The sequence below is a fragment of the Pseudomonas sp. ArH3a genome (assembly GCF_022648765.1).
Taxonomy (GTDB): domain Bacteria; phylum Pseudomonadota; class Gammaproteobacteria; order Pseudomonadales; family Pseudomonadaceae; genus Aquipseudomonas.
This window is the reverse complement of the sequence record NZ_CP080330.1, coordinates 6,220,855-6,274,904: the sequence shown is the minus strand read 5'-3', so window position 1 is coordinate 6,274,904 and position 54,050 is coordinate 6,220,855. Positions and strand designations below refer to the sequence as shown.

The 54,050-nt window shown below is 59.9% G+C and carries 59 protein-coding genes and 1 pseudogene (2 of these 60 only partly in view); 38 read left to right on the top strand and 22 right to left on the bottom strand.

Annotation, left to right across the window (positions count from 1 at the left end):
* The 9 genes from secY to bfr form a co-directional block, all read left to right on the top strand.
* A protein-coding gene (gene secY, locus K0P33_RS28920) for a preprotein translocase subunit SecY (RefSeq protein WP_094950471.1) crosses the window boundary here: on the top strand, positions 1-1,256 show its 3' portion. It extends 73 nt beyond the left edge of the window; 1,256 of the gene's 1,329 nt are visible here — the last part of the coding sequence; the start codon falls outside the window, past its left edge; the stop codon is at positions 1,254-1,256.
* Positions 1,257-1,283: 27 nt separating this feature from the next.
* Positions 1,284-1,400: a 50S ribosomal protein L36 gene (rpmJ, locus tag K0P33_RS28915; protein ID WP_002555468.1), complete on the top strand. Its 117-nt coding sequence runs from the start codon at positions 1,284-1,286 to the stop codon at positions 1,398-1,400.
* A gap of 129 nt (positions 1,401-1,529) precedes the next feature.
* Positions 1,530-1,886: a 30S ribosomal protein S13 gene (rpsM, locus tag K0P33_RS28910; protein WP_003210063.1), complete on the top strand. Its 357-nt coding sequence runs from the start codon at positions 1,530-1,532 to the stop codon at positions 1,884-1,886.
* A 30-nt stretch (positions 1,887-1,916) separates the two neighbouring features.
* Complete coding sequence (rpsK, locus tag K0P33_RS28905) at positions 1,917-2,306, top strand: 30S ribosomal protein S11 (RefSeq protein ID WP_002555466.1); 390 nt, start codon at positions 1,917-1,919, stop codon at positions 2,304-2,306.
* An 18-nt stretch (positions 2,307-2,324) separates the two neighbouring features.
* Positions 2,325-2,945 (top strand): 30S ribosomal protein S4, encoded by a 621-nt coding sequence (gene rpsD, locus K0P33_RS28900; RefSeq protein WP_003210056.1) that lies wholly within the window; start codon positions 2,325-2,327, stop codon positions 2,943-2,945.
* A 22-nt stretch (positions 2,946-2,967) separates the two neighbouring features.
* The gene (gene rpoA, locus K0P33_RS28895) at positions 2,968-3,969 is read left to right on the top strand and encodes a DNA-directed RNA polymerase subunit alpha (RefSeq protein WP_003176403.1); all 1,002 of its coding nucleotides are present in this window, start codon (positions 2,968-2,970) and stop codon (positions 3,967-3,969) included.
* Positions 3,970-4,010: 41 nt separating this feature from the next.
* Positions 4,011-4,397, top strand: coding sequence for a 50S ribosomal protein L17 (gene rplQ / locus K0P33_RS28890; protein ID WP_007918448.1), 387 nt, complete (start codon positions 4,011-4,013; stop codon positions 4,395-4,397).
* A 249-nt stretch (positions 4,398-4,646) separates the two neighbouring features.
* Positions 4,647-6,101, top strand: coding sequence for a catalase (locus K0P33_RS28885; RefSeq protein ID WP_242152971.1), 1,455 nt, complete (start codon positions 4,647-4,649; stop codon positions 6,099-6,101).
* A 155-nt stretch (positions 6,102-6,256) separates the two neighbouring features.
* On the top strand, positions 6,257-6,721 hold the full coding sequence (gene bfr / locus K0P33_RS28880; protein ID WP_015886133.1) for a bacterioferritin: 465 nt from the start codon (positions 6,257-6,259) through the stop codon (positions 6,719-6,721).
* 65 nt (positions 6,722-6,786) lie between these two features.
* Here bfr and uvrA read toward each other — a convergent pair whose 3' ends face one another.
* Entirely contained in the window at positions 6,787-9,621 is a 2,835-nt protein-coding gene (gene uvrA / locus K0P33_RS28875) for an excinuclease ABC subunit UvrA (protein ID WP_094950480.1), read from the bottom strand.
* Positions 9,622-9,799: 178 nt separating this feature from the next.
* On the opposite strand from uvrA, the gene K0P33_RS28870 reads away from it, so the two are divergent.
* Both K0P33_RS28870 and K0P33_RS28865 read left to right on the top strand, forming a co-directional pair.
* On the top strand, positions 9,800-11,194 hold the full coding sequence (locus tag K0P33_RS28870; RefSeq protein WP_242152967.1) for an MFS transporter: 1,395 nt from the start codon (positions 9,800-9,802) through the stop codon (positions 11,192-11,194).
* Positions 11,195-11,203: 9 nt separating this feature from the next.
* Positions 11,204-11,731 (top strand): single-stranded DNA-binding protein, encoded by a 528-nt coding sequence (locus tag K0P33_RS28865; RefSeq protein WP_010467282.1) that lies wholly within the window; start codon positions 11,204-11,206, stop codon positions 11,729-11,731.
* Between the two features lie 111 nt (positions 11,732-11,842).
* Here K0P33_RS28865 and K0P33_RS28860 read toward each other — a convergent pair whose 3' ends face one another.
* Positions 11,843-12,946 carry a hypothetical protein gene (locus K0P33_RS28860; RefSeq protein WP_094953398.1) on the bottom strand — a complete coding sequence of 368 codons (1,104 nt, stop codon included), beginning with the start codon at positions 12,944-12,946 and terminating at the stop codon, positions 11,843-11,845.
* A gap of 103 nt (positions 12,947-13,049) precedes the next feature.
* On the opposite strand from K0P33_RS28860, the gene tam reads away from it, so the two are divergent.
* A complete protein-coding gene (gene tam / locus K0P33_RS28855; protein WP_242152964.1) occupies positions 13,050-13,811 on the top strand; it encodes a trans-aconitate 2-methyltransferase in 762 nt (253 codons plus the stop codon).
* 20 nt (positions 13,812-13,831) lie between these two features.
* On the opposite strand, the gene K0P33_RS28850 is transcribed toward tam, so the two are convergent.
* Positions 13,832-14,392 carry a cysteine hydrolase family protein gene (locus tag K0P33_RS28850; RefSeq protein WP_094953400.1) on the bottom strand — a complete coding sequence of 187 codons (561 nt, stop codon included), beginning with the start codon at positions 14,390-14,392 and terminating at the stop codon, positions 13,832-13,834.
* A 239-nt stretch (positions 14,393-14,631) separates the two neighbouring features.
* Here K0P33_RS28850 and K0P33_RS28845 point away from each other — a divergent pair, with 239 nt between their 5' ends.
* Both K0P33_RS28845 and K0P33_RS28840 read left to right on the top strand, forming a co-directional pair.
* Positions 14,632-15,741 (top strand): DUF3182 family protein, encoded by a 1,110-nt coding sequence (locus tag K0P33_RS28845; protein WP_242152960.1) that lies wholly within the window; start codon positions 14,632-14,634, stop codon positions 15,739-15,741.
* Positions 15,731-16,486 carry an alpha/beta fold hydrolase gene (locus K0P33_RS28840; protein ID WP_094953402.1) on the top strand — a complete coding sequence of 252 codons (756 nt, stop codon included), beginning with the start codon at positions 15,731-15,733 and terminating at the stop codon, positions 16,484-16,486. The genes K0P33_RS28845 and K0P33_RS28840 overlap by 11 nt, the downstream gene beginning before the upstream one ends.
* 143 nt (positions 16,487-16,629) lie before the next feature.
* On the opposite strand, the gene K0P33_RS28835 is transcribed toward K0P33_RS28840, so the two are convergent.
* The 4 genes and pseudogenes from K0P33_RS28835 to K0P33_RS28820 form a co-directional block, all read right to left on the bottom strand.
* Positions 16,630-17,586: a lysylphosphatidylglycerol synthase domain-containing protein gene (locus K0P33_RS28835; protein ID WP_242152957.1), complete on the bottom strand. Its 957-nt coding sequence runs from the start codon at positions 17,584-17,586 to the stop codon at positions 16,630-16,632.
* A complete protein-coding gene (gene clsB / locus K0P33_RS28830) occupies positions 17,576-18,838 on the bottom strand; it encodes a cardiolipin synthase ClsB (RefSeq protein ID WP_242152954.1) in 1,263 nt (420 codons plus the stop codon). The genes K0P33_RS28835 and clsB overlap by 11 nt, the downstream gene beginning before the upstream one ends.
* A complete protein-coding gene (locus K0P33_RS28825) occupies positions 18,835-19,611 on the bottom strand; it encodes an endonuclease/exonuclease/phosphatase family protein (protein WP_242152952.1) in 777 nt (258 codons plus the stop codon). Before K0P33_RS28825 ends, clsB begins: the two co-directional genes overlap by 4 nt.
* Before the next feature lie 62 nt (positions 19,612-19,673).
* A pseudogene (locus K0P33_RS28820) lies at positions 19,674-19,769 on the bottom strand (DUF72 domain-containing protein); the annotation flags it as partial.
* A gap of 381 nt (positions 19,770-20,150) precedes the next feature.
* Here K0P33_RS28820 and K0P33_RS28815 point away from each other — a divergent pair.
* Complete coding sequence (locus tag K0P33_RS28815) at positions 20,151-22,256, top strand: mechanosensitive ion channel domain-containing protein (protein ID WP_242152949.1); 2,106 nt, start codon at positions 20,151-20,153, stop codon at positions 22,254-22,256.
* A gap of 1,172 nt (positions 22,257-23,428) precedes the next feature.
* Positions 23,429-24,313, top strand: coding sequence for a sugar nucleotide-binding protein (locus tag K0P33_RS28810; RefSeq protein ID WP_017135982.1), 885 nt, complete (start codon positions 23,429-23,431; stop codon positions 24,311-24,313).
* A gap of 234 nt (positions 24,314-24,547) precedes the next feature.
* On the opposite strand, the gene K0P33_RS28805 is transcribed toward K0P33_RS28810, so the two are convergent.
* The 5 genes from K0P33_RS28805 to K0P33_RS28785 form a co-directional block, all read right to left on the bottom strand.
* On the bottom strand, positions 24,548-25,246 hold the full coding sequence (locus K0P33_RS28805) for an OmpW family outer membrane protein (protein WP_094952301.1): 699 nt from the start codon (positions 25,244-25,246) through the stop codon (positions 24,548-24,550).
* A gap of 95 nt (positions 25,247-25,341) precedes the next feature.
* The gene (locus K0P33_RS28800) at positions 25,342-25,863 is read right to left on the bottom strand and encodes a DUF3299 domain-containing protein (protein ID WP_242152946.1); all 522 of its coding nucleotides are present in this window, start codon (positions 25,861-25,863) and stop codon (positions 25,342-25,344) included.
* 11 nt (positions 25,864-25,874) lie between these two features.
* The gene (locus K0P33_RS28795; RefSeq protein ID WP_094952303.1) at positions 25,875-27,140 is read right to left on the bottom strand and encodes an ABC transporter permease; all 1,266 of its coding nucleotides are present in this window, start codon (positions 27,138-27,140) and stop codon (positions 25,875-25,877) included.
* Between the two features lies 1 nt (position 27,141).
* Positions 27,142-27,852 (bottom strand): ABC transporter ATP-binding protein, encoded by a 711-nt coding sequence (locus K0P33_RS28790; RefSeq protein ID WP_094952304.1) that lies wholly within the window; start codon positions 27,850-27,852, stop codon positions 27,142-27,144.
* 150 nt (positions 27,853-28,002) lie between these two features.
* Positions 28,003-28,614 (bottom strand): DUF2796 domain-containing protein, encoded by a 612-nt coding sequence (locus tag K0P33_RS28785; protein WP_242152944.1) that lies wholly within the window; start codon positions 28,612-28,614, stop codon positions 28,003-28,005.
* Between the two features lie 129 nt (positions 28,615-28,743).
* Here K0P33_RS28785 and K0P33_RS28780 point away from each other — a divergent pair, with 129 nt between their 5' ends.
* Positions 28,744-29,085 (top strand): hypothetical protein, encoded by a 342-nt coding sequence (locus K0P33_RS28780; protein WP_242152941.1) that lies wholly within the window; start codon positions 28,744-28,746, stop codon positions 29,083-29,085.
* On the opposite strand, the gene trxA is transcribed toward K0P33_RS28780, so the two are convergent.
* The 3 genes from trxA to K0P33_RS28765 form a co-directional block, all read right to left on the bottom strand.
* On the bottom strand, positions 29,082-29,954 hold the full coding sequence (gene trxA, locus K0P33_RS28775; protein WP_094952307.1) for a thioredoxin: 873 nt from the start codon (positions 29,952-29,954) through the stop codon (positions 29,082-29,084). The two genes, K0P33_RS28780 and trxA, sit on opposite strands and share 4 nt — an antisense overlap.
* A 150-nt stretch (positions 29,955-30,104) precedes the next feature.
* Positions 30,105-30,761: a 50S ribosomal protein L11 methyltransferase gene (locus K0P33_RS28770; RefSeq protein WP_094952308.1), complete on the bottom strand. Its 657-nt coding sequence runs from the start codon at positions 30,759-30,761 to the stop codon at positions 30,105-30,107.
* On the bottom strand, positions 30,758-31,213 hold the full coding sequence (locus K0P33_RS28765; RefSeq protein WP_094952309.1) for a YbaY family lipoprotein: 456 nt from the start codon (positions 31,211-31,213) through the stop codon (positions 30,758-30,760). Before K0P33_RS28765 ends, K0P33_RS28770 begins: the two co-directional genes overlap by 4 nt.
* A gap of 139 nt (positions 31,214-31,352) precedes the next feature.
* On the opposite strand from K0P33_RS28765, the gene nrdR reads away from it, so the two are divergent.
* The 13 genes from nrdR to K0P33_RS28700 all read left to right on the top strand — a co-directional run bounded on the left by nrdR (position 31,353) and on the right by K0P33_RS28700 (position 40,603).
* Positions 31,353-31,823, top strand: coding sequence for a transcriptional regulator NrdR (gene nrdR / locus K0P33_RS28760; RefSeq protein WP_053258286.1), 471 nt, complete (start codon positions 31,353-31,355; stop codon positions 31,821-31,823).
* Positions 31,820-32,956 (top strand): bifunctional diaminohydroxyphosphoribosylaminopyrimidine deaminase/5-amino-6-(5-phosphoribosylamino)uracil reductase RibD, encoded by a 1,137-nt coding sequence (gene ribD / locus K0P33_RS28755; RefSeq protein WP_242152938.1) that lies wholly within the window; start codon positions 31,820-31,822, stop codon positions 32,954-32,956. The genes nrdR and ribD overlap by 4 nt, the downstream gene beginning before the upstream one ends.
* A gap of 47 nt (positions 32,957-33,003) precedes the next feature.
* Complete coding sequence (locus K0P33_RS28750; RefSeq protein ID WP_242152935.1) at positions 33,004-33,666, top strand: riboflavin synthase; 663 nt, start codon at positions 33,004-33,006, stop codon at positions 33,664-33,666.
* A 15-nt stretch (positions 33,667-33,681) separates the two neighbouring features.
* Positions 33,682-34,773, top strand: a complete 1,092-nt coding sequence (gene ribBA, locus K0P33_RS28745) for a bifunctional 3,4-dihydroxy-2-butanone-4-phosphate synthase/GTP cyclohydrolase II (protein ID WP_094952312.1) — start codon at positions 33,682-33,684, stop codon at positions 34,771-34,773.
* An 88-nt stretch (positions 34,774-34,861) separates the two neighbouring features.
* The gene (gene ribE, locus K0P33_RS28740; protein WP_003176356.1) at positions 34,862-35,338 is read left to right on the top strand and encodes a 6,7-dimethyl-8-ribityllumazine synthase; all 477 of its coding nucleotides are present in this window, start codon (positions 34,862-34,864) and stop codon (positions 35,336-35,338) included.
* Positions 35,335-35,835, top strand: coding sequence for a transcription antitermination factor NusB (nusB, locus tag K0P33_RS28735; RefSeq protein WP_094952313.1), 501 nt, complete (start codon positions 35,335-35,337; stop codon positions 35,833-35,835). Before ribE ends, nusB begins: the two co-directional genes overlap by 4 nt.
* An 18-nt stretch (positions 35,836-35,853) precedes the next feature.
* A complete protein-coding gene (gene thiL, locus K0P33_RS28730; RefSeq protein WP_094952314.1) occupies positions 35,854-36,819 on the top strand; it encodes a thiamine-phosphate kinase in 966 nt (321 codons plus the stop codon).
* A 55-nt stretch (positions 36,820-36,874) separates the two neighbouring features.
* Positions 36,875-37,600: a transporter substrate-binding domain-containing protein gene (locus K0P33_RS28725; RefSeq protein ID WP_094952315.1), complete on the top strand. Its 726-nt coding sequence runs from the start codon at positions 36,875-36,877 to the stop codon at positions 37,598-37,600.
* A gap of 129 nt (positions 37,601-37,729) precedes the next feature.
* The gene (gene ribA, locus K0P33_RS28720; protein WP_094952316.1) at positions 37,730-38,347 is read left to right on the top strand and encodes a GTP cyclohydrolase II; all 618 of its coding nucleotides are present in this window, start codon (positions 37,730-37,732) and stop codon (positions 38,345-38,347) included.
* Positions 38,344-38,763, top strand: coding sequence for an MFS transporter (locus tag K0P33_RS28715; RefSeq protein WP_242152932.1), 420 nt, complete (start codon positions 38,344-38,346; stop codon positions 38,761-38,763). Before ribA ends, K0P33_RS28715 begins: the two co-directional genes overlap by 4 nt.
* On the top strand, positions 38,760-39,560 hold the full coding sequence (locus tag K0P33_RS28710) for a cobalamin-binding protein (protein WP_094952318.1): 801 nt from the start codon (positions 38,760-38,762) through the stop codon (positions 39,558-39,560). Before K0P33_RS28715 ends, K0P33_RS28710 begins: the two co-directional genes overlap by 4 nt.
* Positions 39,561-39,826: 266 nt before the next feature.
* Positions 39,827-40,063: a hypothetical protein gene (locus K0P33_RS28705; RefSeq protein ID WP_141240587.1), complete on the top strand. Its 237-nt coding sequence runs from the start codon at positions 39,827-39,829 to the stop codon at positions 40,061-40,063.
* 183 nt (positions 40,064-40,246) lie between these two features.
* Complete coding sequence (locus tag K0P33_RS28700) at positions 40,247-40,603, top strand: transcriptional regulator (protein ID WP_094952320.1); 357 nt, start codon at positions 40,247-40,249, stop codon at positions 40,601-40,603.
* Positions 40,604-40,612: 9 nt separating this feature from the next.
* On the opposite strand, the gene K0P33_RS28695 is transcribed toward K0P33_RS28700, so the two are convergent.
* The 6 genes from K0P33_RS28695 to K0P33_RS28670 form a co-directional block, all read right to left on the bottom strand.
* Positions 40,613-42,484 carry a TonB-dependent receptor gene (locus K0P33_RS28695; protein WP_242152929.1) on the bottom strand — a complete coding sequence of 624 codons (1,872 nt, stop codon included), beginning with the start codon at positions 42,482-42,484 and terminating at the stop codon, positions 40,613-40,615.
* A gap of 156 nt (positions 42,485-42,640) precedes the next feature.
* Complete coding sequence (dxs, locus tag K0P33_RS28690; protein ID WP_242152925.1) at positions 42,641-44,539, bottom strand: 1-deoxy-D-xylulose-5-phosphate synthase; 1,899 nt, start codon at positions 44,537-44,539, stop codon at positions 42,641-42,643.
* 110 nt (positions 44,540-44,649) lie between these two features.
* On the bottom strand, positions 44,650-45,537 hold the full coding sequence (locus tag K0P33_RS28685; RefSeq protein WP_094952323.1) for a farnesyl diphosphate synthase: 888 nt from the start codon (positions 45,535-45,537) through the stop codon (positions 44,650-44,652).
* Entirely contained in the window at positions 45,534-45,776 is a 243-nt protein-coding gene (locus tag K0P33_RS28680) for an exodeoxyribonuclease VII small subunit (RefSeq protein ID WP_003176346.1), read from the bottom strand. Before K0P33_RS28680 ends, K0P33_RS28685 begins: the two co-directional genes overlap by 4 nt.
* A gap of 114 nt (positions 45,777-45,890) precedes the next feature.
* Entirely contained in the window at positions 45,891-46,259 is a 369-nt protein-coding gene (locus K0P33_RS28675) for a MerR family transcriptional regulator (RefSeq protein ID WP_083356564.1), read from the bottom strand.
* A complete protein-coding gene (locus K0P33_RS28670) occupies positions 46,198-46,842 on the bottom strand; it encodes an NAD(P)H-dependent oxidoreductase (RefSeq protein ID WP_242152920.1) in 645 nt (214 codons plus the stop codon). Before K0P33_RS28670 ends, K0P33_RS28675 begins: the two co-directional genes overlap by 62 nt.
* Positions 46,843-47,554: 712 nt before the next feature.
* Here K0P33_RS28670 and K0P33_RS28665 point away from each other — a divergent pair.
* Genes K0P33_RS28665 through K0P33_RS28630 form a run of 8 tightly spaced genes read left to right on the top strand, consistent with a single transcriptional unit; the run spans position 47,555 to position 53,566 of the window.
* A complete protein-coding gene (locus K0P33_RS28665; protein ID WP_094952334.1) occupies positions 47,555-48,136 on the top strand; it encodes a YjfI family protein in 582 nt (193 codons plus the stop codon).
* Between the two features lie 17 nt (positions 48,137-48,153).
* Positions 48,154-48,852, top strand: a complete 699-nt coding sequence (locus K0P33_RS28660; RefSeq protein WP_094952325.1) for a PspA/IM30 family protein — start codon at positions 48,154-48,156, stop codon at positions 48,850-48,852.
* 57 nt (positions 48,853-48,909) lie between these two features.
* A complete protein-coding gene (locus K0P33_RS28655) occupies positions 48,910-49,470 on the top strand; it encodes a rhomboid family intramembrane serine protease (RefSeq protein ID WP_242152917.1) in 561 nt (186 codons plus the stop codon).
* Between the two features lie 54 nt (positions 49,471-49,524).
* On the top strand, positions 49,525-50,559 hold the full coding sequence (locus K0P33_RS28650) for an ion channel (RefSeq protein ID WP_094952327.1): 1,035 nt from the start codon (positions 49,525-49,527) through the stop codon (positions 50,557-50,559).
* Positions 50,546-51,220 (top strand): DUF2491 family protein, encoded by a 675-nt coding sequence (locus tag K0P33_RS28645; protein WP_242152915.1) that lies wholly within the window; start codon positions 50,546-50,548, stop codon positions 51,218-51,220. Before K0P33_RS28650 ends, K0P33_RS28645 begins: the two co-directional genes overlap by 14 nt.
* Positions 51,221-51,235: 15 nt before the next feature.
* The gene (locus tag K0P33_RS28640) at positions 51,236-51,664 is read left to right on the top strand and encodes a DUF350 domain-containing protein (RefSeq protein ID WP_094952329.1); all 429 of its coding nucleotides are present in this window, start codon (positions 51,236-51,238) and stop codon (positions 51,662-51,664) included.
* 18 nt (positions 51,665-51,682) lie between these two features.
* On the top strand, positions 51,683-52,396 hold the full coding sequence (locus K0P33_RS28635) for a DUF1190 domain-containing protein (RefSeq protein WP_242152912.1): 714 nt from the start codon (positions 51,683-51,685) through the stop codon (positions 52,394-52,396).
* A gap of 12 nt (positions 52,397-52,408) precedes the next feature.
* Positions 52,409-53,566 carry a glutathionylspermidine synthase family protein gene (locus K0P33_RS28630; protein ID WP_242152909.1) on the top strand — a complete coding sequence of 386 codons (1,158 nt, stop codon included), beginning with the start codon at positions 52,409-52,411 and terminating at the stop codon, positions 53,564-53,566.
* Between the two features lie 76 nt (positions 53,567-53,642).
* Here the strand turns inward: K0P33_RS28630 and ycaC are convergent, their stop codons facing one another.
* Positions 53,643-54,050: the 3' portion of an isochorismate family cysteine hydrolase YcaC gene (gene ycaC / locus K0P33_RS28625; RefSeq protein ID WP_242152906.1), read on the bottom strand. The gene runs 225 nt beyond the window's last position; 408 of the gene's 633 nt are visible here — the last part of the coding sequence; the start codon falls outside the window, past its right edge; its stop codon occupies positions 53,643-53,645.

Sequence of the window (54,050 nt, the reverse complement as noted above, 5' to 3'; positions counted from 1 at the left end):
TGTTCCTGGCGATTATCGTCTACCGAATAGGCGCACACATCCCGGTTCCAGGTATCAACCCGGACCGACTCGCAGACCTGTTTCGACAGAATGAGGGGACCATTCTTAGCTTGTTCAACATGTTTTCTGGCGGCGCGCTGGAACGGATGAGCATCTTTGCACTGGGGATCATGCCGTACATTTCGGCATCGATCATCATGCAGCTGATGACCGCCGTCAGCCCGCAGTTGGAGCAGTTGAAGAAGGAAGGTGAAGCTGGTCGTCGCAAGATTAGCCAGTACACCCGCTACGGCACTGTCGTCCTCGCCCTGGTTCAAGCTATCGGCATGTCCGTTGGCTTGGCGGGGCAGGGGATTGCGTTCACTGTTGACTTTGGCTTCTATTTCGTCGCGGTATCCACTTTTGTGGCTGGTGCGATGTTCATGATGTGGCTGGGTGAGCAGATTACTGAGCGTGGTGTTGGTAACGGTATCTCGATGTTGATTTTCGCAGGTATCGTCGCCGGTCTTCCGAGAGCAATTGGGCAGTCTTTCGAGTCTGCACGTCAGGGTGATATCAATATTTTCGCCTTGGTTGCTATCGGTTTGCTGGCAGTAGCGATTATCGGTTTTGTGGTGTTCATTGAGCGTGGCCAGCGTCGTATTGCTGTTCACTACGCCAAGCGTCAGCAGGGCCGTAAGGTCTTCGCTGCGCAGACCAGCCACTTGCCGCTGAAAGTGAATATGGCCGGTGTTATTCCGGCAATTTTCGCGAGCAGCATTTTGCTGTTTCCGGCTTCGTTGGGTACCTGGTTTGGTCAGTCTGAAAATATGGGCTGGCTGCAGGACCTCTCTCAGTCGATCGCTCCTGGTCAGCCGTTGAATATTCTGCTGTTTAGTGCAGGGATTATTTTCTTCTGCTTCTTCTATACGGCGTTGATGTTCAATCCGAAAGACGTAGCGGAAAACCTGAAGAAGTCCGGTGCCTTTATTCCGGGTATCCGTCCAGGTGAGCAGTCGGCACGCTACATTGATGGCGTTCTGACTCGTTTGACCCTGTTCGGTGCTCTATATATGACGGCCGTGTGCTTGTTGCCCCAGTTCCTGGTGGTTGCAGCAAACGTTCCGTTCTACCTTGGCGGGACCTCGTTGCTGATCGTGGTCGTGGTTGTGATGGACTTCATGTCCCAAGTACAATCGCACCTCGTTTCGCACCAGTACGAATCCCTGATGAAGAAAGCCAACCTGAAGGGTTACGGCAGCGGCATGTTGCGCTGAGTACCCATAAGGTTCGAGGAGTTGGTGATGAAAGTTCGTGCATCGGTGAAAAAGCTGTGCCGTAACTGCAAGATTATTCGCCGCGAAGGTGTTGTTCGAGTAATTTGCAGCGCGGAACCGCGTCACAAACAGCGCCAAGGCTGAGTGTGATCCGCTTGAAGCCCGGCAGCTAGTGCGCTGCCGGGTTGATTATTTGTTATTACAGCGATATTATCTCGCGCCCTATTTCTTGGCTTCCGGGGCGTAGGTAGCTGTCAATTGGAGTCCCACTGAATGGCCCGTATTGCAGGCGTTAACATTCCAGATAACAAGCACACTGTTATCTCGCTGACCTACATCTATGGTGTTGGTCGCACTACTGCGCAGAAGATTTGCGCAGATACTGGGGTAAACCCAGCCGCAAAGATCAAAGATCTGAGCGACGAGCAGATTGAGCTGTTGCGTGGCGAAGTGGCGAAGTTCACCACTGAAGGTGACCTGCGTCGCGAAATCAACATGAAAATCAAGCGTTTGATGGACCTCGGTTGCTACCGTGGTCTGCGTCATCGTCGTGGTCTTCCAGTGCGCGGTCAGCGTACCAAGACTAACGCGCGTACCCGTAAAGGTCCGCGTAAGCCGATCCGCAAGTAATCGCCCACGCGAATCGACAGGAAATTAATCATGGCAAAACCTGCTGCTCGTCCTCGTAAAAAAGTTAAAAAGACAGTGGTTGATGGCATCGCCCACATCCATGCATCTTTTAACAACACCATCGTGACCATCACCGACCGTCAAGGTAACGCGCTGTCTTGGGCTACCTCTGGTGGTTCGGGTTTCCGCGGTTCCCGCAAGTCCACCCCGTTTGCTGCTCAAGTAGCTGCTGAACGTGCTGGTCAAGCTGCGCTGGAATACGGCCTGAAAAACCTCGACGTCAACGTCAAAGGTCCAGGTCCAGGTCGTGAGTCTGCTGTCCGTGCTTTGAACGGCTGTGGCTATAAGATCGCCAGCATCACCGACGTGACGCCAATCCCGCACAACGGGTGCCGTCCGCCGAAGAAGCGCCGCGTGTAATCCAGGAGATTGTAAAGAATGGCTCGTTACATTGGTCCAAAATGCAAACTCGCTCGTCGCGAAGGCACCGATCTCTTTCTGAAGAGCGGCGTGCGCGCGATCGAATCGAAGTGCAACATTGAAGCAGCACCTGGTATCCACGGCCAACGCCGCGGTCGCCAGTCCGATTACGGCACCCAACTGCGTGAAAAGCAGAAGGTCCGTCGTATTTACGGCGTTCTCGAGCGTCAGTTCAGCGGCTACTACAAAGAAGCTGCTGGCAAGAAAGGTGCAACCGGTGAAAACCTGCTGCAACTGCTCGAATGCCGTCTGGACAACGTTGTATACCGTATGGGCTTTGGTTCGACTCGCGCCGAATCCCGTCAGCTGGTATCGCACAAATCCGTCAGCGTAAACGGCCAAACCGTTAACGTCCCGTCCTACCAGGTTCGTGCTGGTGACGTGGTCGCGATTCGCGAGAAAGCAAAAAACCAACTTCGCATTGTCCAAGCTCTCGATCTGTGTGCCCAACGTGGCCGCGTAGAATGGGTAGAAGTAGACACTGAGAAGAAGTCGGGCGTTTTCAAGAACGTTCCTGCTCGCAGTGATCTGTCCGCCGACATCAACGAAAGCCTGATTGTCGAGCTCTACTCCAAGTAAGGGCTAGAAAATAGGTGCATCCATGCAGATTTCGGTAAATGAGTTCCTGACACCCCGCCACATTGATGTGCAGGTTGTCAGTCCAACCCGCGCCAAGATCACTCTCGAGCCTCTCGAGCGTGGTTTTGGCCACACCCTGGGCAACGCGCTGCGCCGCATCCTGTTGTCCTCAATGCCCGGCTGTGCAGTAGTCGAGGCCGAGATTGACGGTGTGCTCCACGAGTACAGCGCCATCGAAGGTGTACAGGAAGACGTAATTGAAATCCTGTTGAACCTTAAAGGTCTGGCTATCAAGCTGCACGGCCGTGACGAAGTTACGCTGACCTTGTCGAAGAAGGGTTCGGGGGTGGTTACCGCTGCCGATATTCAGCTGGATCATGATGTCGAGATCGTTAACCCCGATCACGTAATCGCTAACCTGGCGTCTAACGGCGCCCTGAACATGAAGCTCACCGTAGCTCGTGGTCGTGGTTATGAACCGGCCGACTCGCGTCAGAGCGATGAAGACGAAAGCCGCAGCATTGGTCGCTTGCAGCTTGACTCTTCGTTCAGCCCGGTTCGCCGCATCGCATACGTGGTGGAAAACGCCCGTGTCGAGCAGCGTACTAACCTGGACAAGCTGGTTATTGATCTGGAAACCAACGGTACTCTGGATCCTGAAGAGGCTATCCGCCGCGCTGCAACCATTCTGCAACAGCAGTTGGCTGCGTTCGTCGACCTCAAAGGTGACAGCGAACCAGTGGTAATCGAGCAGGAAGACGAGATCGATCCGATCCTGCTTCGCCCGGTTGACGATCTGGAACTGACTGTACGTTCGGCTAACTGCCTTAAGGCGGAAAACATTTACTACATCGGCGATCTGATTCAGCGCACCGAAGTAGAACTGTTGAAGACTCCGAACCTGGGCAAGAAATCCTTGACTGAAATCAAGGACGTTCTGGCCTCCCGCGGTCTGTCCCTCGGCATGCGCCTCGACAACTGGCCGCCTGCAAGTCTTAAGAAGGACGACAAGGCGACTGCCTGATCGTCGTAATCACCGAACGTGAGTTTGGTAAGGAATGAACCATGCGTCATCGTAAAAGTGGTCGTCACCTGAGCCGTACCAGCTCGCACCGCAAGGCCATGTTTCAAAACATGGCGGTGTCGCTGTTCGAGCACGAGCTGATCAAAACTACACTGCCGAAAGCTAAAGAACTGCGTCGCGTTGCTGAGCCGCTGATCACTTTGGCCAAGACAGACAGTCTGGCTAACCGCCGTCTGGCTTTCGACCGTACTCGTTCGAAAGCTATCGTTGGTAAGCTCTTCAACGACCTGGGCAAGCGTTATGCTACCCGTGAGGGTGGCTACCTGCGCATCCTCAAGTGCGGCTTCCGCACTGGCGACAACGCGCCTATGGCGTACGTCGAGTTGGTTGATCGTGCTACTGCCGGCGAAGCTGTAAGCGCCGAGTAAGACGACAGTCTGCAACGAAGAACCGGGCCTAGTGCCCGGTTTTTTGTGGGCGATGCAAAAGCTGTCTATATTCTTCACGTCGCTGCCGACGCTCTTCATAAAATAAATAGCTATCTGCTATGGCGGTTCATTAGTTATTTTCTATCAAAGTCCATGATTTAATGCATTTGATGGTGTCATCTTGATGGTCAATACTCCCTCCAAGCCGAGTAGCCGGCAGTTTCTAGCCTGACCTGAGGAAGATTGAGCATGAGCCAGAACAAAGTCCTTACCACCGCGAGCGGTGCGCCCGTCGCCGACAACCAGAACTCCCGCACTGCCGGCCCTCGTGGGCCATTGTTGCTCGACGACTTTCACCTGATCGAGAAGCTCGCCCACTTCAACCGTGAAAACATCCCAGAGCGTCGTGTGCACGCCAAAGGTTCGGGCGCTCACGGCACCTTTACCGTCACTAGCGATATCACCCGGCTCACCTGCGCCAAGCTGTTCGAGTCCGTTGGGAAGAAAACTCCAACCTTCCTGCGCTTCTCCACCGTGGGCGGCGAACGTGGTTCGGCGGATACTGCCCGTGACCCGCGTGGTTTTGCGTTGAAGTTCTATACCGAGGAAGGTAACTGGGACATTGTTGGTAACAACACGCCCGTGTTCTTTATCCGCGACCCGCTGAAGTTCCCTGACTTCATCCATACTCAAAAACGTCTGCCGCAAACGAACCTGAAAAGCGCGCAGATGATGTGGGATTTCTGGTCGCACTCGCCTGAGGCGCTGCACCAGATCACTATTCTGTTCTCGGATCGTGGTATTCCAGACGGCTACCGCCACATGCACGGCTTCGGTAGCCATACCTATAGCCTGATCAACGCCAGAGGCGAGCGCCACTGGGTTAAGTGGCACTACAAGACCAAGCAAGGGATCAAGAACCTGGCGCCTGACGTGGCTGAACGGCTGGCCGGTACCGACCCTGATTACGCTCAGCGCGACTTGTTTGAAGCGATTGCGCGCGGTGACTATCCAAAATGGAGTGTCAATATCCAGGTCATGACCGAGGCTCAGGCCACCGCGCACTATGAGAACCCCTTTGATGTGACCAAGACCTGGTCGCAGCAGGAGTTCCCGTTGATTGAAGTGGGTGAACTGGAACTCAACCGTAACCCATTGAATTACTTCGCTGAAGTAGAACAAGCTGCGTTTGGCCCAAGTAACATGGTTCCGGGTGTTGGCTTGTCGCCAGACCGCATGCTGCAAGGTCGTGTATTCGCCTACGCCGATGCCCACCGCTACCGCGTAGGGACGAACCATCAGCAACTGACGATCAATGCGCCTCTGCCTGTTGCGAATGCCCATACCTATCAACGTGATGGCTCAATGGCTTTTGGCACTAACGGCGGCGCGTCACCTAACTATGAGCCGAATAGCTATGCTAATTCACCGAAACAAGCGCCACAGTACGCTGAGCCGCCTTTGGCGTTGAGCGGCTCGGCAGATCGTTACGACCAGCGTGAAGACACCGACTACTACAGTCATGCAGGCGCGTTGTTCCGCTTGATGAATGATAGTCAGAGAACTCTGCTGATCAGCAACATTAGCGGTGCGATGGCGGGTGTTTCCAGCGATGTAGTCCAACGCCAACTGCAGCACTTCTTCAACGCAGACCCGGCTTATGGAGAAGCAATCGCAAGGGCACTGGGCGTAACGCTTAGTTAAGTCTAAACGATAAGCAGAACCGCCCTCATTTGGGCGGTTTTTGCGTTATTTCAGCTACTTTTCTCCGGAAATCTTCACTTTTCTGCCGTTGGTCCCGTGACCTCCGGGTCATCATGGTTCAAACTACAGACTTTCAAGCAGGGAGATGTAGGGCGATGCAAGGTCACCCCGACGTAATCGATTACCTCAACACGTTGCTGACGGGCGAACTGGCAGCTCGTGACCAATATTTCATCCATTCGCGTATGTACGAGGACTGGGGCTTTACCGAGCTCTACGAACGTATCAATCACGAAATGGAAGAAGAGGCGCAGCACGCCGATGCGCTGATGCGCCGCATCCTGATGCTCGAAGGCACGCCACGTATGCGTCCCGACGACCTGGATGTGGGCACCACAGTGCCTGACATGCTCGCAGCTGACCTTCGCCTCGAATACAAGGTGCGTGCCGCACTCTGCAAGGGCATCGAGCTGTGCGAGCAGCACAATGACTATGTCACTCGCGAAATTCTGCGCGTGCAGTTGAATGACACCGAAGAAGATCATACCTACTGGCTGGAAAAGCAGTTGGGCCTGATCAAATTGGTTGGCCTGGAGAATTACCTGCAATCGCAGTTCTGATTCCCGGCTACAAAAAAGCCCCTGTCACCGCAAAGTGACAGGGGCTTTTTCATGCGCCGGATAAATCAGGCTTTGTCGCGTGCTAACAACGGCTTCAGGTAGTAGCCGGTATGCGACTGCGGCATCTCGCAGACCTGCTCCGGCGTACCGACCGCAATAATCTGGCCGCCCTTGGAGCCGCCTTCCGGCCCCAGGTCCACCAGCCAGTCGGCAGTCTTGATCACATCCAGGTTGTGCTCGATCACCACCACTGTGTTGCCGTGGTCGCGCAAGCGGTGCAGCACGTCCAGCAATTGCTGAATATCCGCAAAGTGCAGGCCTGTGGTCGGCTCATCGAGGATATACAGGGTCTTGCCGGTATCGCGCTTGGACAGCTCGCGCGACAGCTTCACGCGCTGCGCCTCACCACCGGACAACGTTGTCGCCGATTGCCCTAGCTTGATGTACGACAGGCCCACATCCATCAGCGTCTGCAGCTTGCGCGCCAACGCTGGCACCGCGTCGAAGAACACCCGCGCTTCCTCGATGGTCATCTCCAGGGTTTCGTGGATGTTCTTGCCCTTGTACTTGATCTCCAGGGTTTCGCGGTTATAACGCTTGCTCTTGCACACATCGCACGGCACGTAGATGTCCGGCAGGAAGTGCATCTCCACCTTGATCAAGCCATCGCCTTGGCACGCTTCGCAGCGCCCGCCCTTGACGTTGAACGAGAACCGCCCAGGCCCATAACCCCGCGAGCGGGATTCCGGCACACCGGCGAAGAGTTCGCGTATTGGCGTGAACAAGCCGGTATAGGTCGCGGGGTTGGAGCGCGGTGTACGGCCGATCGGGCTTTGGTCGATGTCGACGACTTTGTCCAGATGCTCCAGGCCCTTGATGCTGTCGTGTGCAGCCGCTTCCAGAGTGGTCGCGCCGTTCAAGGCGGTGGCACTCAGTGGGAACAGCGTGTTGTTGATCAGCGTCGACTTACCCGAACCGGAAACGCCGGTCACACAGGTCAGCAGGCCCAGAGGAATTTCCAGGTCCACATTGCGCAAGTTGTTGCCGCGCGCGCCCTTGAGATGCAACGCCATCTTCTTGTTGCGTGGCGTACGCTTGGCCGGCACTGCAATCTTCACGCGGCCGGACAGGTACTTACCGGTCAACGAATCCGGGTGAGCCATGACCTCGGCCGGCGTGCCCTCGGCAACAATATGCCCACCGTGCACACCCGCGCCCGGGCCGATGTCGACCACGTAATCCGCCAGGCGGATCGCGTCTTCATCATGCTCGACCACGATCACCGTGTTGCCGATGTCCCGCAGATGCTTCAGCGTTCCCAGGAGACGGTCGTTGTCCCGCTGGTGTAGGCCAATCGACGGTTCATCGAGGATGTACAGCACGCCCACGAGGCCGGCGCCAATCTGGCTGGCCAGGCGAATCCGCTGGGCTTCACCGCCAGACAAGGTATCCGCGCTGCGATCCAGCGACAGGTAATCCAGGCCGACGTTAACCAGGAACTGCAGGCGCTCACGGATTTCCTTGAGGATCTTGTCGGCAATCTCCCCACGGCGTCCGGTCAGCTTGAGCCCGGCAAAATACTCACAGGCATCGCCGATCGGCAGGTTGGTCACTGCCGGCAACGTTTTCTCACCCACCCACACATGCCGCGCTTCGCGACGCAGACGAGTGCCGCGGCAATCCGGGCAAGGCTGAGTGCTGAGGAATTTGGCCAGTTCTTCGCGCACGCTCGCCGACTCAGTCTCGCGGTAGCGCCGTTCCAAGTTCGGCACGATGCCTTCGAACGGGTGCGAGCGCTTGACGATATCGCCACGATCATTCAGGTATTTGAAGTCGACATTCTGCGAACCGCTGCCGTGCAGGATGACCTTCTGCTGCTCCGCCGGCAGTTGGTTGAACGGCACTTCCAGGCTGAATTTATAGTGCGAGGCCAATGACCCCAGCATCTGGAAGTAGTAGACGTTACGCCTGTCCCAACCGCGTATCGCGCCCTCCGCCAAGGTCAGCTCGCCGTTGACGAGGCGCTTGATGTCGAAGAACTGTTTAACCCCAAGCCCATCACACGTCGGGCAAGCGCCGGCCGGGTTGTTGAAGGAAAACAGCTTGGGTTCCAACTCGCTGATGGCATGGCCACAGATCGGGCACGCAAAGCGCGCAGAGAAGATGATCTCTTCGCCCGGCTCGTCATCCATTGGCGCAACCAGTGCAATACCGTCCGCCAGTTTCAGCGCGGTCTCGAACGACTCGGCCAAACGCTGCTGCAAGTCGGCGCGCACCTTGAAGCGGTCGACCACCACATCAATGGAGTGCTTCTTCTGCTTGTCGAGCTTCGGCGTTTCATCCAGCTCATAGAGCTTGCCGTTGATGCGCGCGCGCACAAAACCTTGCGCACGCAACTCTTCGAAGACCGAAAGGTGTTCACCTTTACGCTCACGAATCACCGGCGCCAGCAGCATCAGCTTGGCGCCTTCCGGCTGAGCCAGCACCAGGTCGACCATCTGGCTGACGGTCTGGGCTTCCAGCGGAATATCGTGGTCCGGGCAACGCGGAATACCCACGCGCGCATACAGCAGACGCAGGTAGTCGTAGATTTCGGTGATGGTGCCCACGGTGGAGCGTGGGTTATGGGAGGTCGACTTCTGCTCGATGGAGATCGCCGGCGACAGGCCTTCAATGGTGTCGACGTCGGGCTTTTCCATCATCGACAGGAACTGGCGGGCATAGGCCGACAGCGATTCCACATAGCGACGCTGACCTTCGGCATACAGCGTGTCGAACGCCAGGGACGATTTGCCGGACCCGGACAAGCCGGTGATGACGATCAGTTTGTCCCGGGGCAGGGTCAGGTCGATGTTCTTCAGGTTGTGGGTTCTAGCCCCACGAATCAGGATCTTGTCCAAGATGGCCTCGCACGGCGGGCGTAAATAATGCAGGAGTATACGGCTAAAGACTGGATGAATATACACTGCCAAAGTGCCGGGTGCAGCCTTACATGAAAGCTGCGCGGCAAAGCGCCGCATATACCCTCTCAATCGATGGGACTGGTAGAATCGCCGCCGGTTCACACGAGGTTTTTCCATGCACGATCCCCACAGCGAACGCATGAGTAGCGGCGAGACCCGAGCGGCAAGCGGTCTGGCCCTGGTGTTCGCCTTCCGTATGCTTGGCATGTTTATGGTGTTGCCGGTGCTGGCGACCTATGGAATGGATCTCGCAGGCGCAACCCCCGCCCTGATCGGTCTGGCGATTGGTGCCTATGGCCTGACCCAGGCGCTTTTTCAGATTCCGTTCGGGATCATTTCCGACCGCATTGGTCGCCGCCCGGTTATTTACCTGGGGCTTATCGTGTTCGCCCTCGGCAGTTTGCTTGCGGCACAGTCGGATTCGATCTGGGGTGTAATCGCCGGGCGCGTCCTGCAAGGCGCTGGGGCGATTTCCGCCGCCGTCATGGCGCTGCTTTCGGACCTGACCCGCGAACAACACCGCACCAAGGCCATGGCCATGATCGGCATGACCATCGGCCTGTCGTTCGCGGTGGCCATGGTGGTCGGCCCCTTGCTGACGCGCGCCTTTGGTCTGCACGGGCTGTTCCTCGCCACGGGCGGCATGGCGTTGTTCGGCATTGTGATCGTAGCGTTTATGGTGCCGCGCTCCACCGGCACCCTGGCGCACCGTGAGTCCGGCGTTGCACGCAAGGTGTTATTGCCGACGCTCAAGCACCCGGACCTGCTGCGCTTGGATTTAGGTATCTTCGTATTGCACGCGATGCTGATGTGCAGCTTCGTCGCGCTGCCCCTGGCACTGGTCGAAAAAGCCGGCCTGCCCAAGGAGCAGCACTGGTGGGTCTACCTGACTGCTTTGTTGATCTCGTTCTTCGCCATGATCCCGTTCATCATCTACGGCGAGAAGAAACGCAAAATGAAACGAGTTCTGCTGGGCGCCGTCGCGACATTGATGCTCACTGAGCTATTCTTCTGGGAATTCGGCGACAGCCTGCGGGCGTTGGTAATCGGCACGGTGGTGTTCTTCACCGCGTTCAACCTGCTGGAGGCTTCGTTGCCTTCGCTGATCAGTAAAGTTTCACCGGCCGGTGGCAAAGGCACGGCGATGGGCGTGTATTCCACCAGCCAGTTCCTTGGTTCTGCGCTGGGCGGCATCATGGGTGGCTGGATGTTCCAGCATGGCGGTTTGTCGGTTGTGTTCCTCGGATGCGCCGGGCTGGCTGCACTTTGGCTGGCCTTTGCTGTTACCATGCGCGAACCTCCGTACGTCACAAGCCTGCGCCTGCCGCTGTCGCCCGAAGCAATTCGTGAAGCTGGCCTGGTAGAGCGCCTGAAGGCCGTCGTTGGGGTAACAGATGCAGTGGTGGTCGCTGAAGAGGCGGCCATTTACATCAAATTGGACACCGAATTATTGGATCGCGCGACGCTCGAGCAACTGGTCAACCCAGTGCCGACAGCGCGCCCAGCTTAGGAGAACGTTATGGCCCGTGGGGTTAACAAAGTCATATTGGTCGGTACATGCGGCCAGGATCCCGAAGTTCGCTACTTGCCTAACGGTAACGCCGTGACCAACCTGAGTCTGGCGACCAGCGAACAGTGGACCGACAAGCAGACCGGCCAGAAGGTCGAGAAGACCGAATGGCACCGCGTGTCGATGTTCGGCAAGGTTGCAGAGATCGCCGGTGAGTACCTGCGCAAAGGTTCGCAGGTCTACATCGAAGGCAAACTGCAAACCCGCGAGTGGGAAAAAGACGGCATCAAGCGTTACACCACTGAAATCGTGGTCGACATGCAAGGCACCATGCAACTGCTGGGCGGCCGTCCACAGCAGGGCGACCAACAAGGCGGGGGCAATAACTACCAGCAGTCCGCTCCGGCCCCACGCCAGCAGGCTCCGCGCCCGCAGCAGTCGGCACCGCAACAGTCGCGTCAGGCGCCGCCGCCACAACAGGCCGCTCCACAGCCGGCTCCGGATTTCGACAGCTTTGATGACGATATCCCGTTCTGAACCGCAGCTTTTTCAGAACCGTAAACATTAGAAGCGAAGCCATTAATTTGGCTTCGCTTTTTTATGGGCACGCTAAAAGGAACCCGGATCTCTGTATGTTGAGTTTTAGCGCTAAATTGCAGTGGCGTTGGGTTTCTCTGTGAAAAACGTTTCGATGTTTTTTTCCAGGTGATTGACCGAGCTGTCGATGCGTTGAAGAAAATCATTAATTTTTGAATGGCCCCGGTCATGCCGGTAGCGCAGCAGTTCCCTCGATTCCGCGTCGACATTCATCCAATACGGCGAGGTCACTAATTCGTTTTCTCTGGTTGTGGCCAGGCGTCTCATGGTGGAGCCTTCGAAAGGACAAGAGTGAATGTCACGCGATATTCTGTACAGCTTGTGATCGTTGGTGCCCACCCAACTGTCGATCTTCAGCTTCTTTCCCGCTATTTCAATGTCGCCTTTCAGATCTGACACGTTTGCACCGCTTAACCAGAAAAGGTCCAGCGCAGAGTCGAAAGCTGAGCTTTTGCATTTTTCAAGCGTCGATTTGGGTTTGGCAAAATTCTCTATGATGTCTTTCCTACGCTGCTTTACTGTTGGAGGTAGCTGGTTTATTTCCTTTTTGTTAAGCGTCCAAAAGGCGTACTTCGCTATTTCCAACTCAAATGCGCTCACCATGTCGATCATGCTGATCATGCCATGCAGATAGATCGAGAATTGATCTTCTGGTGAGAGGTTGGAGTGATTCAGTTTTATGTTTTGAATGTGTAGAAAGGCGGTATAGGCACAGCCAAAGACGAGCCTGGAGCCGTCGTCAAGTTTGGTAAAAGTGACCCTTTGCTCTGCCGCATTGGTATCGTACGGGCGCTGTGTAGCCTCGGTATCGTCCTTATGGGCAGGCCAGAATTTTCTGCAAAAGCGTTCATAAGCGTGCTGGGCAGTACTGACTCTCCATTCAGGCATTTCATGAACGCCGATGCCTGAGAGGGCAACCTTGCCTTCATTGAGTAGCCGGTAAAGAGGCAGTAACCCTACTCGTTCTACATCCTCAACGGTCGCCGCTTCCGTCAGGTCTTCCATCCTTTGTATCGAGCAATTATCCAGGTTTATTTGAACCAGATAGCCTGCTTGGGCCATTTGCAGCGTGTACGCCGGTGTCAGTATCCGATGAGTCTCGTGGGCATGACGACAGGGTTTGATAAATTGAATGTCCCAATTCTCTTTGTTCATCTCTATTTGGTGCCATAGGTTGAGCGCGCATCAATCCTGGCATTTGTTCTCATGGCTCACAAGATTTAGGCTGTGGCCAACCTCAAGACGTAGGAACGCCGCGATGACCTGGTCAGCCAAGCAGTACACGATGTTTGAACAGCAGCGCACCCGTCCCGTCCGTGACCTGGTCGCGGCCATCCCCAATACGGATGTGCGCACCGCCGTCGACTTGGGCTGCGGCCCTGGCAATTCCACCGAAGTGCTGGCCGAGCGTTTTCCACAGGCACACGTGACCGGCATGGACAGCTCCGACGATATGTTGGTGGATGCCCGTAAGCGCCTACCGGCACTGAATTTCGAGTTGGCGGATATCGGCGCCTGGAATCCAGCACAAAAAACCGACGTGATTCTGGCCAACGCTTCCCTGCAATGGCTGCCGAACCACGCCACGCTCTATCCGCACCTGGTCAGCCAACTGACGCCTGGCGGCACGCTGGCCGTGCAAACCCCGGACAACCTCGACGAACCGGCCCACCGCCTGGCCCGTGACGTCGCGGCCGATGGCCCATGGGCGGCGAAGATCGGTGCGGTCAAACACAATGAGCGGCACACGGCGCCTTACTACTACGAGCTGTTGAGCCAACACTGCAGCACCGTCGATGTTTGGCGCACCACCTACCAGCACCCGCTGGCAGACCACGCGGCCGTGGTGGAATGGTTCAAGGCTTCGGCTTTGCGGCCCTTTCTCGCACCGTTGACCGATAGCGAAAAAGCCGCCTTCCTACAGGAATACCAGGCGCGGATTACCCAGGCTTACCCAGCGCTGGGCGATGGCACCGTGTTGCTGCCATTCCCGCGTCTGTTCATCATCGCTACCCGCTGAAGCCCGGCGACAAGTGGCGGTCATACTGCCGCTTGCGTCTGCAAGTACTCATCCGTCGACACCACGCCCGCATAGGCAAAGGCCAGTGAAGCCATATAGGCGCCATGCACCTGCGCCGCCGGAATCACCTGCCCATTGAATTCCAGATCCCGCGTGGCGCACGCGTCATGCAGCACCGTGACCTTGTAGCCCAGGTCCGCCGCTGCCCGCACCACCGCGTCGATGCACATATGGCTCATGCTGCCTGCCACTACCACGTCGGTGATGGCGCGTCGTTCAAGCAACGCCCGCAGATCGGTCCCGCGAAACGCATTCACAAAGTGTTTAAGCACCACCGGCTCATTCGCCTCGTTCAGCACCTTGGCATGCAGATGAGCGCCCTCGGAGCCCGGCGTGAAGAACGGTGCGTCTTCTGAGGTGAACTCATGGCGCACATGAATCACTGCATTGCCTGCCTGGCGAAAGGCTGCCAGCACCTGCGCGGCCTTGTCTGCCGCCGCCTCCACGCCGTCGAGTGGCCACTTGCCTTGGGGGAAGTAGTCGTTCTGGATGTCGATCAGGATAAGCGCTTGCTTGGCCATGCGAGATACCTCGTGATAGGTGGATGGGCCTCCAGCATCTTAGCTGGCGCCGGGCAAAGGCCGTGTGAATCGTGCAGAACGCCGCGTGTATAACGCCGTGTCGTGCAGAATCAAACAGGCCTACTGCCATTACTTTTCCAGTAACTGATTGATTTAACAACCGTCCTCTTCTGTCGCGCCTTGGCTTGATCCCTGCAACCTTCTTTTCACACACATAGCAGGATGGCCAAGGGGGACGCATGACCCCAACTCAACGCAAGAAACGGGTGGTCGCGCACTCCACGCGAGAGGGCGCCCCGCAGCACGAAGTCGAGACCAACCGTGCCTTGGCGCGCTGGTTGGCGCAGATCCTGGGGCTTAAATTCGGCGGCAGCTATAACCCGCAGTTACATGCCGAGCGCGAGTTGTATCTGTTGCCCACGCAAACCCTGGTCGGCCCGGCCCAAGCGCTCACGCTTAACGTCAAAGGGCCGCAAGACCTGTGGGGCGGTTATGTCGATCACGATTTCATCTGCACCAAGGCCATCACCCATGGCCTGCTAAGCCCTGAAGCAACGGCGCCTGAAGGCTGGTCGCCGGTGTTTGCCGAGCGTGTGCGCAACGTCGTTCTCGATGGCCTCAGCGTTTTCGCCCTGGAGGACGCACTGCCCGCAGCCACGCGCCTGCTCTACAGCGGGCCGATTCGTTTGAAGCCCGTGCATGCCTGCGCCGGGCGCGGGCAGGAAGTTATCCACAGCCTCGATGAATTCAAAGCCTTGCTGGCGCGGCCCGATATCACGAAGTTATTCACTGAAGGCGTGGTGCTGGAGCAAGACCTGCACGACGTCATCACTCACAGCGTGGGCCAGAGCTTTATCGGCGATCACGTGTTCAGCTATTGCGGCGAGCAATACCTCACCCAGGACGGGCAGGGCGAAGCGGTCTACGGTGGCTCCAACTTGCTGGTCGTGCCCGGCGACTACGAAGACCTCTTGGCGCTCCAGCTGCCGGACGACGTACGCCAAGCCATCGAACAAGCCCAGGTCTTCGACACAGCCGCCGATGAGGCCTACCCTGGTTTCTACGCGTCACGGCGCAACTACGACATTGCCCAAGGCCTGGACAGCGAAGGCCAACGCCGCAGCGGCGTGCTCGAACAATCCTGGCGCATGGGCGGGGCCAGCAGCGCGGAAGTCGCGGCGCTGCAAAGCTTCATCAACCACCCCGGCCTGCGCGCGATCCACGTTTGCTCGGTGGAGACCTACGTGGAGCAAGCGCTGCCGGCGGATGGCATCGAGGTGTACCGCGGCCCGGCCGAAAACAGCGACTTTCTTCTCAAGTACGTAACGGTTAAATCTTATGACGGCTAGAAGCGAAAGCATTGCGATCGACATCGACGACGAACAGATGAGCGGGACGTTCCTGAGCCCCAAATCCAAAGTGCCGGGCGTGTTGTTTGTGCACGGCTGGGGCGGTAGCCAAGAGCGTGACCTGGAGCGCGCCAAAGGCATCGCGGGCCTGGGTTGCGTGTGCCTGACCTTTGACCTGCGCGGCCACGCCGGCACCGGTATTCCGTTGTCTCGCGTCACTCGCGAAGACAACCTGCGCGACCTGCTGGCCGCGTACGATCGCCTGCTGTCACACCCGGCCATCGATACCTCGGCCGTGGCGGTGGTGGGCACCAGTTACGGCGGCTACCTGGCGGCGATTCTCACCTCGTTGCGCCCGGTGCGCTGGCTGGCGCTGCGCGTGCCGGCGCTGTACCGCGACCAGAAATGGCTTACGCCCAAGCGCGACCTGGATAAGGCCGACCTGATGGATTACCGCAGCACCTTGGTGCACGCCGAAACCAACCGCGCCCTGCATGCTTGCGCGAAATTCACCGGCGATGTGCTGATTGTCGAATCGGAAACCGACGACCACGTGCCCCACGCCACCATCATGAGCTACCGCGCGGCGTGCCAGCAGACACACTCCCTGACCCACCGCATCATCGACGGAGCCGACCACTCCTTGAGCGACCCGGTGTCGCAGCAGGCCTACACCTCGATCCTGGTGGACTGGATTACCGAGATGGTCGTGGGCGAGCGGTTGAGCATTATTCAATCGCGCTGATGCAGTACTCTTCAGGGCGCGTTCGCGAGCAAGTCGACGCGTCGAACCGCCGCTCCCACATTCGACCGAGTACATCCTTGAAACAGGGTCAAAATGTGGCAGCGGGCTTGCTCGCGAAGGCGCCAGACCACTCGACACATTCCTCAGGCGGGGGTCTTCTTCACCCGCAACGCCTTGGCCTTAGCCTCAACCCCGAGGTACATCACCAACGCAATCAACAGCGGCAAAATAAAGTAGATCGCCCGGTAAGCAATCAACCCCGCGAGCAAGCTGCCCCGCGACGCCTCATGCTGCAACAGCCCGATAAACACCGCCTCCAGCACCCCAAGCCCGGCCGGTATATGCGTGACCACACCGGCAATTGCGCTGATCAGCAGCACGCCTAACACCAGCGGATAGTCCAACTTGGCCGGCAACAAGGTAAAGATCACTGCCGCCATCAATGACCAATTCAACGCGCCTAACACCAACTGTAAACAGGCCATGCGCAACGACGGCAGATTGATCTCGATGCCCTTGATCGACCACGCGCGCTTTTTCGAAAACCGGCAGGCCGCCAGATAACCCAGGCTGACCAACACCAGCAACATCCCAATGCCTTGCAAGGCAAAAGTGCTGACTTTCCAACCCGGCGGCATGGTCACCCACCCGCTGCTGAACACCACACCGGCCAAGGCCATATAGCCAAACCAATTGGTGGCCAGGCTCAGCCCAAGAATCTTGGCGATATTGCTGGTGCTCACACCCAGCCGCGAATACAGCCGATAACGCATGGCAATCCCGCCGACCCACGCGCTCAGGTTGAGGTTGAACGCATAGCTGATGATCCCCACCGGCAGGATCTGCTTCCAGACCAAGGGTTGGCGGATGTAAGTACGGCCGATCAGATCGAGGCTGGCGTAGACGAGAAAACTGCACAAGGTCAGCGCGCCTGCGATCAACAACGTGCGCACCTTGAAGTCACCCAGCGTCTGCAACACCTCGCTCCAGTCGATGCGCCGCGCGAGCAGGGTAAACAGCACGATCAGCAGCAGGAAGAAGGCGATGGTCAGCGGTTTTTTCCAACGCTTGAAGCGCGAGCGGCCGGCTTCAGCGGTCATGGGCCTGGCTCTCAAAAGGCTTCAAGCGCGGTTTGTGCGCCGGCAGCCAACCGGTCAGCGCGGGGAAATGGCGCATCACATGAAACACCAGGAAACCCACGGTCAAGCGCCATAACCACAGGCGTGGCTTGCGGTTTTCCGGCATGGTCTGGCAATGGTTTTTCGCGAGTAGCTCCAGGCGCTCGTACAGCTGCTGATTGAACGCGCGGTCGCGAATCAGCACGTTGGCTTCCAGGTTCAGCGACAGGCTCAACGGGTCCAAGTTGCTCGAGCCCACGGTGCTCCACTCGTCATCCACCAGCGCGACTTTGCCGTGCAGCGGTCGCTGGTAATACTCGTGAATGACCACGCCATCCTTGAGCAAATAGTCGTAAAGCATACGCGCCGCCAGCTTGGCCAGCAGCACATCCGGCTGGCCCTGCATGATCAGTTGCACGTGCACGCCACGGCGCGCGGCGTTGCGAATCTCGCGTAGCAGGCGGTAGCCGGGGAAGAAGTAAGCGTTGGCGATCACCACACGATTTCGGGCTTTGCTCAAGGCGTGGATATACGCCTCTTCAATGTCATCGCGGTGTTGCACGTTGTCGCGGTAAATCAGGCGTACCAGACCGTCCTCGTTCTCGCGGGGCCACAGCGAGGGCCGTTGCTGACGCCGCCGCCAGCCGCGCCGCGTACGCACCTGGCGACCGCTTTGGGCGAGGGCGAAATGGTGCAGGTCCGCCACCGCCGGGCCGGTCACTTGCACGGCGTAATCCTGCTTGGCTTCGGGGCCGAAATCACCCAAGTGATCCGCCGAAAAATTGATCCCGCCAATAAACGCCACCGTAGCGTCCACCACCACAATCTTGCGGTGCAAGCGGCGAAACCAGTTGGTGCGAATCCCCAGTCTTTTCGAAGCCGGGTCGAACATCTGCACCAGCACGCCCGCCCGCGCCAGCTCGCCGAGAAAGGCCGGGCTCAACTCGCCGCAGCCGAACCCATCCAGGCTGACCACCACCTTCACGCCGCGCTGCGCCGCCTCGATCAGGATGCCTTTGAGTTTATGCCCGACCTTGTCTTCGAACAGGATAAACGTCTCCAGCAGGATCTCCCGCTGCGCCTGGCGCATCGCGTCAAAGACCTTCGGAAAGTACGCCTCGCCGTTCTCCAGCAGTTCGAGCTGGTTGCCGCCTTGCCAGCCGTAATCGAGATCACGCGCCTTGGCTTCATCCGGCGGCTGGTCGGTGGCGATGTGTTCTACCGCGACGCTCATAACTCGATCTCCACCGACAGCGGCACATGGTCGGACAAATGCGACCAAGGCCGGGTCGTCAGCACCTTGGGGTTATGAATCTTGAGGTTGCGCACGTAGATGCGATCCAGCGCCAGCAACGGCAGGCGCGCCGGGAAGGTGCGCGCAGGCTTGCCGTGGGCGTGGACGAACACTTCCTTGAGGCCGCTTTGGCTCAGGTCGGCCTTCTGGCGCCAGTCGTTGAAATCACCGGCAACCACCAGCGGCGCGTCAGCGGGAATCTCGCTGATCCGTTGCTCCAGCAAACGCAATTGCTGCTGACGATGCACCTCGCGCAGGCCCAGGTGCATGCAGATCGCATGCACGTGCTGGCCGGTGTCTGGCAGGCGCAATACACAGTGCAGCAGGCCACGGCTTTCATGGCCGCTTTGCGAGATGTCGAGGTTGTCGTAGCGCACGATCTGGAATTTCGACAACAGCGCATTGCCGTGGTCGCCATGCGGGTACACCGCGTTGCGCCCATAGGCGAACTGCGGCCAGATGCTGTCGGCCAGGAACTCGTACTGGGGCATCTTCGGCCAATCGCTGTAGCGCTGGGGATGGCGCTCGTGCGTGCCGTGGATTTCCTGCAGAAACACCATGTCGGCGCCCACGCTGCGCACCGCTTCACGCAGCTCGGGCAGGATGAAGCGTCGATTCAGCGCGGTGAAGCCCTTGTGGATATTCACCGTCAGCACGGTGAACCGGGTGATGGCGGCGGTGGGCGTGGCGGGGATCAATTCAGGATGGGTCATGGCAGCACCCCAGATGTCGGCAATTTGCCGAGCTCGCTGAGCAGGTGCTTGTCCAACGTGGCGGCGCGTAACGCACATTGCAATTCGCGTTTCTGGGGCAGCCCCTCGGGGTAGCAGGCCCCGCGCCAGCCTGAAATGCCGATGTAAATCGCCGCCATGGTTGCTCCCGTGGGTGTAGGGTCAAGTGACCTCCGTTTTGGGATGACTGCCGTTTTTGCCGGAAAGTTTCCACGGACCTACAGACGGTACACGGTCAAAATGTGGGCGCTGGCTTGCCTGCGATAGCGGTGTGTCAGGCGATGAACTCGGTGCTGACCCACCGCTATCGCGGGCAAGCCCGCTCCCACATTAATGTGCGCCACTATCAGGCCACCGGCCCAGGCACCCCCGCGATCCCCACGTTAAACGCCGCAAGGGTCAACCCTAGGTTTCAATCAGGCGCGCAGTGTCGGGTGTTGGCTTGTGCGGAAAACGCCAGGGAACGATGAGGATGAAAACCCGTCAGTTCCTTACAGACCCTGCTGAAGGAGCTCGATGTTTTGCTGAATCTAAAGGCTGCATTACTGCTTGGCGCGCTGCTGTTTTGTGGCAGCGGCGCACTGCAAGCTGCGGCCACCGCGCCTGCAGCCGAAACGCCGGCCAAACCCGAGTTGCTGGTAGAAGGCGGCCTGCTCGGCGCCATCAGCTCCAGCATTGACGACGTGCAGGACAAACTCGAGCTCAATCAAAACCTCATCGACGCTTGGCGCCTGCGCGCCGACCGCGCGGCGGATGAAGTCGGGCGCCTGGTCGACCAGACCGCCCAACGCTCGCCGTGGAGCGTGGCCGGGGACTTCCTGTTGCTGTCCGGGGTGTGGGTGGGCGCCTTTGCGGTGTTGATGCTACTGGGGCGCTTTTTCGTCCAGCGCCTGAGTCGGCGGCATTTCGTCGAACAGCGCGAGCGCCTGCAAGGCATCCTTGGGTATGTGGTGCCCTTCACGGTTCCAGCAATTATCTGCCTGCCGCTGACCCTCTACGTCAGCCACTTCTTGCCCTCGTCAGTGGGCCGCGCGCTGGCGCTGTGTTTTGCCTACGCCACCAGCAGCGGTATCTTTTCCACGTCGATGTTGTTGTGCGTGATCGTCATGTTCAACGTCGGCCACAAACGTCCGGCTGTGCAGATCATTCGCGATTACTGCCCCAAGCCGCTGTTCCTGATTGGCTTCCTCGCGGCCCTCAGTGACGCGCTGACCAGCCCGCAAATCGCCCGGCAGTTGGGTGGCAATATCACCAGCAGCATCGCGGTATTCACCGGCCTGTTCGCGGCGGTGATTTTCGGTGTGCTGGTGGTGCGCCTGCGTCGCCCGGTGGCGCATCTGATCCGTAATCGGCCACTGGCCCAGCGCCTCAAACACCCGGCATTGCAGCAGTCGCTGCGGGTGTTTTCCGGGCTGTGGTACTGGCCGATTCTGTTGATGGTGCTGGTCTCGGCGATCAACCTGATCGGCGCCGGCGACGATAACCAGAAGGCCCTGCGTTGCGCGCTGTTCACCACGATTTTGCTGATCGGCACGGTCTTTCTCAGCACGGTGCTGCAACACCTGTTCAAGTCTCGCAGCCAGGTGACGATCCAGCGCAGCAGCGCCTATAAGGAACGCTTCCTTAGCCTGTTGCACGCGATCCTGCGCATCGTCATGGCCATCGCGTTTATCGAAATTCTCGGGCGTATCTGGGGCATCTCGCTGTTCGAATTTGCCCAGCGCAACTCGGTGGGCCGCGCGATCAGCGACTCCCTCAGCAGCATCGGCCTGATCCTGCTGATGACCTGGCTGTTCTGGGTGGTGCTCGACACCGCGATCCAGGAGGCGCTGAAGCCGCCGGTGAATAAACGCTCGAGCCGCCAGCCAAGCACACGGGTCAAAACCATCCTGCCGCTGCTGCGTAACGCGGTGAAAATCGTCCTGGTGGTGATCTGCGCGATCACCACCATGGCCAACCTGGGCATCAACGTCGCGCCGCTGCTGGCCGGTGCCGGTGTGGTCGGCCTGGCCATCGGTTTCGGCTCGCAGCAACTGGTGCAGGACGTGATCACCGGCCTGTTCATCATCATTGAAGACACGCTGTCCATCGGCGACTGGGTGGTGCTCGACTCCGGCCACGCCGGCACCGTCGAAGGCCTGACCATCCGCACCCTGCGCCTGCGCGACGGCAAGGGTTTTGTGCACTCGGTGCCGTTCGGGCAGATCAAGGCGGTCACCAACCAGTCGCGGCAATTTGCCTACGCGTTCTTCTCGGTGCAGTTCACCTACGACACCGACGTGGACAAGGCCGTGGAACTGATCCGCGAGGCCGGGCAATCGATTCGCGACGATGTGTTCCTCAAGTACAACCTGCAAGGGCCGCTGGAGGTGTTTGGCGTCGACAAAATGGACCTCAACGGCGTGGTGCTCACCGCGCAATTCCGCACGGTGTCGGGCGGGCAATATGCGGTGAGCCGTGCGTTTAACCAGCGTTTGAAAAAGCTTGTGGATAAGTGTGATGAGGTGCACTTCGCGCAAACTTATCCACAGCAGGTTCTGTTGCCTAAGCGTACAGCCCAGGTGGATGAGCCGGATGCCGAGGTGCCGGCTTCGGTGGTGTTGACCGAGCAGCCCAGGTCTCAATAATTCGTGGTGGCCGGGCTTGCTCGTGATGGGCAGAGGTATCTATGCAACTTTTTGTGTTGCGCTAAGCTTTTTACGGGGTTTTTAGGTAGATATGAGTACATATCCGTTGCTGCGGTAACGGCTGCTTAGGGTTCCGCTCTTACAGCGGCTCACTTTTGGAAAGACCCAAAAGTAAGCAAAAAGTCTTCGCCCCACCACTCGGTGCCTCGCCTAGGCTCGGCATGCCCTCACTCCGGCTTGAATCCGTGGGCCGCCGCCATGGGCCATCCTTGGCCCATCGCGGCTAACCCGGCGTCCTGCCGGGTTACCCACGGATTCAAGCCTGCGTTCGGCCATCGTGGTTAACGGGGCGCCTCAGATCAAGATCAAGATCAAGATCAAGATCAAGATCAAAAGCAAGAGCACGGCGGCCTAGTAGCCGACCTGAGTGGTAGAAGCAAAAGCAAGGCAAAAGCAGAGCAGAAGCAGAGCAGAAGCCTATCTAGCTGATGTAATGAGATCCCAATGTGGGAGCGAGTTTGGCTGCCAGCACTGCAATGCTCTGCTTTTCTGTGGGAGCTGGCTTGCCTGCGATGCAGACACCTCGGTGTATCAGGCATAACCAGTTGATGCCATCGCAGGCAAGCCAGCTCCCACATTAGATTGAGTTCAGCCATCAAGATCAGGTCGGCTGTCAGGCCGCCTCGGTTTTGCTTTTGATTTAACCACTCAGGTCGGCTACTAGGCCGCCGTGCTCTTGCTTTTGATCTTGATCTTAGGCGCCCCGTTAACCACGCTGGCCGAACGCAGGCTTTGGAGCGGGGGTAAACCGGCAGGACGCCGGTTTAGCCGCGATGGGCCAAGGATGGCCCATGGCGGCGGCCCCCGCTCCAAAGCCGGAGTGAGGGCACACCGAAGCGTGAGCGAGGTGCCGAGTGGTGGGGCAAGAGCCCTTTTGGTTACTTTTGGGGCTCTTTTCCAAAAGTGACCCGCTGTAAGAGCGGAACCAATAGCCGCCGTTACCCAAATAACGGATATGCACCCAGCGGTGCCAAGTTGCAACCCCGCACTTTATCCGTGACGGTTGCGCTACAAACCCGCAAAATGCAACGATTCTGGAATAAACCTACGGCAGGCGTTACCCGCCCGTCGACAATAACCATCGTTCCAAACAGACCGGGCCTGCACACTCTATGCGAATGCGCCTTATGTTACTGGGCGGCGGGAATGCCCTCGGGCAGGCGCTGATTCGCCTCGGTGCAGAGGAAGACATTGGTTTCCTCGCACCCAAACCGCCCCAAGACGGCTGGGATGCCGCGAGCCTCACCCAATTGCTCGACGACACTCGTCCCGATGCGTTGATCAACCTCGCCTACTATTTCGACTGGTTCCAGGCCGAAGCGGTCAGCGAAACCCGCCTGGCTGCCCAGGAGTTCGCCATCGAACGCCTGGCCGAGCTTTGCCAGCACCACAACATCACCTTGCTGCAACCCTCCAGCTACCGCGTGTTCGATGGCTCCCGCGCCACCGCCTACAGCGAAAAAGACGAGCCGGTGCCCCTGGGCCTGCGCGGCCAGGCGTTGTGGCGTATCGAACAGAGCGTGCGTGCGACTTGCCCGCAACATGTGCTGCTACGGTTTGGTTGGCTGCTGGATGACAGCGTGGACGGCACCCTCGGGCGCTTTTTGGCCCGGGCCGAGAAGCCGGACGAGCTGCTGATGGCCGATGATCGGCGCGGTAACCCGACGCCGGTGGACGACGCGGCGCGGGTGATCATCTCGGTGCTCAAGCAACTTGATTGCGCGGCGCCGCTGTGGGGCACGTATCACTACGCCGGGCACGAGGCGACCACACCGTTGGCGCTGGGCCAGGCGATCCTCACTGAAGCACGTAATTTTCACCCGCTGGCGATCGAGTCCCCCACCGCCCAGGCCCATGCGGCACGGCCGGATGCGGCGGATGAACCGCAACATGCGGTGCTGGCCTGCAAGAAGATTCTGCACACCTTCGGCATCAAGCCACGGGCGTGGCGGGCCGGTTTACCGGCGCTGCTGGATCGGTTCTATCGGCATAGCTGACACCACACAAAACCAATGTGGGATCAGGTTTTGTGTGGGGTTGCCGGCGATGCCCGACAGGCTCTACCGCCACAGCTGAGACCCTACAAAACCAAATATGGGAGCGGGCGTGTGTGGGAGCCGGGCTTGCCCGCGATAGCATCGCCTCGGTGTATCAGTGATACCGAGGTGATGCTATCGCAGGCAATCCAGCTCCCACACACGCCAGCTCCCACATGGGTTATGCCGTGTTGCTTAGAACTTGTAGCCAATACCGACCATGTAAACCATCGGGTCGACGTCCACGTTGACCTTGGCGCGTGTGCCTTGGCCCAGCGCGTTGTTGTCCACGGTGGCCTTGGTGCTGATGTCGATGTAACGCGCCTGGGCGTTGATCATCCACTTGTCGTTGATCATGTAGTCGGCGCCGATCTGCGCGGCCCAGCCCCAGGAGTTTTCGGCCTTGAAGTTGCTGAAGCCAGCTTGTTCGGCGCGGCTGCCGACGTGCTCGTCGTAGATCCAGGTGTAGTTGATACCGGCGCCCACGTACGGTTGGAAGGCGGATTTGTTGTCGAGCGGGTAGTACACGACGCTCAAGGTCGGCGGCAGGTGTTTCAGCGTACCGAGCTTGCCGTTGGCAGCGCCCAGGGCGGTGTTCTTGATCTTCACGTCATGCTCGAACGGCGTGGCCGCCAGCAGTTCGATACCGACGTGATTGGTGATCATGTAGGCGAAGTTGAGGCCCAGTTGAGTGTCGCTGCTCATGGTCGCCTTGCCGCCCAGGTTGGTGCCCGCCAATGGGCCCTGGTCGACCTTCACGCTGCTGCTGTCTGCTTTCGGATTCACGGTGATTGCACCGGCGCGAATCAGAATGTCGCCCGCTTCGTGAGCGTGTGCGACAGGGGCGGCGAGGGCGAGCGCGAAGAGGGACGCGCCGAGCAGAGACTTGTTCATGGGAGCTCCAAGAGGACGTTAAAAGTTGTACGTCCAATGGTAAAGATCGTTCCGTTCGATCCTTTGACTCAGCTCAATGAAAGGGTGAACAGGCCTTATTCCTGCAGTTCGTAGACATAAATCTTGTCGGCGTCCATCTGATAACCGGCATCGGCCAATTCACTCGAAGACGGCTTGACCTGCATCGCGCCCTCGATCCAATACGGCTGGTACAGCTCGTCGAGTTTCACCCCGACTTCGCTTTTCACATGCACGATCTGGTTCGACGGCGGTGGCGGCACATGGATGCACGCGCCGAAATACGGCACCAGCAAGAACTCGGTGGTGCGGCCTTCTTCGCTGACCTCCAGCGGCACGATGTAACCCGGCAAACGGATGTGCTGGCCGTCGAGGCTCTGCACCACTGGCGCGTTGGGCAAGTCTTGCTTGACGGCGGGCGCCGACTCGACCGACAGCGCATCGGCCATGCTCGACAGGTCGTGCAACGGCTTCATATTGGGGATTTCCGGCGGCGCGTCCGGCGGGATCATTTCCTGCCAGGACAGATCCTTGGGCTGATCTTCGGCCCAGGCAGGCACCACCACCAGCAGCAACAAGGCAAACAGGGCACGACGCATCGAAGCCTTCCTCATAAACGTATGGACAGGCCATCGGCCAGAGATTGTCGATAGGCACGCCACGCGGGCACGCTGCCCATCAACAGCGCGGCCGCCAAGATACCGGCGAGCAAGGTCCATTCATATTCGCTGGGCCACGACATCGGCAAGTCCAGGCCATAGTTGGCCTGCAAATACCCGCGCGACGCGGCGATGCACACGTACAACAAGCCGACGCCCGCCACCACACCGGACAAGGCCAGGGCGAACGCTTCGAAGATCAGCAACGTTGCGATATGCCAGGGCCGTGCGCCCACCGAGCGCAGGATCGCCATCTCGCGGCGGCGTTCGTTGAGGCTGGTGAGGATCGCCGTGAGCATGCCGATCAAACCGGTCAGCACCACGAACAGCGAGATCACAAACAGTGCCTTTTCGGCGGTGCCCATCATGCTCCACAGCTCTTGCAGCGCCACGCCCGGCAGGATCGCCAGCATCGGTTCACCACGGAATTCGTTGATCTCGCGTTGCAGGGCAAAGGTGGAAATCTTGTTGTTCAAACCGAGCATAAACGCGGTGATGGCTTGCGGGGTCAGGTCCATATTGCGCGCCTGATCGGCGCTGATACGGCCTTTGCCCTGGGCGGGCACGCCGTTGTGCCAGTCGATATGGATGGCTTCCATCCCGCCAAGGCTGATGTGCAGCGTGCGGTCCACCGGGGTGCCGGTGCGTTTCAGAATGCCGACCACGGTGAATGGTTTGTCATCGTGCTTCACCAGGCTGACCACCGCGACACCATGGGCCAGCACCAGCTTGTCGCCGAGCTTGTAATGCAGTGCATCGGCAACTTCAGCACCAAGCACCACTTCAAACGGGTCGGTGGCGAAGGCGCGGCCGATGGCCAGTTCGAGGTTCTGTTTGCGGCCGTACTGGTAATGCTCGAAGTAGGATTCGTTGGTGCCCATCACCCGGTAGCCGCGGTGCGAATCGCCGAGGGAAATCGGGATCGCCCATTTCACCTGCGGGCTGGCAGCGAAGTGCTCGTAGCTGTCCCAACGGATGTTGTTGGTGGCGTTGCCGATGCGGAATACCGAGTACAGCAGCAAGTTAACTGAGCCCGAGCGGGCGCCGACGATCAGGTCGGTGCCGCTGATGGTGCTGGCAAAACTGTTGCGCGCCTCAACGCGCACGCGTTCTACCGCGAGCAACAAGCAGACTGAGAGCGCGATGGCGAAGGCGGTGAGGATCGCGGTAAAGCGGCGGTTAGCCAGGCTGGCCATGGCTAGACGGAACAGATACATCTCAAACCTCTGCGGGCGTGGCGGCGCGATTGAGTTCTGTCAGCGACAGGTTGCGGTCGAACAGCGGCGCCAGGCTCTGGTCATGGCTGACAAACAGCAGGCTGGCGCCAGCTTCGCGGCATTCGGCGAACAACAACTGGATGAAAGCTTCGCGGGCGTCGTAGTCCAGGGCCGAAGTGGGTTCGTCGGCGATCACCAGCTCCGGTTGGCCGATCAGCGCACGGGCGGCGGCTACGCGTTGCTGTTGGCCGATGGACAGTGAGTCGGCGCGGCGCTCGAGCAGGTCTTTATCTTTCAAACCCAAATGCGCGAGCAAGGTCGCGGCGGCCTGGTCGACACTGCCGTGGCGCTGAACCGCGCGTTGCGCGCGCAGCTTGGAAAAGTGGCAAGGCAGCTCAACGTTCTCGCGCACTGATAGAAACGGCAGCAAGTTGAACTGCTGGAAAATGTAGCCGGTGTGGTCCACGCGGAAGCGGTCGCGGGCGCCGGCCGACAGCTCGGTCAGCTCCTGGCCGAGCAGGCGAATGCTGCCCCGGGTGGGTTTCTGCACGCCGCCCAAAAGCCCGAGCAGAGTGGTTTTGCCACTGCCGCTGGGGCCTTTGAGAAACAGGGTTTCGCCAGCTTCCAGGCGGAATGCGGGGATGTCCAGCAACTGTGGGTGGCCGGGCCAGTTGAAGCCCAGATCAGACAGTTCAATTAACGCTTGGGTCATAGGAAATCAGTGGTCTGGTTTGATTTGGATGATGACACCGATCAAGTGTGGGAGCTGGCTTGCCTGCGATAGCATCGCCGCAGTGTGCCGGATAGACCGAAGAGCCTGCATCGCAGGCAAGCCAGCTCCCACAGTGATTGGATTTTCACATCAGAATTTCAGGCTGGCCGCGGTGGCCGTCGCTTCAACACCCTGCTGACCGCTTGGGCCGATCAGTTGTACCTGAATTTTCTGGGTGGCGGGGAAGGTCTTGAACACCTGGCTCAGGTCCAGATTGCTCAGCGCAGTCGGTGTGGCGCACGTGAATTGGTAGTGCGCGTGGATTTCGCTGTGGTCGTGATGATGTTCGTGAGCGGCCGCGCCTTTGCCGTCGGTGGCGTGGTCGTCATCGTCGTCGTCATGCTCGGCTTCTGGCTTGTCGCCGAACAATGGGCTGTTGAGTTCCTGGGTGCTGATCACGCAACCGGCGGACTTAGGCAGTTTGAACAGGGCCAGCGGGTTTTCCAGCTGTTTGCGTGCGGCGGCGACCTTGGCTTTGTCGGCGGCGGTGGTAGCCAGGTGTTCGAAGCCCACCACGTTCATCGCCGGGCTTTCCAACTCAAGCTCCAGGGCCTGACCGTCGAGCACTGCGTTGAGGCGGCCGACGCCGTGTTCATGCGCGCCGAGGCTGCCATGCGCGTGGTCATGATCATGTTCTTCGGCGGCATGGGCGATAGCCAGTGGCAACAGGGCAAACGGCAAAGCAAGCAGCAGACGGCGCATGAGAAGGCTCCAGAACATGAAAGTTTTGTTATGTGATCTTATAACAATGGCCCCGGAGTTTGACCGCCCGCTTGGCGTTGCGCAAGCCGCGTGGGAGCATGCCTGTCAGAAAAGTGCAGGAGAATGACGATGTTGCGAATTCGCGGAACCGTCGGCGACATGCCGGTGGACTTGACCCTGGAGCTGGACGACGGTGATTGGGCGCGACTGGGCGCCCACTTGCAGGCGGCGCCCATGCCGAGCGAGCCAACCGCTGCGCCGGTTAAACAGAACGACGATCTGTGGCAGAACGCCCAAGACCTGTTGCTCAAGGCCGGGCAACTCAACGGGCTGGAATTGCTCGATCAGTTGGAAGGCTTGGCCGGCGACGCCGCATCAGGCAAACGCCTGCTGGTGCGCTTGCGCCATAGCGCCAAGGTCAAAGTGGCCAGCGGCGGAGATACGCCGCTGTATAGCTGGGTCGGCGATTAGTACAGCGCAGCGAACAACTTGCGGCGGTACACCGTGACCAGCGGGTGGTCATTGCCGAGCAGTTCGAACACCTGCAGCAAGGTCTTGTGCGGCAGGCCTTCGCTGTAGCTGCGGTTGCGGATAAACAGCTTGAGCAAGCCCTCCAGCGCCGCATCGTATTGCTGGCGCGCCAGTTGCTGAATCGCCAGTTGGTATGCCGCTTCATCGTCCTGCGGGTTTTGCGCCAGGCGGCTTTTCAAGTCGGCGGCGTCGGGCAGGTCTGCGGCCTGGCGCAGGAAGGTGATTTGCGCCTTGGCCCCGGCGAGGGCGGCTTTGTGATCATCGCTTTTCACCGCGTCGAGCACGCTCTGGGCTTCGCCCAATTCACCGCGTTCGGCCAGGCAGCGCGCGTACAGGATCAGGGCGGCGGCATTGGTGTTGTCCTCACCCAGCATCGCGACCAGCACCGCTTCGGCGTCGCTGATACGGCCTTCGGCAAACAGCGCCTGGGCCTGTTCCAGCGGGTCAGCTGCAGCGGGCGGCGGCATCTGCACATGCGGCTCCAGCATCGCCCGCACCGCCGACTCCGGCTGCGCCCCGGCAAACCCATCCACCGGCTGGCCGTCCTTGAACAGCACCACGGTGGGCAGGCTTTGAATGCCAAAGCGCGCGACGATATCCTGCTCGGCCTCGCAATCGACCTTGGCCAGCAGCAACTCGCCCTGATAACTCTCGGCAATTTTCGCCAACATTGGCATCAACGCCTTGCACGGCGCGCACCACTCGGCCCAGAAATCCACGAGTACGGGTTTTTCGAAGGAGTTCTGGATAACCGCCTGGTCGAAGTTGGCGGTGGTGACGTCGAAAATGTACGGCGTGGGCTCACTCATGGGGCATCTCGAATAAAGCGGGAATGGGGCAACTATAAGGGCTGGCACGGTTGGCTGAAAGCGTGGTTGATTCAAGATCGCTCTCGCAGGCACGCCAGCGCCCATAGAGGGGCGCGGTCAACTGTGGGAGCGGGCTTGCCCGCGATGGCCTCAAGGGCGCCGCGAATGGTACAGGCTCACCTTGCGAAACTCCCAAGGCTCGGCCAAGTCGGGCAGCGTCAGCGCATCAAGGATTCCCAGACGCTGATAAGCCGGGTGCTGGAAGTCCCGCACCCGCGAGTCCGCCACCAGGGCCTCACGGCCGCGCGTCAGGAATTGATCCAGCAGCGGCAGGTTGGCGCGGTCGTAGAGCACATCGGCGACCAGGATCAGGTCGAAGCGGTCGGCTTCGGCGAAAAAGTCGGCTGAGTAACTCAGCTGCACGCCGTTGAGCTCGGCATTCGCCCTGCAGGACGCTAAGGCCAGCGGGTCGAGGTCGCAGGCCACCACTTCCAACGCGCCAGCCTTAACGGCGGCAATGCCAGCCACGCCGGAACCAGCGCCAAAATCCAGCACGCGTTTGCCGGCGACCCACTCAGGGTTCGCCGCCAGGTAGCGCGCCAGCGCCAACCCGCTGGCCCAGCAAAAACTCCAGTACGGCGGTTCATGCAGGATGCGTCGGGTTTCTTCGGGGCTGAAGGCGCGGTCCATGTTGTCCGCATCCAACAGCCACAACGACAACGCGGTGCCCGGCAGTGGGCAGGGCACCAGTTGCGCGTCGCCGATCAGTTCGCTCAGGGCGCGTTGCAGGTCCAACGGTGGCGTCATGGTGCCTTGACGAGTTGCAGGGGGCCGGTGGTTTGGGTGATCGCCTGGGTGATGCGCACGGCAGGCAGGTGCAGGATCAACTGGCCGGACTGGCTGGCGCGCCCGCGCAGTTCAACGCGTGCACCGGCCGGGAAGGCTTCGGGGTTGAAGCGCAGGCGGAAGGCCAGTGGCTTGCCGTTGCCGGTCAGTACGCTGCTGGCGAGCAGTTGTTGCGGGCGGTTGCGTTCGTCGATCACCAGCATCGCCAGTTCGACTTCGGCGCCGGCGGGGATGTTGGTGAGGTTGCCATTGATTTCCCGTTGATAGGCCGGCAGGGGGCCGAGGTCTTCAATACCTGGTACTTTTTTCTCTTGGGCGGGCGTTGGTTGAGGCGACGAAGGCTTGGGGGCTTCGCTGCTGCAGGCGACCAGAAAACTGAACAGGGCGAGTAAAACGAGTGGTCGTAACTGCATGTACGGCTCCAGAAAGGACAAAATCCGTGGCTTAAAAAATATGAAACATAATAGTCAGCCTATATACCGTAAAGGCTATGGCTTGTCTTGCCACAGGGATGCGCTACCATGGCCCTCCCTTTTTTTGTTGCCTGCCACCATGCACTGTCCCTTCTGCGGTGCCAACGACACCAAGGTCATTGACTCGCGTTTGGTCGCCGAGGGCGATCAAGTGCGTCGCCGGCGCGAATGCCTGGCCTCTGGCTGCGGTGAACGTTTCACCACCTTCGAAACCGCCGAACTGGTACTGCCACGTCTGATCAAGTCCGACGGCAGCCGCCAGCCTTTCGACGAAGAAAAACTGCGCGCCGGTATGCAGCGTGCCCTGGAAAAACGCCCGGTGAGTGTCGAGCGGCTGGAGGCGGCGCTGGCGCATATCAAGCACAAGCTGCGCGCGACCGGCGAGCGCGAGGTCAAGAGCCTGGTGGTTGGAGAACTGGTGATGGGCGAGCTGCAAAAGCTCGACGAAGTCGCCTATATCCGTTTCGCCTCGGTGTATCGACGCTTCCAGGACCTCAATGAGTTCCGCGAAGAAATCGACCGCCTGGCCCGTGAGCCGGTCAAGAAATGAACTCGCCTTCTGCAGAACAAACCGTCCTCGACGCCCATTACATGGCCCGCGCCCTCGAATTGGCGCGCAAGGGCCTGTACACCACTCATCCTAATCCGCGTGTGGGCTGCGTGATTGTGCGTGATGGGCAGATTGTCGGCGAAGGCTGGCACGAGCGCACCGGCGAACCCCACGCCGAACCGAATGCCCTGCGCGCCGCTGGCGACAAGGCGCGCGGCGCCACGGTGTACGTGACGTTGGAGCCTTGCAGCCATCATGGGCACACACCGCCGTGTGCCGACGCACTGGTGACTGCCGGTGTTGCGCGGGTGGTGGCCGGGATGGAGGACCCGAACCCCGAAGTGGCCGGGCGCGGTTTACGGCGTTTGGCTCAAGCCGGTATCGAAACCCGCAGTGGCGTGCTGGAAAGCGAAGCGCGCGCGCTGAACCCGGGTTTTCTCAAGCGTATGGAACACGGCCTGCCGTTTGTGCGGGTCAAGCTGGCAATGAGCCTGGACGGTCGCACCGCGATGGCCAGCGGCGAAAGCCAATGGATCACCGGCCCGGCTGCCCGCGCTGCTGTACAGCGCCTGCGTGCGGAGGCCAGCGTGGTGCTGACCGGTGCCGATACGGTCTTGGCCGACGGCGCCCGGTTGACCGTGCGCGCCGCCGAATTGGGCCTGGATGAAGCCACCACTGCCTTAGCCATGTCACGTCCGCCATTGCGCGTGTTGATCGACGGGCGCCTGCGGGTGCCGCTCAACGCGCCATTCTTCAAGGCTGGCCCTGCGTTGGTCATCACCTGCGTCACCCCGGAAAACCAGTTCCCCCGTGGCCCCGAGTGCCTGGTAGTGCCGGGCGTCGACGGTCAGGTTGACCTGCGTTCGGCGCTGGTGGCCCTGGCCGCCCGTGGCGTCAACGAAGTGTTGGTAGAGGCTGGCCCAAGCCTGGCGGGCGCGTTTGCCCAGCAAGGGCTGGTGGACGAGTACGTGATATTCGTCGCCGGCAAGTTCCTCGGCTCCGCCGCCCGGCCTTTGCTGGACTGGCCGCTTGAGAAACTGGCCGATGCCCCCCAACTCAAGATCACTGAAATGCGCGCTGTAGGCGACGACTGGCGAGTCACTGCCATACCTATGCCAGCAGCGAGCGTATAATTCTGACCGGGCGCTCAAGCGCCCGTCCCGTTTTCCAGGAGAAGGCCATGTTCACCGGCATTATCGAATCCATCGGCAGCATCCGTGCCATGACCCCCAAAGGCGGCGACATCCGCCTGCTGGTTGAGACCGGCAAGCTGGATCTCGGCGACGTCAAGTTGGGCGACAGCATCGCCGTCAGCGGTGTGTGCCTGACCGTCATCGAGTTGCCGGGCAACGGCTTTGCCGCTGATGTCAGCCGGGAAACCCTGGACTGCACCGCGATGAACGACCTCAAGGCCGGCAGCCCGGTCAACCTGGAAAAAGCCCTGACCCCGACCACCCGCCTGGGCGGCCACTTGGTCAGCGGCCACGTCGACGGCGTCGGCGAAGTGGTTTCGCGCAGCGAAAACGCACGCGCCGTGGAATTCCGCATTCGCGCGCCTAAAGAGCTGGCCAAGTACATCGCCCACAAAGGCTCGATCACCGTCGATGGCACCAGCCTGACCGTGAACGCCGTGAATGGCGCCGAATTTGAACTGACCATCATTCCCCACACCCTGAGCGAAACCATCATGGCGTCTTATCAGCCAGGTCGCCGGGTGAATCTGGAAGTCGACTTGCTTGCCCGTTACCTGGAGCGCCTGTTGTTGGGCGATAAGGCCGCAGAGCCAGCATCTGGGAACATCACTGAAAGTTTTCTGGCCGCTAACGGCTACCTGAAATCCTGACCAAGGGGGTGCCGCGTGGCGCTCAATAGCATCGAAGAACTGGTTGAAGACATCCGCCAAGGCAAGATGGTCATCCTGATGGATGACGAAGACCGTGAAAACGAAGGCGACATCATCATGGCCGCCGAGGCCTGCAAGGCTGAGCACATCAACTTCATGGCCAAGCACGCCCGTGGGCTAATCTGCATGCCCATGAGCCGTGAGCGCTGCGAATTGCTCAAGCTGCCGTTGATGGCGCCGCGCAATGGGTCGGGTTTTGGTACCAAGTTCACCGTATCGATTGAAGCGACCACCGGCGTTACCACCGGTATTTCCGCGGCCGACCGCGCACGCACAGTGCAAGCCGCCGCCGCCAAAGACGCTAAGGCCGAAGACATCGTCAGCCCGGGCCACATCTTCCCGCTGATGGCCCAGTCAGGTGGCACCCTGGCGCGTGCCGGGCACACCGAAGCGGCCTGCGACCTGGCGCGCATGGCCGGTTTCGAGCCGAGCGGGGTGATCTGCGAAGTGATGAACGACGACGGCACCATGGCTCGTCGCACTGAACTCGAAGCCTTTGCGGCCGAACACAACCTCAAGATCGGCACCATTGCCGACCTGATTCACTACCGCATGATCCACGAACGTACCGTTCAGCGGATTGCCGAGCAGCCGCTGGACAGCGAACTGGGCCAATTCAATTTGGTGACCTACCGTGATTCAGTGGAAGGCGACGTGCACATGGCCCTGACCCTGGGCAAGATTTGCGCTGAAGAGCCGACCCTGGTGCGCGTGCACAACATGGACCCGCTGCGCGACCTGTTGATGGTCAAGCAACCGGGCCGCTGGAGCCTGCGCGCGGCCATGGCTGCGGTCTCCGAGGCAGGCAGCGGTGTGGTGCTGTTGCTCGGCCACCCGTTGGATGGTGATGTATTGCTGGCGCATATCCGCGAAACCGCTGACCAGGTGCCGGTGAAAAAACCGACCACCTACAGCATCGTCGGCGCCGGTTCGCAGATCCTTCGCGACCTGGGCGTACGCAAAATGCGCCTGATGAGCGCACCCATGAAATTTAATGCGATATCCGGTTTCGACCTGGAAGTTGTAGAATACGTGCCCTCCGAATAAAGGCTGGCGATTCTTGCCCCTTGTTCGCGGTTAAAACATCACTGAGGGACGCACTTTTCGCGTCCCGGCTCTTTAAGAGATTTGTCGAATGACCCTGAAGACCATCGAAGGTACCTTCATCGCCCCCAAAGGCCGCTATGCCCTAGTGGTTGGCCGCTTCAACAGCTTTGTGGTTGAAAGCCTGGTAAGCGGTGCCGTTGACGCCCTGGTTCGCCACGGTGTGAGCGAGAGCGATATCACTATCATCCGTGCCCCTGGCGCCTTCGAAATTCCACTGGTTGCGCAAAAAGTTGCACAGCAGGGTGAATACGCGGCGATCATCGCCCTGGGCGCGGTCATTCGTGGCGGCACTCCGCACTTCGAATACGTGGCCGGCGAATGCACCAAGGGCCTGGCCCAGGTGTCCATGGAGTTCGGCGTGCCAGTCGCTTTCGGCGTATTGACCGTAGATTCCATCGAACAAGCCATCGAGCGTTCCGGCACCAAGGCGGGTAACAAAGGCGCTGAAGCTGCTCTGTCCGCGCTGGAAATGGTTAGCCTGCTGTCGCAGTTGGAGGCCAAGTGATTTCCGACGAAAGCGATCAGTTCAACCCTAAGGACCCGCGCCCATCCGACGCTGGTAAGCCATCCAAGAGCGAAAAGCGCCGTGGCGCCCGCCAGCTCGCGACTCAGGCGCTTTACCAGCGCCACATGTCTAAAACCTCGCTGAACGAAATCGAAGCGCAGTTTCGCGTCGACAACGATTTCAGCTTCGCGGACGCCAGCTACTTCCATGACATCCTGCACGGTGTTCCGGCCAACCAGGCCGAGATCGACGCTGCCTTGACGCCGTGCCTGGACCTGACCATCGAAGAGCTGGACCCAGTTGAATTGGCCGTACTGCGCCTGTCCACCTGGGAGCTGCTCAAGCGCGTCGACGTGCCGTACCGCGTGGTGATCAACGAAGGTATCGAGCTGGCGAAAGTCTACGGTTCGACCGACGGCCACAAGTTCGTCAACGGCGTGCTCGACAAGCTGGCCCCGCGCCTGCGTGAAGCCGAAGTGAAGGAACACAAGCGCTAATCTGCGCTTGAGTCCTGAATGGGCGAGTTTGAGCTGATCCGCAACTACTTCGCCGCCGCGCCTTGTGCGCAAGGCGGCGAAGGCATTGCCTTGGGGATCGGCGATGACTGCGCCTTGCTGGCGCTCCCCGCTGGGGAGCAGTTGGCAATCTCCACCGATACGTTAGTGGCCGGCGTGCACTTTGCCGACCCGTGTGACCCGTTCCTGCTCGGCCAGCGCTCGCTGGCCGTAGCGGTGAGCGACCTGGCCGCCATGGGCGCCCACCCGCTTGCCTTTACCCTTGCTCTTACCGCGCCGACGGTCGATGCCGATTGGCTGCAACGCTATGCCCAGGGTTTGAACGCCATGGCGCAAAGCTGCGGCGTGGGCCTGGTGGGCGGCGACACCACGCGCGGGCCGCTGAGCCTGACCCTGACCGTGTTCGGCCGTGTGCCCGCCGGGCAGGCGTTGACGCGCAGCGGTGCACAACCGGGTGACTTGCTGTGTGTGGGCGGTGAGCTCGGCAATGCCGCCGGTGCTTTGCCGTTAGTGTTGGGGCAACGCACGGCGGATGCGGCGATTGCGGGCCCCTTGCTGGCCCATTACTGGTCGCCACAACCGCAGTTGGCTTTGGGCCTGGCATTGCGGGGCAAGGCGACATCGGCCATGGATATCTCCGACGGGTTGCTGGCCGATTGCGGGCATATCGCCAAGGCTTCGGCTGTCAGCCTGTTGGTTGAGCTTCAGAAGCTGCCCTTGTCCAAGGCCTTGCTGGCCTTTGTCGGCGACGATGAGGCGCGTGTGGCGGCGTTAAGCGGGGGCGATGACTACGTGTTGGCGTTCACCCTGCCACCCGCCGAGCTGGCGCCGTTGTTGGCCGGTGGTTGGCCGATCCACGTGATCGGCCGGGTCGAGGCGGGGCAGGGCGTGACGCTGCTCGACGCCATTGGGAAAGACATCACCCCGGCCGTGCGCGGCTATCAGCATTTTCGCGAGGCGCCGTAAGCCGGCGACCTGCGCTACCCTCTATACGGATCTCACGGTGTAGGAGGCTGTCACCATGAATGTACGGCGTTGGCTGCTAGTTGCGCTGTGTGCCGTTGCATCGCTGGTGCAGGCGGACGAAGCCCCGGTGCCAGGCAAGGTCATGCTGGCCAGTGAGGAATGGAACAACTACACCAACAAAGATGGCAGCGGCTTGGCCTGGGACGTATTGCGCCAAGTGTTCGAACCGGCCGGTATCACGCTGCAAACCCGCAGCGTGCCCTACACCCGCTCAGTCGGCCTGGCCCAGCGCGGCGAGGTGGATGGCTGGGTCGGCTCCTACCGCGATGAAACCAGCGGCGTGTTGTACCCGCATTGGAACTTCGACGCCGATCACATCTACGCCCTTGGGCTGGCCACCACGCCGACGCCCAGCCTCGCCACCCTGGGCAACTACCGCCTGGCCTGGGTGCGCGGTTACAGGTATGAGAATTACCTGCCGAACCTGCACCGCTTCAACCAGATCGAACGCCGTGACGGCATCCTGCCGATGCTGCAGCACGCCCGCGTCGACCTCTACATCGATGCCCTCACCGAAGCCAAGTACGTCCTGAGTCAGGCGGACGATCCGGCGCAATTCAAGCTCACCCACATCGCCGAGCTGCCGCTCTACATAGGCTTTGCCGATACTGAGCGTGGGCGGGCCCTGATGGCGGTGTATGACCGACGCATGGCGGCCTTGGTCGAGAGCGGCGAGCTGAAGCCGATTTTCGCGCGCTGGAAACAGCCCTATCCGTTCTGACCTGCATAGAACCGGGACGAAGGCCAATCGAACCTATTGATCTTTATCAGCGATAATTCAGCTTAAGCGTCTGTAGGAACCTGCTGTTACAATGACGCCCTCTGTGAAATCTGAAATCAGGAGCACACGGTGCCCGTCGTTTTCGTCGCCGCTTCCAAGCTGCCTACCCCTTTTGCCACGTTCACCATGAACGGCTTTCTCGAAGAGGCCACCGGCCGCGAGCACCTCGTGCTCAGTCTGGGTGACCTCACCGACGGCGCGCCGGTACTGGGCCGCGTGCACTCCGAGTGCCTGACCGGTGACGCGCTGTTCAGCCAGCGCTGCGACTGCGGTTCGCAACTGGAAGCCGCCATGCGCGCCATCGCCCGTGAAGGCCGTGGCGTGTTGCTGTACTTGCGTCAGGAAGGCCGTGGCATCGGCCTGATGAACAAAATCCGTGCCTACGAGCTGCAAGACGGCGGCGCCGATACCGTTGAAGCCAACGAACGCCTAGGCTTCGCCGCCGACCAGCGTGACTACGCGATCTGCCTGCCGATGCTTGAGTATCTGGGCGTGAAGTCCCTGCGCCTGATGACCAACAACCCGCGCAAGGTCAAAGCCTTGACCGAAATGGGCATCACCGTCGCCGAGCGCGTGCCGCTGCACACCGGGCAAAACCCGCACAACAAGCTCTACTTGGCGACCAAGGCCAGCAAGCTCGACCACATGATGGGCAACGAGCATCAGGGCGAGGTCGACCGCGCGTGACCCGCGGCCAGGTGAAACGGCGACTGTCCTTCAACTGGTGGCAGTACTTGGCCCTGGCACTGCTGCCGTTGTTTGTGATCAACCTGGTATTTGGCCACGTCGAATCCCTGCTTCCCGTACTGGCCATGCCGTTCTTTATTGCCGGCGTGGCCTCGATGTTTTTGAGCCTGCGTTATTTTCATGGCTATAAACACGCGCTGATCGCCACCGCCAAAGCCCTCGACACCGCTGAAGAACCGGCTGCCTGGATTACCCTCGCGGCCCGTCGCCGCACGGCTTTGCTGGTGGCGGCGATACCGGCCTGGATCGGCGCGCTGGCGGTGTTTGTCGGCCTGGAAGCCGTCCCGCTGTTCCTGCTGGCGCTGTCGACGCTGGTACTGTTTTACCTCTACCGCATCCCGCGTCAATTGGGATGATGCGCTACTGGCTGGCGGTGCTGCTGCTGGCAGTCAGCGCCCAGGCGTTGGCGGTCGAACGCGTCGTCAGCCTGGCGCCGTCACTCTCTGAAATCGTGCTTGAACTGGGCGCCGCCGACCTGCTGGTGGGCGTGCTCGATGGCGGCGAACGCCCGGCGGCATTGGCGCAAGTGCCCTCGGTGGGGCAATACGGGCAATTGAACATGGAGCGCCTGCTCAGCCTCAAGCCCGACCTGATCCTGCTCTGGCCCGGCAGCGTGGGTCCTGCGCAACGCGAGCAGTTGCAGCGCCTGAATATCCCCGTCTACGTCGCCGAACCGCATAGCCTTGAACAACTGACGTCTCAGATCCAAGCCATCGCTCAACAAGTGGGCCGTGAAGAGGCGGGTCGACAATTAGCCGCGCAGTTACGCCAGCGCCTGGCCGAACTGCGCCAACGCTATCAGCGTGCCGAGCCCTTACGGGTGTTTTACCAAGTGTGGAACCAGCCGCTGTACACCGTGGGCGGTGGGCAAATCATCAGCGATGCGCTGAGTGTGTGCGGCGCGCGTAATGTATTCGACGACCTGAAGCTGCCCGCGCCACAGGTCAGCATCGAGTCGGTGTTGCAGCGTAATCCGCAGCTGATTCTGGCTGCCGATCAGGTGCAACTCGATGCCTGGAAGGCCTGGCCGCAAATAGCGGCGGTGGCCGAAGGCCGGTTGCAGATAGTCCCGGACAAGGGGCTGGAGCGGCCGAGCGGGCAGATGATCGAGGCGATCGCGAAGCTCTGTCAGTCAGTGGTCCCCCAGCGCTGACAATCCGTTGTGTTTCCATCCTGGTCGGTGCGATTGATCTGCCAAGATGTCGGACTTTGCCTCCAGATTTACGCACCCAGGGTGGCTAGTGTCGCCGGTCCCCCATTCGGGTTAATTAGGCAGCATAAGGACACATCATGCGTTATCTCTTCGCGTTGGCGGGTACGGCCCTCGTATTGACGCTAATCAGCGGGTGCGATCTGTCACAAAGACTCTCTGAGCTCAGGACATTTGGTAACCATCCTATAGTCGATAGGACTTCGTCGATGGACAGCACCCAGCAAGACATCCTGAACATTCAGAAACCCACGAAAATCACCTCTATCCGTGGCGGCACCGCACAGTGCTTCGACTACGCATTGGCGCGTGATGGAAAAAGAGCCGATTATTTCGTCTCTTTCACCTCCAGTGGGTGGGTTAACGCCTGGGGCTACGCAACCTGCAGCACCGCGTTGGCCGAGGGTAGTCTGGCGTCCAATGAGCGGGTCAGCAGGAAATACTGATCATTGATGCTGTGTTGCGAGGGTGACGCGTGAGCGTTGATTGCGCTGCAACGCTCGCGTGAACGTTGCGTGTTCTCCTACCGGTTATTAAGAGTTGTCCATCGGGTAGTTTCGGCGCCAGGGCGATACGCTGCTACCCGCGATGCGTGTTGCATGGCGTTCGTTCAACGACAGGAGGTGGTCATGCGCCGTTTGATCATTGGTATTTCTACCGCCATTTTGCTGGCCGGTTGTAACACGCTGGAAGGTATCTCAACGTTGATGAACTTCAGCGATCACCCCGTCGCGGCCAAGGCCGCCGAGCGTGGGGCCACTAAGCAGGACATTCTTGCAATTGAGCAACCCAAGCGCATCACCCCGGTTCGCAATGGCAGTTCACAGTGCTTTGACTATGCGCTTGAAAGCAAAGGCAAGAAAAAGGACCTATATGTTGGCTTTACCGACACGGGTGGAGTTAACGCATACGGTTTCATAACCTGCGGCGAAGCCATCAAGGCCGGCTATCTGAATTCCAACGAACCTGCCCGGCAGATTTATTGAGCCGCAGCGCTACAGCTGCGGTGCCCACGTCAGGCCCAGCATCCAGGTCCGGCCCTCTTCGCGGTAGTCCTGGTTGTTGGGAGAATCGGGGGCGTTGTAGTTATACCGAGCGCGGGCATATTGGCGGTCCAACAGGTTGTCGACTTTCAGCGAAACACGGACTTCATGATTGATCGCCCAGCTGCTACGCAGCCCCAGCAAGGCATAACCGCCCAGGCGATTGCGGTTGTCTTCATCGTCATAGCTGCTGCTGATGGCTTGCCAACTGGCACCCACACCCAACTTATCGAATTGCCGGTCCAGATCCAGGCTCAAGGTGCGCCGTGCGCGACGCGCCAGGGTGTGGCCGGTATCGCGGTCGCGCGGGTCGATAAATGCCACGCCCAGGTTGCCCTGCCAACCAAACAGTTCCTGCTTGAGCGCCGCTTCAAAGCCATTGATGCGTGCCGACGCCACGTTTTGTGGCTTGTAGTCACTGTCGGCAACGATTGCGTCGCTTAAATCCGTGCGGTACAGCGAAGCTTCCAGGCGCGTGCTGTCACTCAGTTGGCTGCGCCATTGCAGCTCGTAACTTTTTGAGGTCTCCGGCTGCAGGTTGGGGTTGCTGTACCGCGTGTCAGGGTAGTAAAGGTCGTTGAAGGTCGGCGCGCGGAAGCCTTCGCTGTAGCTCAGCAGCACGTCATTATCGGGGTTGATCGGCACGGTAAGGGTGCCGCTCCAGCTGTTCTGGCCGCCGAATTGCTGGTTCTGGTCGCGGCGCAGGCCCAGTTCGGTGGAGAACCACTCGCCGTGGAAACGATGCTGCACAAAGGCGGCCCGGTTCCAGCGGCTGTTCTCGGTAAAGGCGCTGGAGCCGTGAAAGCGGTCTTCGTACCAGTCGCCGCCGAGGATCAGGCTGTTTTGCTCATCCAGCGTCAGGTCGTTTTGCCAGTTGACCGAGTCACGATAGGTGTTGAACACGCTGAAATAATCACTGAGCTTATCGCGCTTGGTATCACGGTTCTCGCTGTGACCCAGCTCCAGGCGCGACTGCCAGCGTTCATTCAACTTGGCGTCGACATAGCCGCTGGCGCTGCTCACGGTGTAATCGGTGTAGGGTTTTTGCTCAACGAAGCTGTTGTCGTATTCCGACTTGCCGCGGTTATCCAATAGGTTGAAACCCACTTCCAGCTCATCGTTGAAGGCATGGCTGAGGTTCAGGCTGATGGACTGATTGCGATAGGCATCATGGTCGCCATCGCTGGGGAACGATTCGTGTGTAGCGTTGATACCCGCCGTGTCATCCAGGCTCGCCCCCAAGTTGAAGCGCGTGTGCTCATCACCGCCAGACAGGCCAAGGCTGCGCTCCCAGGTCTGGTGGCTGCCAAACCCCAGTTTCAAGCGTGGCTGCAGGCCCTGCTCGGCATTGCGCCGGGTAAAAATCTGGATCACCCCGCCAATCGCGTCGCTGCCGTAGATCACCGAGCGCGAGCCGCGCAGCACTTCCACGCGTTCAATCTGGTCGACGTTCAGGTATTGCAGCCCGCTGTCGCCGGAGGTGGTATTGGCGATGCGCTGGCCATCGACCAGTACCAGGCTTTGTGCGGCCTTGGTGCCGCGAATGAATATCCCCGGCAGGCTGCCGCGGCCACCGGTGGGCGCGACTTGCACACCGGGTACGCGGCTGAGCAGGTCGGTTACGCTGGTGGGTTGCAAGCGGTCGATGTCATCGCGGGTGAATACGGTGTTGGCGGCGCTGCTGTCGTTGCGCGCTTGGACCTGGCGGTTGGCGCTGATCACTACGTTGGGGAGTTTCAGGGCGTCGTCACGCTCGAAACTGTCGGCCAACAGGTCAGTGGCGGGAAGCAGCAGCAAGGGCAGGGCAAAGCGAAGGCGGGTCATGGGCTGTCCCTAGCGTTTATCAGTAATACAAAACCAATGTGGGAGCTGGCTTGCCTGCGATGACGGCGGCACATTCAACTTCAATGTGTCCGATAGACCGCTATCGCAGGCAAGCCAGCTCCCACATGTTGGCCCGGTTTCTACCGGGAGGTCGGGTTACAGGCCCAGCAGCGCCATGCGCTCGCGCACCGAAGCCTCAATCCCGGCTTCATCCAGCCCACACTCAGCCAGCATCTGCGCCGGCTTGGCATGTTCGACATACACATCCGGCAAGCCCAGGTGCAGCACCGACTTGAGAATGTTCTCCCGCGCCAGGAACTCGCTGACCGCCGCACCGGCGCCGCCCATGATGGCGTTTTCTTCGACCGTCACCAGCAGCTCATGGCTGGCGGAGATTTCGCGTACGAGGGCTTCGTCCAGTGGTTTGACGAAGCGCATATCGACCACGGTGGCGTCGATCTTCTCGGCGACTTTCAGCGCTTCGGCCAATTGCACGCCAAACACCAGGAAAGCGGTTTTGCTGCCTTGGCGACGCACGATGCCTTTGCCGATTTCAATCGGTTCAAGGTCTTTCTCGATCACGGCATTCGGGCCATTACCGCGCGGGTAACGCACGGTCGCCGGGCCGTTGTACAGGTGGCCGGTGCTGAGCATCTTGCGCAGTTCGTTCTCATCACTCGGCGTCATCACCAGCATGCCGGGGATGCAGCGCAAGTAGGACAAATCGAAACTGCCGGCGTGGGTCGGGCCGTCTTCGCCGACCAAACCGGCGCGGTCGATGGCGAACAGCACATCGAGGTTCTGCACCGCCACGTCATGCACCAACTGGTCATAACCGCGCTGCAGGAAGGTGGAGTAGATCGCCACCACCGGCTTGGCGCCTTCACAGGCCATGCCGGCGGCGAAGGTCACCGCATGCTGCTCGGCAATCGCCACGTCGAAATAGCGCAGCGGGAAACGCTCGCTGAACGCCACCAAGTCGGAGCCTTCCTTCATCGCCGGGGTAATGCCCACCAGTCGCGGGTCGGCGGCGGCCATGTCACACAGCCATTCGCCAAACACGCCGGAATACTTCGGCCCGCTGGCCTTTTTCGGCGCGGCGGCAGGGGCGTCCAGCGGTTCGAGCTTGGTGATCGCGTGGTAACCAATCGGGTCGACTTCCGCCGGGGCGAAGCCTTTGCCTTTTTTGGTGACGATATGCAGGAACTGCGGGCCTTTGAGGTCACGCATGTTGCGCAGCGTGGCGATCAGGGTGGGTAGGTCATGGCCGTCGATCGGGCCGATATAATTCCAACCAAGCTCTTCGAACAGGGTGCCGGGCACGAGCATGCCCTTGGCATATTCTTCGGTACGCCGGGCAATTTCCCACGCGCCGGGCAGGCGCGAGAGCACCTTTTTGCTGCCTTCGCGCATGCTCGCGTAAGTACGGCTGGAGAGGATTTTTGCCAGGTAGTTCGACAGGCCACCGACATTGCGCGAAATCGACATGTCGTTGTCGTTAAGGATCACCAACATGTTGGCGTTCACTTCCGGCGCATGGTTCAGCGCTTCGAAGGCCATGCCGGCGGTCAGCGCGCCATCACCAATCACCGCAATCGCCTTGCGCTCACTGCCTTGCAGGCGGGCGGCAATCGCCATGCCCAGCGCGGCACTGATAGAGGTACTGGAGTGGCCGACGCCAAAGGTGTCGTACTCGCTCTCGGCGCGACGTGGGAAGGCGGCCAGGCCGTCCTTCTGGCGCAGAGTGGCCATGCGCTCGCGACGGCCGGTGAGGATTTTATGCGGGTACGCCTGATGGCCCACGTCCCACACCAGCCGGTCGTCCGGGGTGTCGAACACGTAATGCAGGGCGATAGTCAGCTCGATGACGCCCAAGCCGGCACCGAAATGCCCACCGGTCTGACCGACCGTGTAGAGCAATTCCAGGCGCAACTCATCGGCCAGGGTTTCCAGCTCGGCTTCACCCAGTCGACGCAGGCCGTCCGGCGTGGCAGCACGGTCGAGCAGGGGCGTGGACGGGCGTTTGCGGGGAATCTCTTGAAACGTCGTGGGCATCAGGCGAATCGTTATAGGTATAGAAGAGGCGGCAGTTTACCTCAAGCAGTGCAAACTGCCCACGCAGAGCGCCGAACTTGGCCGATATGCGGCTGCAATGGCCGCCGTTATCAGTGGCGGCGTTCGACGATATACCGCGCCAAGTCGCGCAATGGCTCGGCCGCCGCGTCGAAAGGTCGCAGGGCATCCAGGGCTTGGTCGCGCAGTTGCAGGGCATACGCCTTGGCCGCTTCGAGGCCAAGCAAGGCCGGATAGGTCGGTTTATCGCGTGCGGCATCCGCGCCTTGGCGTTTGCCCAGGGTCGCGGTGTCACTTTCCACGTCGAGAATGTCGTCCTGCACCTGAAACGCCAGGCCGACGGCCCGGGAATAGGTCTGCAGGGCCGCCAATTGCGCCGCGTCGGCACGGCCACTGGCCAGGGCGCCCAAGTGCACCGCGGCTTCGATCAGCGCGCCGGTCTTGTGGCGATGCATGTGTTCGAGGGCTTGCTGGTCCAGCTTGAGGCTGACCGAACCCATGTCGATCGCTTGCCCGCCGACCATGCCGGCCGGGCCAGCGGCCAGAGCGAGGGCGGTCACCATACGCAGGCTGATCTCAGCGTTCACGCTGTTAAGGCGCGGGTCCAGCAAGGCGCTGAACGCCAGGCTCTGCAGGCCATCACCGGCCAGGATCGCATAGGCCTCATCAAAGGCTTTGTGGGTGGTTGGCTGGCCGCGACGTAAATCGTCGTCGTCCATTGCCGGCAAATCGTCATGCACCAGGGAGTAGGCGTGAATCAGCTCAACCGCACACGCCGCGCCATTGGCTTGCTCGGCACGCACGCCCAAGGCTTCACAGGCCGCATACGCCAGCAACGGGCGCACGCGTTTGCCGCCATTCATCACGCTGTAGCGCATGGCGGCATAAAGGCGGTTCATTTCCGGGCTTGGCGCAACAAACAAGGGCTCGAGCGCCGCATTCACCCGGGCTTGGCTACTGGCCTGATACGCGTCGATCATTCGGGCTGTTCCGCATCGAAAGGTTCTTCGGCCAACTCCCCGTCGCGCTCCAGCAATACCTGGACCTTCTGCTCCGCCTGCGCCAACGCGCTCTGGCAGTCGCGAGTCAGGCCGATGCCTTGCTCAAACGCTGTCAGCGAGTCCTCCAGCGACAACTCGCCGTTCTCCAGACGCTCGACCAGGGTTTGCAGGTCGGCGAGGGATTGTTCGAAATCGAGTGCAACTTTTTTGCGGGCCATGGCGGCTATTCCGGTAGACGGTAAACCGGCGCGACACTAGCAGACATGGGGATTCTGGGCAAATGAGCGGGGGGCAGTCGTCCTCTGTTGAGCTGAATAAAACGCCTATTCGGCTCAGCGGACACCCGAGCACTGCCCCTGCGCATCCTTGAGCTGCGCTTCAAACGCCATCAACCCCGCCTGCATCTGCTGCAACCCAGCAATCTGCCCGGCCAGTTCGCGCTTCTTGCTGGCGATGGCCTGATCTGCCCGTTCCCAAGGCAGTGCATCGCCTTCGTGCCCGTGCAAAATCCCCTGCAACTCCTTGAGCTTGAACCCCAACTGCTGGGCGCACTTGATCAACGCCAGCAGCTCCACGCTCTGCGCCGAATAGACCCGATAACGCCCCTCCCGTTGCGGTGCTGGCAACAGGCCAATTGCCTCATAGTGGCGTATCGCTTTGATGGTCGTGCCCGACAGCTGCGCGGCTTTGCCGATGTACATGAAAACTCCCTTTTCCGAATAGGCCGCCGGCCAGTGTCAGCCATTTTTCACGCTGCGCCGGTGTAGAGCCCAGCACCGGCCCGAACATCAACGTTTTGGTCGGTTTGATGCCGCAAAACGCCAGGGTCGTGCTGCGCATCTGATGAATGCCCGGCATGCGGTAGAACCAGCGGTAATACCACGGCGGCGTGTCCAGGGCCACCAACAAGTGTGCGGTTCGGCCGAGCAGCAGCTTGTCAGGAAACGGCTTGCCTTCGCGGTATTTAAAGGCAAAGCCGGGTAGGAAAACGCGGTCGATAAACCCTTTCAACAATGCCGGAATACCGCCCCACCAGATCGGGAACACCCACGCCAGATGGGTGGCCCAGAGGATGTCGGATTGGGCGCTGAGCAAGTCAGGTTCCAACGGCTGGATCTGCGTGTAGCCGTGGTGAAGGACGGGGTCGAAAGTGAGATCGCCCAAGCGCAGGACGCGGACCTCGTGGCCGGCGAGTTTTGCGCTGTGGCGGTAGGCGTCGGCCAAGGCTGAGCAGAAACTGGAGGGAGAAGGGTGGCCGAGGATGACCAGGATGCGCTGGGGCATGGGGTGAGGTCCTGAAAATGGGGGCTTTCAGGGTAGGGTGTGCCGTATGGGGGAGAGTCAAGGGGCGCTCTAGTACCGCGGAGCATTTGTGCAGCAACCTGCTAAGCGACGAAGAGCAAAGGAGGGAACGGGCTTGCTCGCGAAAGCGGTGGGTCAGTCAACATCAATGTTTGCTGGGCCGACGTCATCGCGGGCAAGTCGAATCGTCGCACCGCCGCTCCCACATTTAATCTTCGCTGCTTTGGGCATTGCGTTCGCTTAACTGAACAGCGTCAGGGCTTGCCTGATAAATGCTCTACGCAACATCAAGCCGTTTTCTTGCTCCCCGTGTCCATGTCCGTTCTGCCCCAAGGCCGCCAGTCGTCGGTGTGCCGCTCACTGCCATGCGGCCCACTGGAGATGGTGCCACCGGCCAGGAACTTCTCCCACAGGTTCTTGCTGTCGGGGCCGCTGTCTTTGTGCCGGTCCGGCGACTCTCGAACAAGGAGTGCTTTTCAGTGGGCTGGGAACGCCGGTAAAAAATCTCACGCGTGAGCTATTGAGCCTTCCGAGAATTACCTGTAGATTTTCTCACGCGTGAGTTTTTCACAACGAGGTCAGCACCATGAAAAGCAGCTCTCCATCGAGCCCGCAAGCCGGGCCCGATACCGATTCCGCAAGCCGCAAGGGAGAGCGCTTGAAACCGCCTGCGAAAAAGCCGTCGAGCTTTTACATGAAGCAGATGCGCGCGGGCCTGGCGGCCGCCGGGTATGTGAAACACGAGACTTGGGTGCTTCCCGAAAATCGAAGCCTGCTCAAGCAAATGGAGAAACAGCTTCGCCAACCGATTCTGGCTGGCTCATTCATGTCGGAGAATTTCATGAGCGCAGGTACTAACTGGAATATCGATCGCCTCTTCACGGCGCTGCAAGCCTTGGACGAAGTGGTTTCCAACGACATTACGCTTTCTCTCGTTCAAGGCTCCGAGTCCAGCATCAAGCTGGAAATGAACGACTTCGGGGGCCTGCCGATTTACATCGCAGTGGTGGGCGAGCAGATCATCGTGGACACCGTTCTGGTCGACGTCGAGTCCATCAGCGACGTAGCGGCATTCAATGACGCGGTGCTGCGCAGCCGGGAAATGTTCCCGTTGTCCTCGATCGGTATCGAGTCGATGCCTAACGGCCAGGTTGTTTACAACATGTTCGGCGCGCTGAGTTCCGACTCCAGCCTGACCAACATCGTGACCGAGGTGAAAACCCTCGTCGACAACGTGCAGCGCGCCAGCGAAGCCTTTGAACGTTTCTTCAACTAATTATTCGGGAGTATCCAATGACTCAGTCCATCTGGAGCAAATTGTTCACCGCGGTACGTGGCGGTGCCAGCGAAGTCGGCGAATCGATCGTTGACCAACAAGCCCTGCGCATCCTTGACCAGGAAATTCGCGACGCTGACAGCGCGCTGGCCAACGCCAAGCGTGAACTGGTCAGCATCATGGCCAAGCACAAACTGGCGGCTGACCGCGTCAGCGAATACGACGCCAAGATCAAGGACCTGGAGTCCAAGGCGATGGCTGCTATCCAGGCCAATCGTGAAGACCTGGCTCTGGAAGTGGCCGAAGCCATTTCGACCCTGACCAACGAACGTGACGTCGAGCAAAAGCAGACCACCGAGTTCGGCGGGTACGCTGAGAGCATGCGCAAAGACATCACCAAAGCCGAAAGCCGAATCAAAAGCCTGCGCCAGCAAGTGGACATGGCCAAGGCGCGCGAAAGCGTACAGAAGGCCCAGGTCAGCGCATCCATCGCCAGTGGCGGTGCCAACGGCAAGCTGGAAACCGCCGTCGGTACGCTGAACCGCTTGCAAGCCAAGCAGCAGCATCGCGCCGCTGAACTGCAAGCCCAGGATGAGTTGGCGGAGGCATCGACGGGTACTGACCTTGAGCGCAAGCTGCGCGAAGCCGGTATCACGCCGGACACAGGCAGCGCCAATGCGATTCTGGAACGCCTGAAGCAAAAGTCGGCTGAGTAAACAGCGCCGCAGCAAGAAGGGCAGGTCTGCCCTTCTTTTTTTTACGTCGAGGTCAGGATGGACGCCCTGAAGGGTTTCAAGACAATCGCAGGCTTGGCGCTCTTTATGGTCGCGCTGCAACTGCTCAATGTAGCCACCGGTTACAGCCTCATGGCATTCGGCCTGATCCCGAGAACCGTGCAGGGGCTGCTCGGCATCCTCACCTCTCCGTTTTTGCACGCCTCCTTTGCCCACCTGAGCGCTAACCTGATTGCCTTTTTGGTACTGGGGACTCTGGTCATTATCGAAGGGCTCAACCGGTTCATTACCGTCAGCGCGATTATTATCCTGCTGGGTGGCTCGTTGGTCTGGCTGTTCGGGTTTGCCGGCGTACACGTCGGTGCCAGCGGCTGGGTATTCGGCTTATGGGCCTACTTGTTGTCTCGCGCCTGGTTCCACCGGAGCTGGAGCAACCTGATCACCGCCGGTGTGGTGGCGGTTATGTATGGCGGCCTGATCCTTGGCTTCCTGCCGCGCCAGGGTATTTCCTTCGAAGGCCATTTGTTTGGTGCACTCGCCGGGTTTATTGCGGCCAAGGTACTTCTCTCTACGCCGCGCAGCAGGTTTAATGCCGGGTGAACGCCGAGGCGATGACGTCATCAGGAATCAAATACCCAGGGAATCAGGGACGACATGTCGATTTTTCTTTTGTTGCGCCTCTACGCCTCCTCCCTCTTTCACCGCTTCGGCTGGGCAGGGCTGGTCATTGCTTTGGGTGTACACCTGGGCACGGCGTATCTGGGCCTGGTGTTTCTGGGCGAACAACACCTCACCGCCCCCGCCACGTTTATTTACTTCTATCTCACCACCACGCTTACTGTCGGCTATGGCGACCTCGCGCCGCAGACCTCGGCGGGGCGAGTATTTGTCGCCACCTGGGTCATGCTCGGGGGCATTGCGCTGCTGACGGCGGCCATCGGCAAAACCACCAGCAGTGTTATCGATGCATGGAGAAAAGGCATGAAGGGCAAAGGCGATTTCACCGGCAAGGTCGGCCACACCGTGCTCATCGGCTGGGAAGGCGCGTCCAGCGAGCGGGTCATTGAGTTGTTGCTTCAAGATGAAACCTCGAACGACAACCTGATCGTCATCTGCGACTGCACGCTGGAAGAAAACCCGATGCCAGGCAAAGCGGCGTTCATCAGAGGCGAAAGCCTGTCCTCCACCGCATTATTACTGCGTGCAGGTGTTCCCGGTGCCGAGCGGGTGCTGGTGCGAACCCCGTCTGATGACCTGACGCTGGCTACCGTGCTGGCGGTGAATCAGTTGAGCCCTGTGGGGCACGTGGTCGCCCACTTCAATGAAAGTGAAATTGCCGCCCTCGCCAGTTCCTATGCGCCCAGCCTGGAGTGCACCTCAAGCATGGCCATCGAAATGTTGGTGCGCGCCTCTCAGGACCCGGGCTCGTCCGTGGTCATTAATGAGCTGCTGTGCGTCGGGCAAGGCGCCACTCAATACCTGATGAAATTGCCCGAGGCCTTTGAGGCAACGTTCGGCGACCTGTACACGCAGATGAAAGAACAGCACAACGCCACGCTCATCGGCTATCGCGCCAAAGGCGCTCAACAACCGTCAATCAACCCGCCTGGCGCCACCCGCGTTGAAGGCGGCGAACTCTTCTACATCGCCTCCACCCGCCTCAAGGAAATCTCCAATGGGATGGTTTAAACAGTTGATGGGGCTTGAGGCCCCGCAAGCGAAACCGGAGTCGCAATGGACTGCCGGCGAAACCCTGCCAGTCACCGGCCCACTGGGCTTGGCGCCGGGCAAAGGCGTGATATTCGACACGACCCTGAAATTGCTGCTCGATGAGAAAACCACGGTAGTGATCCCCGGCTCCCAGGAAATCTGGGCCAACGGCACCGTTGATCTCGGGCAGTCGACCTGGCTGTCACGCTATTACATGAACGACGAAGATTACTGGCTGCAGGTGCACACCACCGGCGAGATCGCCGGGCAGGTCGAGTCGGTGATCCTGTTCAACTACTTGAGCGTTGTCACCCTCAGTAGTGAAGCGGAGCTGCGTCGGCTGGCAGGGCCACAGAGCTTGATCGGGCTGCCGACGTACACCCACAACGGCGTCGAATACGCCCGTGTGTGGGGCAGCGAGCCTGGCCAGACAGAACTGGTGGCGATGAGCGAACAGGTGATCAACCCCGAGAACACCTACACCGTCGAGCACCGTTCGATGCTGTACGCCCGCGACACCGGCCTGACCGACCGTCGAGAGTTTTTGCTGTTTTCCGTCGAAGAAGACGCTGAGGGCTCCATCAGCCTGAGCACCTCGCTGGGCATTTCGCTGTACACAACCGACCTGAATGCGCTCTAAAAAAGGAAGAACCCCATGCTAGAAGCTCTCTCCATCTCCCTGAACAAAGCGGCTGTGTTCGGGTTTGTCACGTATATCTTGGGGGCTGCGATAATCTTCGCGCTGTTCCAGTTCATCTACACCCGCGTCACCCCGCACAAGGAGTTCGAACTGATCCGTGCGGGCAACGTGTCGGCTGCGGTCGCCCTGGGCGGTGCCATCATCGGTTTCGCCATTCCGGCCAGCAACGTGATTGCCTACTCGATCAGCATCCTCGACTTCGTCGTTTGGGCCGTGATCGCCGCCCTCGTTCAACTGTTGGCCTTTTTGGTGACCAGCCTGGTGCTCAAAGGCACGTCCGAGCGCATCAAGAACGGCGAACTCGCGGCCGGTATCTACGTGGCCGCCGTGGCCATCAGCGTCGGCATGTTGAATGCCGCGTGCATGACGCCTACCCAGAACTGATTGCGCACGGAGCTCCCGATGAAACGAAGCAAGTACGTCCAGCTTTCGCTGGCAGCGTCGGTCGCCATGGCGATATCCGGTTGCGGGCCGACGGAAAAAACCTACGATTTGCAGAAGAAGTACAACTTCCAGTCCGTGCAGCAATGTGCCGATGAAAAGCTTCCGGTGGACGTGTGCTCGGACGCCTACATGACGGCCATGGCCGAGCATCGGCGCATTGCCCCGGTGTACGACAGCCAGGCCGATTGCGATGCCGACTTTGTCGCCGACTGGTGCCAGCAGGACTCCACCGGCAAGTTCATCCCCAAGCTCGGCGGTTTCGAACTGACCGCCGCCGGCCAGGTGACCCAATCCCAGGTCGATGCTGCCAATGCTCAAGCGGGCGGCTCCCAGGCAAGCGGCGGCGGCTCAGGCTTCTCTACCAGCAGCCTGCTGACAGGCCTGTTGATTGGCAACATGCTGAGCAACAACCGCAACAGCTACCGCTCCGAGCCGGTGTACCGCTATCGCGATGATCGCGGCAACTACGGCAACTCGACGCTCAATCAGCGCGCCTCCAATGGGGCAACCTTCGGCCGCTCCAACCAAGCCCGGTATGGCAGCAGCAATTACACGAACACACTGCGCTCTTCCAACAAGTCGAGCTCCGTTGCCTCGTCCACCTCCCGTGGCGGCTTCGGCAGCAAGGCCAGCGCACGCAGCGGCTGGGGCGGCGGTGGGTCGAGCAGTTAAGGAAACCGGGCGATGAAAAAGATCCAATGCGCAGAGCGTCATGACTGGAAACAGACTGCCGACAGCCTCGGCTTTCTGTTCCACACCATCGACGACGAACCCTACTGGGACGAGAGCGCGTACTACCAATTCACGCTCGAGCAAATCGAGCGCGACCTCGAAGACCCGACCACCGAGATTCATGACATCTGCATGGACCTCGTGGCCCGCGTGGTTCAAAGCGAGGAATTGTTGGAACGCCTGAGCATTCCCGCGCCGTTCTTCGACATGATTCGAACCTCATGGCTCGAAGGCCACCCGCACCTGTACGGGCGCATGGACTTCTCCTACAACGGCACCGGGCCCGCCAAGCTGCTCGAACTCAACTACGACACGCCGACCAGCCTCTATGAGGCTGCGGCGTTTCAATGGGGCTGGCTGGAACAATGCATCGAACGCGGCCTGCTGCCCAAGCATGCCGACCAGTTCAACAGCATCGACACCAAACTGCATCAGGCCTTCGCTCAACTGCAGGTCAACCAGCCGTTCTACTTCGCCTCGATGAAAGACTCGATCGAAGACAAAGGCACCACCGACTACCTGCGCCTCGTCGCGGAAAAAGTCGGCATCGAATCACGCCACATCGACATCGAAGACATCGGCCTCACCAGTGATGGCCGTTTCGTCGACCTCGAAGATCGCTGGATTCCCCACCTGTTCAAACTGCACGCCTGGGAATTCATCTTTCACGAGCCCTTCGGCGCCGCGATTGCCCAGTGCGATACCCAGTTTTTCGAGCCCGCCTGGAAATCCATCCTCTCCAACAAAGGCGTCCTGCCGCTGTTGTGGGAATTCAACAAAGGCCACCCCAACCTGCTCGCCTCCCACCTGGATACCGACCCCGGCAAAGCCGTGCCAAAGGGCTGGGTGCGCAAACCGTTCTTCTCCCGCGAAGGCGCCAACATCGAACTGCAAACCGCCGACGGCCTGATCGTAAAAGAAGACGGCCCCTACACCGACGCGCCGTTCATCCTCCAGGAATTCGCGCCGCTGCCGCGCTTTGGTGACAGCTATACGCTGATTGGGTCGTGGGTGATTGGCGATCAAGCCGCCGGCATCGGCGTGCGGGAAGACAATAGCTTGATCACCAAGGACTCCAGCCGGTTTCTACCGCACCTGATCCTCGACTGAGAAACTCCGCTGCTTCAAAGGCAAACATGACCCCTGTGGGAGCGGGCAAGCCCACTCCCCACAAAGGCTATCAACCTCAGCCCTGACGCGCCGTCACCGCCGCATACCCATTCATCAAATTCCGATAATTAGGAATCCGCTGAGACAACAAATTCCCCAACCCTTCCATGTCATTGCGCCAGTCACCCTGCAACTCACACGCCACCGAAAACCAATTCATCAACTGCGCCCCCGCCTGCGTCATCCGGCTCCACGCCGCCTGCTGCACCGTGGTATTAAACGTGCCCGATGCATCCGTCACCACAAACACCTCAAACCCCTCCGCCAGCGCCGACAACGTCGGGAACGCCACACACACATCCGTCACCACACCCGCAATGATGATCTGCTTACGCCCAGTCGCCTTGACCGCCTTAACGAAATCCGCGTTATCCCACGCATTAATCTGACCAGGGCGAGCGATATACGGCGCCTGCGGGAACAT

What these genes read in the sequence shown, in the direction of transcription:
- rpmJ (WP_002555468.1), top strand. Translation starts at nt 1,284, where the DNA reads ATGAAAGTTCGTGCATCGGTGAAAAAGCTGTGCCGTAACTGCAAGATT.
- rpsM (WP_003210063.1), top strand. Translation starts at nt 1,530, where the DNA reads ATGGCCCGTATTGCAGGCGTTAACATTCCAGATAACAAGCACACTGTT.
- rpsK (WP_002555466.1), top strand. Translation starts at nt 1,917, where the DNA reads ATGGCAAAACCTGCTGCTCGTCCTCGTAAAAAAGTTAAAAAGACAGTG.
- rpsD (WP_003210056.1), top strand. Translation starts at nt 2,325, where the DNA reads ATGGCTCGTTACATTGGTCCAAAATGCAAACTCGCTCGTCGCGAAGGC.
- rpoA (WP_003176403.1), top strand. Translation starts at nt 2,968, where the DNA reads ATGCAGATTTCGGTAAATGAGTTCCTGACACCCCGCCACATTGATGTG.
- rplQ (WP_007918448.1), top strand. Translation starts at nt 4,011, where the DNA reads ATGCGTCATCGTAAAAGTGGTCGTCACCTGAGCCGTACCAGCTCGCAC.
- K0P33_RS28885 (WP_242152971.1), top strand. Translation starts at nt 4,647, where the DNA reads ATGAGCCAGAACAAAGTCCTTACCACCGCGAGCGGTGCGCCCGTCGCC.
- bfr (WP_015886133.1), top strand. Translation starts at nt 6,257, where the DNA reads ATGCAAGGTCACCCCGACGTAATCGATTACCTCAACACGTTGCTGACG.
- K0P33_RS28870 (WP_242152967.1), top strand. Translation starts at nt 9,800, where the DNA reads ATGCACGATCCCCACAGCGAACGCATGAGTAGCGGCGAGACCCGAGCG.
- K0P33_RS28865 (WP_010467282.1), top strand. Translation starts at nt 11,204, where the DNA reads ATGGCCCGTGGGGTTAACAAAGTCATATTGGTCGGTACATGCGGCCAG.
- K0P33_RS28860 (WP_094953398.1), bottom strand. Translation starts at nt 12,946, where the DNA reads ATGAACAAAGAGAATTGGGACATTCAATTTATCAAACCCTGTCGTCAT.
- tam (WP_242152964.1), top strand. Translation starts at nt 13,050, where the DNA reads ATGACCTGGTCAGCCAAGCAGTACACGATGTTTGAACAGCAGCGCACC.
- K0P33_RS28850 (WP_094953400.1), bottom strand. Translation starts at nt 14,392, where the DNA reads ATGGCCAAGCAAGCGCTTATCCTGATCGACATCCAGAACGACTACTTC.
- K0P33_RS28845 (WP_242152960.1), top strand. Translation starts at nt 14,632, where the DNA reads ATGACCCCAACTCAACGCAAGAAACGGGTGGTCGCGCACTCCACGCGA.
- K0P33_RS28840 (WP_094953402.1), top strand. Translation starts at nt 15,731, where the DNA reads ATGACGGCTAGAAGCGAAAGCATTGCGATCGACATCGACGACGAACAG.
- K0P33_RS28835 (WP_242152957.1), bottom strand. Translation starts at nt 17,586, where the DNA reads ATGACCGCTGAAGCCGGCCGCTCGCGCTTCAAGCGTTGGAAAAAACCG.
- clsB (WP_242152954.1), bottom strand. Translation starts at nt 18,838, where the DNA reads ATGAGCGTCGCGGTAGAACACATCGCCACCGACCAGCCGCCGGATGAA.
- K0P33_RS28825 (WP_242152952.1), bottom strand. Translation starts at nt 19,611, where the DNA reads ATGACCCATCCTGAATTGATCCCCGCCACGCCCACCGCCGCCATCACC.
- K0P33_RS28810 (WP_017135982.1), top strand. Translation starts at nt 23,429, where the DNA reads ATGCGAATGCGCCTTATGTTACTGGGCGGCGGGAATGCCCTCGGGCAG.
- K0P33_RS28805 (WP_094952301.1), bottom strand. Translation starts at nt 25,246, where the DNA reads ATGAACAAGTCTCTGCTCGGCGCGTCCCTCTTCGCGCTCGCCCTCGCC.
- K0P33_RS28800 (WP_242152946.1), bottom strand. Translation starts at nt 25,863, where the DNA reads ATGCGTCGTGCCCTGTTTGCCTTGTTGCTGCTGGTGGTGGTGCCTGCC.
- K0P33_RS28795 (WP_094952303.1), bottom strand. Translation starts at nt 27,140, where the DNA reads ATGTATCTGTTCCGTCTAGCCATGGCCAGCCTGGCTAACCGCCGCTTT.
- K0P33_RS28790 (WP_094952304.1), bottom strand. Translation starts at nt 27,852, where the DNA reads ATGACCCAAGCGTTAATTGAACTGTCTGATCTGGGCTTCAACTGGCCC.
- K0P33_RS28785 (WP_242152944.1), bottom strand. Translation starts at nt 28,614, where the DNA reads ATGCGCCGTCTGCTGCTTGCTTTGCCGTTTGCCCTGTTGCCACTGGCT.
- K0P33_RS28780 (WP_242152941.1), top strand. Translation starts at nt 28,744, where the DNA reads ATGTTGCGAATTCGCGGAACCGTCGGCGACATGCCGGTGGACTTGACC.
- trxA (WP_094952307.1), bottom strand. Translation starts at nt 29,954, where the DNA reads ATGAGTGAGCCCACGCCGTACATTTTCGACGTCACCACCGCCAACTTC.
- K0P33_RS28770 (WP_094952308.1), bottom strand. Translation starts at nt 30,761, where the DNA reads ATGACGCCACCGTTGGACCTGCAACGCGCCCTGAGCGAACTGATCGGC.
- K0P33_RS28765 (WP_094952309.1), bottom strand. Translation starts at nt 31,213, where the DNA reads ATGCAGTTACGACCACTCGTTTTACTCGCCCTGTTCAGTTTTCTGGTC.
- nrdR (WP_053258286.1), top strand. Translation starts at nt 31,353, where the DNA reads ATGCACTGTCCCTTCTGCGGTGCCAACGACACCAAGGTCATTGACTCG.
- ribD (WP_242152938.1), top strand. Translation starts at nt 31,820, where the DNA reads ATGAACTCGCCTTCTGCAGAACAAACCGTCCTCGACGCCCATTACATG.
- K0P33_RS28750 (WP_242152935.1), top strand. Translation starts at nt 33,004, where the DNA reads ATGTTCACCGGCATTATCGAATCCATCGGCAGCATCCGTGCCATGACC.
- ribE (WP_003176356.1), top strand. Translation starts at nt 34,862, where the DNA reads ATGACCCTGAAGACCATCGAAGGTACCTTCATCGCCCCCAAAGGCCGC.
- thiL (WP_094952314.1), top strand. Translation starts at nt 35,854, where the DNA reads ATGGGCGAGTTTGAGCTGATCCGCAACTACTTCGCCGCCGCGCCTTGT.
- K0P33_RS28725 (WP_094952315.1), top strand. Translation starts at nt 36,875, where the DNA reads ATGAATGTACGGCGTTGGCTGCTAGTTGCGCTGTGTGCCGTTGCATCG.
- K0P33_RS28710 (WP_094952318.1), top strand. Translation starts at nt 38,760, where the DNA reads ATGATGCGCTACTGGCTGGCGGTGCTGCTGCTGGCAGTCAGCGCCCAG.
- K0P33_RS28705 (WP_141240587.1), top strand. Translation starts at nt 39,827, where the DNA reads ATGGACAGCACCCAGCAAGACATCCTGAACATTCAGAAACCCACGAAA.
- K0P33_RS28700 (WP_094952320.1), top strand. Translation starts at nt 40,247, where the DNA reads ATGCGCCGTTTGATCATTGGTATTTCTACCGCCATTTTGCTGGCCGGT.
- K0P33_RS28695 (WP_242152929.1), bottom strand. Translation starts at nt 42,484, where the DNA reads ATGACCCGCCTTCGCTTTGCCCTGCCCTTGCTGCTGCTTCCCGCCACT.
- dxs (WP_242152925.1), bottom strand. Translation starts at nt 44,539, where the DNA reads ATGCCCACGACGTTTCAAGAGATTCCCCGCAAACGCCCGTCCACGCCC.
- K0P33_RS28685 (WP_094952323.1), bottom strand. Translation starts at nt 45,537, where the DNA reads ATGATCGACGCGTATCAGGCCAGTAGCCAAGCCCGGGTGAATGCGGCG.
- K0P33_RS28680 (WP_003176346.1), bottom strand. Translation starts at nt 45,776, where the DNA reads ATGGCCCGCAAAAAAGTTGCACTCGATTTCGAACAATCCCTCGCCGAC.
- K0P33_RS28675 (WP_083356564.1), bottom strand. Translation starts at nt 46,259, where the DNA reads ATGTACATCGGCAAAGCCGCGCAGCTGTCGGGCACGACCATCAAAGCG.
- K0P33_RS28670 (WP_242152920.1), bottom strand. Translation starts at nt 46,842, where the DNA reads ATGCCCCAGCGCATCCTGGTCATCCTCGGCCACCCTTCTCCCTCCAGT.
- K0P33_RS28665 (WP_094952334.1), top strand. Translation starts at nt 47,555, where the DNA reads ATGAAGCAGATGCGCGCGGGCCTGGCGGCCGCCGGGTATGTGAAACAC.
- K0P33_RS28660 (WP_094952325.1), top strand. Translation starts at nt 48,154, where the DNA reads ATGACTCAGTCCATCTGGAGCAAATTGTTCACCGCGGTACGTGGCGGT.
- K0P33_RS28655 (WP_242152917.1), top strand. Translation starts at nt 48,910, where the DNA reads ATGGACGCCCTGAAGGGTTTCAAGACAATCGCAGGCTTGGCGCTCTTT.
- K0P33_RS28650 (WP_094952327.1), top strand. Translation starts at nt 49,525, where the DNA reads ATGTCGATTTTTCTTTTGTTGCGCCTCTACGCCTCCTCCCTCTTTCAC.
- K0P33_RS28645 (WP_242152915.1), top strand. Translation starts at nt 50,546, where the DNA reads ATGGGATGGTTTAAACAGTTGATGGGGCTTGAGGCCCCGCAAGCGAAA.
- K0P33_RS28640 (WP_094952329.1), top strand. Translation starts at nt 51,236, where the DNA reads ATGCTAGAAGCTCTCTCCATCTCCCTGAACAAAGCGGCTGTGTTCGGG.
- K0P33_RS28635 (WP_242152912.1), top strand. Translation starts at nt 51,683, where the DNA reads ATGAAACGAAGCAAGTACGTCCAGCTTTCGCTGGCAGCGTCGGTCGCC.
- K0P33_RS28630 (WP_242152909.1), top strand. Translation starts at nt 52,409, where the DNA reads ATGAAAAAGATCCAATGCGCAGAGCGTCATGACTGGAAACAGACTGCC.